The 55,598-nt window shown below is 62.6% G+C and carries 60 protein-coding genes (2 of these 60 running past the window's edge); 29 read left to right on the top strand and 31 right to left on the bottom strand.

Annotation, left to right across the window (positions count from 1 at the left end):
- Both BLW71_RS34705 and BLW71_RS34700 read left to right on the top strand, forming a co-directional pair.
- Window positions 1-1,382: the 3' portion of a sigma-54-dependent Fis family transcriptional regulator gene (locus tag BLW71_RS34705; protein WP_091807744.1), read on the top strand. The gene continues 607 nt to the left of window position 1, outside the view; 1,382 of the gene's 1,989 nt are visible here — the last part of the coding sequence; its start codon lies off the left edge, out of view; its stop codon occupies window positions 1,380-1,382.
- Window positions 1,383-1,428: 46 nt separating this feature from the next.
- Complete coding sequence (locus BLW71_RS34700) at window positions 1,429-1,740, top strand: 2Fe-2S iron-sulfur cluster-binding protein (RefSeq protein ID WP_091809233.1); 312 nt, start codon at window positions 1,429-1,431, stop codon at window positions 1,738-1,740.
- Between the two features lie 52 nt (window positions 1,741-1,792).
- Here the strand turns inward: BLW71_RS34700 and BLW71_RS34695 are convergent, their stop codons facing one another.
- The 3 genes from BLW71_RS34695 to BLW71_RS34685 are packed head-to-tail and all read right to left on the bottom strand — an operon-like array spanning window position 1,793 to window position 2,908.
- Entirely contained in the window at window positions 1,793-1,987 is a 195-nt protein-coding gene (locus tag BLW71_RS34695; protein WP_012427516.1) for a YqaE/Pmp3 family membrane protein, read from the bottom strand.
- A gap of 18 nt (window positions 1,988-2,005) precedes the next feature.
- Window positions 2,006-2,206, bottom strand: a complete 201-nt coding sequence (locus BLW71_RS34690) for a DUF1653 domain-containing protein (RefSeq protein ID WP_091807742.1) — start codon at window positions 2,204-2,206, stop codon at window positions 2,006-2,008.
- 57 nt (window positions 2,207-2,263) lie between these two features.
- Complete coding sequence (locus BLW71_RS34685; RefSeq protein WP_091807740.1) at window positions 2,264-2,908, bottom strand: helix-turn-helix transcriptional regulator; 645 nt, start codon at window positions 2,906-2,908, stop codon at window positions 2,264-2,266.
- Between the two features lie 210 nt (window positions 2,909-3,118).
- Here BLW71_RS34685 and BLW71_RS34680 point away from each other — a divergent pair, with 210 nt between their 5' ends.
- The 3 genes from BLW71_RS34680 (at window position 3,119) to infA (ending at window position 4,621) form a co-directional block, all read left to right on the top strand.
- The gene (locus tag BLW71_RS34680) at window positions 3,119-3,337 is read left to right on the top strand and encodes a hypothetical protein (RefSeq protein ID WP_091807738.1); all 219 of its coding nucleotides are present in this window, start codon (window positions 3,119-3,121) and stop codon (window positions 3,335-3,337) included.
- Between the two features lie 598 nt (window positions 3,338-3,935).
- Window positions 3,936-4,217, top strand: a complete 282-nt coding sequence (locus BLW71_RS34675) for a hypothetical protein (protein ID WP_091807736.1) — start codon at window positions 3,936-3,938, stop codon at window positions 4,215-4,217.
- Between the two features lie 131 nt (window positions 4,218-4,348).
- Window positions 4,349-4,621, top strand: a complete 273-nt coding sequence (gene infA, locus BLW71_RS34670) for a translation initiation factor IF-1 (protein WP_012427521.1) — start codon at window positions 4,349-4,351, stop codon at window positions 4,619-4,621.
- Window positions 4,622-4,845: 224 nt separating this feature from the next.
- Here the strand turns inward: infA and BLW71_RS34665 are convergent, their stop codons facing one another.
- On the bottom strand, window positions 4,846-5,589 hold the full coding sequence (locus tag BLW71_RS34665) for a GntR family transcriptional regulator (RefSeq protein WP_091807734.1): 744 nt from the start codon (window positions 5,587-5,589) through the stop codon (window positions 4,846-4,848).
- Window positions 5,590-5,855: 266 nt separating this feature from the next.
- Between BLW71_RS34665 and BLW71_RS34660 the strand changes: the two genes are divergently transcribed.
- From BLW71_RS34660 to BLW71_RS34650, 3 genes are all read left to right on the top strand, one after another.
- On the top strand, window positions 5,856-7,094 hold the full coding sequence (locus tag BLW71_RS34660) for a cyanate transporter (protein WP_091807732.1): 1,239 nt from the start codon (window positions 5,856-5,858) through the stop codon (window positions 7,092-7,094).
- Between the two features lie 175 nt (window positions 7,095-7,269).
- Window positions 7,270-7,845, top strand: a complete 576-nt coding sequence (locus BLW71_RS34655) for an ANTAR domain-containing response regulator (RefSeq protein ID WP_091807730.1) — start codon at window positions 7,270-7,272, stop codon at window positions 7,843-7,845.
- 10 nt (window positions 7,846-7,855) lie between these two features.
- The gene (locus BLW71_RS34650; protein WP_091807728.1) at window positions 7,856-9,004 is read left to right on the top strand and encodes a CmpA/NrtA family ABC transporter substrate-binding protein; all 1,149 of its coding nucleotides are present in this window, start codon (window positions 7,856-7,858) and stop codon (window positions 9,002-9,004) included.
- 14 nt (window positions 9,005-9,018) lie between these two features.
- Here BLW71_RS34650 and BLW71_RS34645 read toward each other — a convergent pair whose 3' ends face one another.
- Window positions 9,019-10,437, bottom strand: a complete 1,419-nt coding sequence (locus BLW71_RS34645) for a sensor histidine kinase (protein ID WP_091807726.1) — start codon at window positions 10,435-10,437, stop codon at window positions 9,019-9,021.
- Entirely contained in the window at window positions 10,434-11,105 is a 672-nt protein-coding gene (locus BLW71_RS34640; protein WP_091807723.1) for a response regulator, read from the bottom strand. Before BLW71_RS34640 ends, BLW71_RS34645 begins: the two co-directional genes overlap by 4 nt.
- 139 nt (window positions 11,106-11,244) lie before the next feature.
- Here BLW71_RS34640 and BLW71_RS34635 point away from each other — a divergent pair, with 139 nt between their 5' ends.
- From BLW71_RS34635 to BLW71_RS34610, 6 genes are all read left to right on the top strand, one after another.
- Window positions 11,245-12,333, top strand: coding sequence for an ABC transporter substrate-binding protein (locus BLW71_RS34635; RefSeq protein ID WP_091807720.1), 1,089 nt, complete (start codon window positions 11,245-11,247; stop codon window positions 12,331-12,333).
- 98 nt (window positions 12,334-12,431) lie between these two features.
- Window positions 12,432-14,201, top strand: coding sequence for an ABC transporter permease (locus BLW71_RS34630; RefSeq protein WP_091807718.1), 1,770 nt, complete (start codon window positions 12,432-12,434; stop codon window positions 14,199-14,201).
- Window positions 14,194-15,261 (top strand): ABC transporter ATP-binding protein, encoded by a 1,068-nt coding sequence (locus BLW71_RS34625; RefSeq protein ID WP_091807716.1) that lies wholly within the window; start codon window positions 14,194-14,196, stop codon window positions 15,259-15,261. Before BLW71_RS34630 ends, BLW71_RS34625 begins: the two co-directional genes overlap by 8 nt.
- Before the next feature lie 80 nt (window positions 15,262-15,341).
- Entirely contained in the window at window positions 15,342-16,418 is a 1,077-nt protein-coding gene (locus BLW71_RS34620; RefSeq protein WP_091807714.1) for a porin, read from the top strand.
- A gap of 200 nt (window positions 16,419-16,618) precedes the next feature.
- The gene (locus tag BLW71_RS34615) at window positions 16,619-16,999 is read left to right on the top strand and encodes a BPSL0067 family protein (protein ID WP_011492223.1); all 381 of its coding nucleotides are present in this window, start codon (window positions 16,619-16,621) and stop codon (window positions 16,997-16,999) included.
- Window positions 16,986-17,312, top strand: a complete 327-nt coding sequence (locus BLW71_RS34610; protein ID WP_091807713.1) for an STY0301 family protein — start codon at window positions 16,986-16,988, stop codon at window positions 17,310-17,312. The genes BLW71_RS34615 and BLW71_RS34610 overlap by 14 nt, the downstream gene beginning before the upstream one ends.
- A 108-nt stretch (window positions 17,313-17,420) precedes the next feature.
- On the opposite strand, the gene rhaS is transcribed toward BLW71_RS34610, so the two are convergent.
- The 6 genes from rhaS to rhaM form a co-directional block, all read right to left on the bottom strand.
- Window positions 17,421-18,428, bottom strand: a complete 1,008-nt coding sequence (rhaS, locus tag BLW71_RS34605; RefSeq protein WP_091807711.1) for a rhamnose ABC transporter substrate-binding protein — start codon at window positions 18,426-18,428, stop codon at window positions 17,421-17,423.
- A gap of 91 nt (window positions 18,429-18,519) precedes the next feature.
- Entirely contained in the window at window positions 18,520-19,536 is a 1,017-nt protein-coding gene (locus tag BLW71_RS34600; RefSeq protein ID WP_091807709.1) for an ABC transporter permease, read from the bottom strand.
- Window positions 19,529-20,587 carry an ABC transporter permease gene (locus BLW71_RS34595; RefSeq protein ID WP_091807706.1) on the bottom strand — a complete coding sequence of 353 codons (1,059 nt, stop codon included), beginning with the start codon at window positions 20,585-20,587 and terminating at the stop codon, window positions 19,529-19,531. Before BLW71_RS34595 ends, BLW71_RS34600 begins: the two co-directional genes overlap by 8 nt.
- The gene (locus BLW71_RS34590; RefSeq protein ID WP_091807704.1) at window positions 20,584-22,134 is read right to left on the bottom strand and encodes a sugar ABC transporter ATP-binding protein; all 1,551 of its coding nucleotides are present in this window, start codon (window positions 22,132-22,134) and stop codon (window positions 20,584-20,586) included. The genes BLW71_RS34595 and BLW71_RS34590 overlap by 4 nt, the downstream gene beginning before the upstream one ends.
- A 35-nt stretch (window positions 22,135-22,169) precedes the next feature.
- Complete coding sequence (locus tag BLW71_RS34585; RefSeq protein ID WP_091807702.1) at window positions 22,170-23,063, bottom strand: amidohydrolase family protein; 894 nt, start codon at window positions 23,061-23,063, stop codon at window positions 22,170-22,172.
- A 78-nt stretch (window positions 23,064-23,141) separates the two neighbouring features.
- Window positions 23,142-23,465, bottom strand: a complete 324-nt coding sequence (rhaM, locus tag BLW71_RS34580; RefSeq protein WP_091807700.1) for an L-rhamnose mutarotase — start codon at window positions 23,463-23,465, stop codon at window positions 23,142-23,144.
- Between the two features lie 131 nt (window positions 23,466-23,596).
- On the opposite strand from rhaM, the gene BLW71_RS34575 reads away from it, so the two are divergent.
- Complete coding sequence (locus BLW71_RS34575) at window positions 23,597-24,598, top strand: LysR family transcriptional regulator (protein WP_091807698.1); 1,002 nt, start codon at window positions 23,597-23,599, stop codon at window positions 24,596-24,598.
- Window positions 24,599-24,613: 15 nt separating this feature from the next.
- Here BLW71_RS34575 and lra1 read toward each other — a convergent pair whose 3' ends face one another.
- The 4 genes from lra1 to BLW71_RS34555 form a co-directional block, all read right to left on the bottom strand.
- Entirely contained in the window at window positions 24,614-25,396 is a 783-nt protein-coding gene (gene lra1, locus BLW71_RS34570) for an L-rhamnose 1-dehydrogenase Lra1 (RefSeq protein WP_007177649.1), read from the bottom strand.
- A 116-nt stretch (window positions 25,397-25,512) separates the two neighbouring features.
- Complete coding sequence (gene rhmD, locus BLW71_RS34565) at window positions 25,513-26,691, bottom strand: L-rhamnonate dehydratase (RefSeq protein ID WP_091807696.1); 1,179 nt, start codon at window positions 26,689-26,691, stop codon at window positions 25,513-25,515.
- A gap of 37 nt (window positions 26,692-26,728) precedes the next feature.
- Complete coding sequence (locus tag BLW71_RS34560; protein WP_091807694.1) at window positions 26,729-28,057, bottom strand: MFS transporter; 1,329 nt, start codon at window positions 28,055-28,057, stop codon at window positions 26,729-26,731.
- Window positions 28,058-28,154: 97 nt separating this feature from the next.
- Window positions 28,155-28,907, bottom strand: coding sequence for an SDR family NAD(P)-dependent oxidoreductase (locus tag BLW71_RS34555; protein ID WP_091807692.1), 753 nt, complete (start codon window positions 28,905-28,907; stop codon window positions 28,155-28,157).
- 459 nt (window positions 28,908-29,366) lie between these two features.
- Here BLW71_RS34555 and BLW71_RS34550 point away from each other — a divergent pair, with 459 nt between their 5' ends.
- A complete protein-coding gene (locus tag BLW71_RS34550) occupies window positions 29,367-29,576 on the top strand; it encodes a hypothetical protein (RefSeq protein WP_091807690.1) in 210 nt (69 codons plus the stop codon).
- 36 nt (window positions 29,577-29,612) lie between these two features.
- On the opposite strand, the gene lhpH is transcribed toward BLW71_RS34550, so the two are convergent.
- Window positions 29,613-30,620 carry a trans-3-hydroxy-L-proline dehydratase gene (lhpH, locus tag BLW71_RS34545; RefSeq protein ID WP_091807687.1) on the bottom strand — a complete coding sequence of 336 codons (1,008 nt, stop codon included), beginning with the start codon at window positions 30,618-30,620 and terminating at the stop codon, window positions 29,613-29,615.
- 33 nt (window positions 30,621-30,653) lie between these two features.
- On the bottom strand, window positions 30,654-31,775 hold the full coding sequence (locus BLW71_RS34540) for a branched-chain amino acid ABC transporter substrate-binding protein (RefSeq protein ID WP_091807684.1): 1,122 nt from the start codon (window positions 31,773-31,775) through the stop codon (window positions 30,654-30,656).
- Window positions 31,776-32,131: 356 nt separating this feature from the next.
- On the opposite strand from BLW71_RS34540, the gene BLW71_RS34535 reads away from it, so the two are divergent.
- Window positions 32,132-32,416, top strand: coding sequence for a hypothetical protein (locus BLW71_RS34535; RefSeq protein ID WP_091807682.1), 285 nt, complete (start codon window positions 32,132-32,134; stop codon window positions 32,414-32,416).
- 158 nt (window positions 32,417-32,574) lie between these two features.
- Here BLW71_RS34535 and BLW71_RS34530 read toward each other — a convergent pair whose 3' ends face one another.
- Window positions 32,575-33,285: a lysophospholipid acyltransferase family protein gene (locus BLW71_RS34530; RefSeq protein WP_091809231.1), complete on the bottom strand. Its 711-nt coding sequence runs from the start codon at window positions 33,283-33,285 to the stop codon at window positions 32,575-32,577.
- Window positions 33,286-33,361: 76 nt separating this feature from the next.
- Window positions 33,362-34,609 (bottom strand): MFS transporter, encoded by a 1,248-nt coding sequence (locus BLW71_RS34525; RefSeq protein ID WP_091807679.1) that lies wholly within the window; start codon window positions 34,607-34,609, stop codon window positions 33,362-33,364.
- A gap of 384 nt (window positions 34,610-34,993) precedes the next feature.
- Here BLW71_RS34525 and BLW71_RS34520 point away from each other — a divergent pair, with 384 nt between their 5' ends.
- Window positions 34,994-35,266, top strand: coding sequence for a hypothetical protein (locus BLW71_RS34520; protein WP_091807677.1), 273 nt, complete (start codon window positions 34,994-34,996; stop codon window positions 35,264-35,266).
- A 110-nt stretch (window positions 35,267-35,376) separates the two neighbouring features.
- On the opposite strand, the gene BLW71_RS34515 is transcribed toward BLW71_RS34520, so the two are convergent.
- Window positions 35,377-35,697 (bottom strand): hypothetical protein, encoded by a 321-nt coding sequence (locus BLW71_RS34515; RefSeq protein ID WP_091807675.1) that lies wholly within the window; start codon window positions 35,695-35,697, stop codon window positions 35,377-35,379.
- Window positions 35,698-36,006: 309 nt separating this feature from the next.
- Window positions 36,007-36,360 (bottom strand): hypothetical protein, encoded by a 354-nt coding sequence (locus tag BLW71_RS41230; protein ID WP_143048417.1) that lies wholly within the window; start codon window positions 36,358-36,360, stop codon window positions 36,007-36,009.
- A gap of 100 nt (window positions 36,361-36,460) precedes the next feature.
- Between BLW71_RS41230 and BLW71_RS34510 the strand changes: the two genes are divergently transcribed.
- The gene (locus BLW71_RS34510; protein ID WP_091807673.1) at window positions 36,461-36,793 is read left to right on the top strand and encodes an H-NS histone family protein; all 333 of its coding nucleotides are present in this window, start codon (window positions 36,461-36,463) and stop codon (window positions 36,791-36,793) included.
- Window positions 36,794-36,986: 193 nt separating this feature from the next.
- Here the strand turns inward: BLW71_RS34510 and BLW71_RS34505 are convergent, their stop codons facing one another.
- From BLW71_RS34505 to BLW71_RS34495, 3 genes are all read right to left on the bottom strand, one after another.
- A complete protein-coding gene (locus BLW71_RS34505; protein WP_091807671.1) occupies window positions 36,987-37,511 on the bottom strand; it encodes an arsenate reductase ArsC in 525 nt (174 codons plus the stop codon).
- Between the two features lie 222 nt (window positions 37,512-37,733).
- Entirely contained in the window at window positions 37,734-37,934 is a 201-nt protein-coding gene (locus BLW71_RS34500) for a hypothetical protein (protein WP_091807669.1), read from the bottom strand.
- 270 nt (window positions 37,935-38,204) lie between these two features.
- A complete protein-coding gene (locus tag BLW71_RS34495) occupies window positions 38,205-38,897 on the bottom strand; it encodes a J domain-containing protein (protein ID WP_091809229.1) in 693 nt (230 codons plus the stop codon).
- A 459-nt stretch (window positions 38,898-39,356) separates the two neighbouring features.
- On the opposite strand from BLW71_RS34495, the gene BLW71_RS34490 reads away from it, so the two are divergent.
- The 9 genes from BLW71_RS34490 to pqqD all read left to right on the top strand — a co-directional run bounded on the left by BLW71_RS34490 (window position 39,357) and on the right by pqqD (window position 48,188).
- Window positions 39,357-40,016: an NADPH-dependent FMN reductase gene (locus BLW71_RS34490; protein WP_091807666.1), complete on the top strand. Its 660-nt coding sequence runs from the start codon at window positions 39,357-39,359 to the stop codon at window positions 40,014-40,016.
- 356 nt (window positions 40,017-40,372) lie between these two features.
- A complete protein-coding gene (locus tag BLW71_RS34485; RefSeq protein ID WP_091807664.1) occupies window positions 40,373-40,588 on the top strand; it encodes a DUF6566 family protein in 216 nt (71 codons plus the stop codon).
- 128 nt (window positions 40,589-40,716) lie between these two features.
- Window positions 40,717-41,631: an aminomethyltransferase gene (locus BLW71_RS34480; RefSeq protein WP_091807662.1), complete on the top strand. Its 915-nt coding sequence runs from the start codon at window positions 40,717-40,719 to the stop codon at window positions 41,629-41,631.
- Between the two features lie 19 nt (window positions 41,632-41,650).
- Window positions 41,651-43,105, top strand: coding sequence for an indoleacetamide hydrolase (gene iaaH, locus BLW71_RS34475; RefSeq protein ID WP_091807660.1), 1,455 nt, complete (start codon window positions 41,651-41,653; stop codon window positions 43,103-43,105).
- A 49-nt stretch (window positions 43,106-43,154) separates the two neighbouring features.
- Window positions 43,155-43,943 carry a CDP-diacylglycerol diphosphatase gene (locus BLW71_RS34470; RefSeq protein WP_091807658.1) on the top strand — a complete coding sequence of 263 codons (789 nt, stop codon included), beginning with the start codon at window positions 43,155-43,157 and terminating at the stop codon, window positions 43,941-43,943.
- A gap of 150 nt (window positions 43,944-44,093) precedes the next feature.
- Window positions 44,094-45,182, top strand: a complete 1,089-nt coding sequence (locus tag BLW71_RS34465; protein WP_091807656.1) for a fatty acid desaturase — start codon at window positions 44,094-44,096, stop codon at window positions 45,180-45,182.
- Between the two features lie 281 nt (window positions 45,183-45,463).
- The gene (locus tag BLW71_RS34460; RefSeq protein WP_091807654.1) at window positions 45,464-47,437 is read left to right on the top strand and encodes a sigma-54-dependent Fis family transcriptional regulator; all 1,974 of its coding nucleotides are present in this window, start codon (window positions 45,464-45,466) and stop codon (window positions 47,435-47,437) included.
- 264 nt (window positions 47,438-47,701) lie between these two features.
- A complete protein-coding gene (gene pqqA / locus BLW71_RS34455) occupies window positions 47,702-47,776 on the top strand; it encodes a pyrroloquinoline quinone precursor peptide PqqA (protein WP_007178434.1) in 75 nt (24 codons plus the stop codon).
- 130 nt (window positions 47,777-47,906) lie between these two features.
- The gene (pqqD, locus tag BLW71_RS34450) at window positions 47,907-48,188 is read left to right on the top strand and encodes a pyrroloquinoline quinone biosynthesis peptide chaperone PqqD (protein WP_091807652.1); all 282 of its coding nucleotides are present in this window, start codon (window positions 47,907-47,909) and stop codon (window positions 48,186-48,188) included.
- 193 nt (window positions 48,189-48,381) lie between these two features.
- Here the strand turns inward: pqqD and BLW71_RS34445 are convergent, their stop codons facing one another.
- Both BLW71_RS34445 and BLW71_RS34440 read right to left on the bottom strand, forming a co-directional pair.
- Window positions 48,382-49,614 carry a c-type cytochrome gene (locus BLW71_RS34445; RefSeq protein WP_091807650.1) on the bottom strand — a complete coding sequence of 411 codons (1,233 nt, stop codon included), beginning with the start codon at window positions 49,612-49,614 and terminating at the stop codon, window positions 48,382-48,384.
- Between the two features lie 90 nt (window positions 49,615-49,704).
- Complete coding sequence (locus BLW71_RS34440; protein ID WP_091807648.1) at window positions 49,705-51,432, bottom strand: methanol/ethanol family PQQ-dependent dehydrogenase; 1,728 nt, start codon at window positions 51,430-51,432, stop codon at window positions 49,705-49,707.
- A 426-nt stretch (window positions 51,433-51,858) separates the two neighbouring features.
- Here BLW71_RS34440 and adh point away from each other — a divergent pair, with 426 nt between their 5' ends.
- Window positions 51,859-53,379, top strand: a complete 1,521-nt coding sequence (gene adh / locus BLW71_RS34435; protein ID WP_091807645.1) for an aldehyde dehydrogenase — start codon at window positions 51,859-51,861, stop codon at window positions 53,377-53,379.
- 29 nt (window positions 53,380-53,408) lie between these two features.
- On the opposite strand, the gene BLW71_RS34430 is transcribed toward adh, so the two are convergent.
- The 4 genes from BLW71_RS34430 to BLW71_RS34415 form a co-directional block, all read right to left on the bottom strand.
- Window positions 53,409-54,077, bottom strand: coding sequence for a GntR family transcriptional regulator (locus tag BLW71_RS34430; RefSeq protein WP_091807643.1), 669 nt, complete (start codon window positions 54,075-54,077; stop codon window positions 53,409-53,411).
- Between the two features lie 108 nt (window positions 54,078-54,185).
- A complete protein-coding gene (locus BLW71_RS34425; protein WP_091807641.1) occupies window positions 54,186-54,908 on the bottom strand; it encodes a 2,3-bisphosphoglycerate-dependent phosphoglycerate mutase in 723 nt (240 codons plus the stop codon).
- 13 nt (window positions 54,909-54,921) lie between these two features.
- Window positions 54,922-55,137, bottom strand: a complete 216-nt coding sequence (locus BLW71_RS34420; RefSeq protein ID WP_091807639.1) for a hypothetical protein — start codon at window positions 55,135-55,137, stop codon at window positions 54,922-54,924.
- A protein-coding gene (locus tag BLW71_RS34415; protein WP_091807637.1) for a carboxymuconolactone decarboxylase family protein crosses the window boundary here: on the bottom strand, window positions 55,130-55,598 show its 3' portion. The gene runs 320 nt beyond the window's last position; 469 of the gene's 789 nt are visible here — the last part of the coding sequence; its start codon lies off the right edge, out of view; it ends in the stop codon at window positions 55,130-55,132. The genes BLW71_RS34420 and BLW71_RS34415 overlap by 8 nt, the downstream gene beginning before the upstream one ends.

Here is a 55,598-nt window from a genome sequence, read left to right as displayed (position 1 = left end):
ACTTTCACGCACGCGCGGAATTCATCGGCACGTTGTTCGAGGGGCTCGCGGCGTTCACGCCGGAAGGCACGTTTCTGTCGGCCAACCGCAGTGCGCTGTTTCAATTCGGGCAGCCGCTGGCCGAGCTTCAACGGCAACCCTTCGACGCGCTGTTCGGAATCGCGTTCGCGCGGCTGTTGCAGCAGATTACGCGCGCACCCGGCGAGACCATTCTGCTGACGCTGCCGAGCGGCGTGCGCGTGGTGGCGCGCGGCGAATACGCAACGCCTCGCTATGTCGCACAGTCGGAAGACCTCGATAGGTCGCGCGCGCCGCTCGCCGGCGGAGCGCGTCATGCGCCGCGCACGGTGGATCCCGCACCACTCGCCACGCTTGAAACGCTCGACACCGGCGACGCGCAAGTCGCCGCGATCCTGCGGCGCGTCGCCAAACTGCGTGGCCGCGATATTCCGATTCTCGTGCTCGGCAAGACCGGCACCGGCAAGGAGTGGCTCGCGCGCGCCATCCATCACGATTCGCCGCGCCGGGCCGCGCCGTTCATCGCACTGAATTGCGCGTCTTTGCCTGAGACCCTGATCGAAGCGGAGTTGTTCGGTTACGAAGACGGCGCGTTCACCGGCGCAAAAAAACGCGGCAGCGTCGGCAAGATCGTGCAAGCCGATGGCGGCACGCTATTCCTCGACGAAATCGGCGACATGCCGCTCGCCCAGCAAGTGCGTCTGATGCGCGTGCTGCAGGAGCGCACCGTCGTGCCGCTCGGCGGAACACGGGCGATTCCGGTGGATCTGCGCATCGTCTGCGCGACCCACCGCAACCTGCGCGCGATGATCGAAGCCGGCACCTTCCGCGAAGATCTGTATTACCGGATCAACGGACTCGTCGTGACTTTGCCCGCGCTGCGCGAGCGTACCGATCTTCACGCGCTCGTCACGCGCATGCTGGCCTTGCAGCCCGATGGCGAACGCCTGCCGCGCCGCGTCTCAGCCGAAGTGCTCGACCGGTTTGCGCAATGCCGCTGGCCGGGCAATCTGCGGCAACTGGCCAACGTGTTGCGCACCGCGAGCATCATGGCCGAAGGCGCGCAACAGATCGAACTCGACGATTTGCCCGAAGACTTCGTGCAGGATTGCGTCGACGCTACGGCAGAGCAAAGCGTGCAAGCGCCGGTAACGCTTGCAGGGTCAAGTTCGGACGACGAAGCCGTTGCCGCGGCGCAAACTCCGGGGCAGCCGGCGTCCGGCAAGATGGAAGCGTGGCAGGCTGCGTTGATTGCGCAAACGCTCGAGCGGCTGGACGGCAATGTGTCGGCGGCGGCGCGCGAGTTGGGGCTGGCGCGCAATACGGTGTACCGGTATTTGCGGCGCGGCGGCACGACGCATTGAGACGGCAACGTGTAAAGTGTGGCGCAATCCGTCACAGACTCACACGATGTCCGACTCTATCCGCCCGCCTCTGGTTCGCGTCGAGCCAATTGGTCAAAGCTTTGAAGCGCCCGATTCGCTCACAATTCTCGAAGCCGCAAGCTTTGCAAATCTGCGTTTGCCGCGCTCGTGCAGGAATGGGACGTGCCGTACGTGTATCTGCAGGATGACTGCGGGACGTGTGCGCTACACGATCGAGTGGCCGGGTCTCAGCCGGGAAGAAAAGCAGGAAGGCTACATTCTGCCGTGCGTGGCAATAGCCGAATCCGATGTGGTAATCGAAGCACCAGACGCAGTCGCATCGAGGCCATCCAGCTGAAGTGCGGCGGCTTCATGGCTCGGAAGCACACTCACGCCGCTCCTCGCAAGCCTTAACGCCCGCTGCCCATCGCCCGGGCAATTTTCTTATCGGTGTTGTACTGGCTCAGCGCATACACCGACCAGATCGCGGCCGGAATCCAGCCGATCAGCGTGATCTGCAGGATCAGGCAGATAATGCCCGCGAACGGACGGCCGATCGTGAAAAACTGAAACCACGGCAGAATGATGGCAAGCAGTAGACGCATTCAGATTCCTGTTGTTGGTTATGCCTGATCAATCGGCGCGAAGCGCGCCACTTTGGCGCCGTCCACGTCGATCAGTTCGAAAAATACCGAAGCCGGACGCGTCCAGATCGTACCATTGGCGGCTTTGTACACGATCATCGTGACGGTCGGATCCGACTCGAGCGTGGCCTCGCAAACCAGTTCGTAAATCCCGCCTTTGTAGTGCCGGTAACGCACCATTCGCATCCTCCCTGAATTGAAAAAACGCAGCGCTTTCGCACGGCAACGGTCGAACCGTCAGCCGCCCTCTTTCATCTGCTTCAGAATCTTGTAGACGGTGGCGCGCCCCATCGTCAGCACGGCGGCCACGTAGTTCGCGGAACTGCGGCCGCGAAACGCGCCTTGTGCGTGCAGCGCCTCGACGATTTCCCGCTTGTGTTCGCGCGTGAGCGCATTGATGCCGATCTGCCGTTCGCGCAGCCACGTATGCAGGTACGTGTTGATGCGGTCCTGCCAGTCGTCGCGGAACAGTTCTTCCGCGGGCGCGTCGCTCAGGTTGCCGCCCTTGATGAACAGATCGAGTGTGGAACGCACATCTTCGAACACCGCGATATTGAAGTTGATGCACAGCATGCCGGCCGGTTTGCCGTCGTCGTCGAACAGAATGTTGCTCACGCAACGCATGCGCCGGCCGTCCCAGTTGAGCTTTTCATACGGCCCGATCGTCTGGCCGCGCGCCGCGTAATGGACTTCGTCCAGCACCGACGGCCCGCCCACCTCGAGCTTCGACAGGTTGTTCACGAGGTACGCGATGGTCTGGTCGCGCAGGTCGTGAATCACCACTTCGGCGCACGGGTAGAACAGCGCCGCGATGCCGTCGGCAATGGGAGCGTAGCGCTCGAGCAGCAGGTCTTTCACAGGAGACACGTTTGGGTTGCGCATTGGGGAATCGCGGTGTTCAAGGGATGCGGCAACTCGCCATTGTAGCCACCCCGCCGCGCCGCGGCGACCGCGGCGGCGATCACGCCCTCAAAAAACGGGCGCGGGCGCCGGCCTCTCGAAGCCGCCCTTTCGCGCACGGCGAATTTTGTCCGCTTGGCGAGCGATTTTTTTTCGTGCGATAAAAGGCGTATCTATTTCACGGAGCAACAGATGGCCACGCTCGAAGCGTTTCGCGCCGTGCTCGATGACGAAGGCACGCCGGAGATCATCCGCAATCACATCATCGATTCGCTGCAATACACGCTGCGCAATCACGGGCAGATTTTCACGTCGAAGGAAGTCGAATGGCTGGCCGGCTGGGATGACGCGCGCATTCCGCTCGCGGCAACGCGCGAGCTGCAGAAGCGCGTCGCCGAAACATCCCGCTGAAGCAAGACCCTGTTGATCGTTCAGCGCGCGCCACGACGGCGCAACCCTTCACCCGGCGTGCCGCTCATGGCGAGGCACGCCGTGCGCGAGCGCCGCGTCGCGCGCGAGGCCCCGCCGGCTGGGCGGTTCACCCCTGCGTGGAACTTTTTGCTATCCAATTAGCCCTATTTAGTGCATCATATTGCAATAGCTGTATTCCGCATTCGTAGTTCCGGCGTTTCCTGGCAAAATCGCAGCATCATCGCGGGTTGAACCTCAGGCAATACCGGGCAGGCTCAAACCGGCATCTCCGCACCACCCCCGACTGTTCGACCGCCGCCTGCTGGCGGTCCCGTCACTCCGGCAATGCGTCGCATGCATTCGCCGTCGCGAGCTGTGCAGCTGAGGGTTCATTCACGCGCCCGATGTCCGCGCGACATCAGCGTGTTTCTTCTCCATCGAATCCGCGATTTTGCGCGGCCGCGCTCAAGCCCTTGTCATCGGGCCTGTGCCAAACTTTTTCCATGGCGGCGCGCCTCAAGGTGCTGCGCTGCCCGGCCGGTCTTGCCGCGCGTAACACGCGTGACACGCCGGCCACGTAATACAGGACACAAGCTTCATGAATTCAGCAGTCAAGACGTACAAGGGTTACGAAATTCACCCGCTCGTCTATCCGCGCCGCCCGGCGGACGGTCAGACGAGCCGCAATCCGGACGCCGGTTACGACGCGTCGGTGCGCATCTGCCGCGTGGGCGCCAGTGCGGCCGCCGACGGCCGTGTGTTCCGTCTGCAGTACCTGTTTCCGTTCGACGGCACGGGCAAGGCACGCATTGCGTGCATGGCCCACGCCGAGCAACTGATCGACGGCCGTGTAGACGGCCAGTCCGTCGCCGATCTTTGAGCGGTACTATCAGCATATAGGCTGATGCCGCAGGACAGCGGGCTCGAAAAACCCGCTATCGCCCCAATCTGATGTTGTGCTGCCCGGCGTGGGCGACCAACACCCCTTATCCCATCGACCAGGAGTTATGCATGGCGAAAGAAGAACTGCTTGAACTTGACGGTATCGTCGACGAAGTACTTCCGGACAGTCGTTACCGCGTGACGCTCGACAACGGCGTCGTGGTTGGCGCTTACGCGTCCGGACGCATGCGCAAGAACCACATCCGTATTCTCGCGGGCGACCGCGTGACGCTGGAGCTGTCCGTCTACGATCTGACCAAAGGCCGGATCAATTTCCGTCATAAAGACGAGCGCGCCACCGGTGGCGGCGGTGCTCGCAACACGCAATTCCGTCGCCGTTAAGGCCGGCGGCACGCTGAGCGCGCTTTGCGCGGTCCCGGCGTGATCCATTGCGATTGAGTTGTACGCGAAGCCATTCGCGCGCCTTCTCCGGCTTGACTCGTTGATTCGAGCCTGAGCGGCGCGCTGCGGCGTCGCCTTGTTGCAACCCGAAATTCCCTCATCGCCTGGCGCTTTCTGCTGCCGGCGGGCGTTTCACCGCCTTCCCCGCTTCCCTCCACACGCGCTCAAAGGCCGAACACCGTCCCGAGATCCTCTCCGGCGGCGCTTTTGCGCACCTGTTCGACCACCCGCTCCTCCAGTTCAGCCAGATGCTCCCGCATTGCCGCCAATGCCGCGGCGAGGTCGCCCGATTCGAGCGCGTCGATGATTTGCGTGTGTTCGTCCGCGGAGCAGGTGGAACCCTTCGACGGGTCGAACAGCGCTTTATACAGCTCGGTTTTGGCGACCAGTTGCCCGACCAGTCCGAGCAGCTCGGTGCCGCCCGCCAACTCCGTCAGCAGCACGTGAAACTGGCCGGCAAGACGCACGGAGTCTTCGAGCGCCCCGGCGCGTAGCGCCTTCTCTTCGCTGCGAACGTGCGCGCGCAAGCTCCGCTTGTGCTGCGCGCTCAATGCCCCGCACAACGCGGCGACGATGCCCGCCTCGACGATCTGCCGCGCGCGATACACCTGGCGAATGTCCTCCTCGGACGGCGACGGCACAAACGCACCACGATTCGCCTCCAGCACGAGCTTGCCTTCGAAGCCTAGCCGTGCGAGCACCTTGCGCAGCGCGCCGCGCGTGCAGCCGAAGGCGGCGGCCAGATCCCGCTCGACCAGTTGCGCGCCCGGTCGCAGGCGTCCCTGCAGCAACGCCGCGGTAATCGACGCATAAATACGCTCTTCGACGCTGGACGAATCGTCGTCGCGTGCGGGTTGAACGGACGCGTCTGTATCAGCAGACGACGAGCGCCGGGGACGTGGTGGCATGGCTTCAGTGACCGGAAATGGAGCGGAAACGCCCAGGCATTCTAGCGGCGGCGGGCAGCCGGCGCCATCCGCTTATGCTGCGAGCTATACCGGACATCATAAAAATGGTTAACCATTTTTTGTTACTATGGTTGACCAAAATAAGCCGCGCATGGGTTTTCACACTGCTGCTGCTCACCGGTTTCGCCAACGACGCCCACCTCGCCGCTTCGCCACCGCGCCAGCAGACGGCGCGCCGCCCCCTCTCTCTCCCCACGAGGACCATTGTGAATTCGCACCCCCAGGCCAGTTCGACCCGCACTTCCGCTCACCACGCCACTGTGGCGCTGACGTGGCGGGACATCGTGTGGCTGGGTGCGATCGTCGCGATCGGCATCAATCTGCGGCCCTTGCTGACCTCGATCAGCCCTTTGATGACGACCATCCGCGACGCAACCGGCCTCAGCTTCTACGGTGCGTCGCTGCTGACCAGCCTGCCGGTCGTCGCAATGGGGATCGGCGCATTCGGGGCGGGCGCGCTGACCCGCACGCTCGGCGAAACACGCGGTGTCGCGCTCGGCTTGCTGGCCATCGCGCTGGCTTGCGCGGCGCGGTGGACGGCGTCGAGCGGCGCGGCGCTGCTCGCCACCGCGTTGCTGGCAGGTGCCGGCGTCGCCGCAATTCAGGCGCTGCTGCCCGCCGTGATGAAGCAGCGCTTTCATGCGCGCGTGCCGCTCGCAATGGGCGTGTTCTCAGCGTCCATCATGGGCGGCGGCGGGTTGGGCGCGAGTTTGAGCCCTTGGGTGAGCCACGCGATGCAGTCATGGCAGGCAGGGCTCGCGGCATGGGCGATTCCTGCCTGTGCGGCGCTCGCCTGCTGGTGGGCATTGAACCGCCGGTCTTCCGGCAGCGGCGCCGCAGCGGCTGCTTCGGCACAAGCCGACACACTTTCACTTTGGCGTACGCGGCGCGCGTGGACCCTCGGGCTCTACTTCGGGATTGTCAACGGCGGCTATACGAGTCTCGTCGCGTGGTTGCCGGCGTTTTATCAGCAGCGCGGCGTGAGCGTGGCGGCGAGCGGATCGCTGCTGGCCGGCATGACGGTGTTTCAGGCGAGCGCGGCACTGCTGTTGCCGCTTGCCGCGGCGTCGTTCCGGGATCGCCGGCCATGGCTGATGCTCGGTCTCGCGGCGCAACTGTTCGGACTGCTTGGCTTGATTGTCTGTCCCGATGCCGCGCCCTTGCTGTGGGCCGGCGTAGCAGGCGCGGGCCTGGGCGGGGTCTTTTCGCTGACGCTCGTCACCGCCATGGATCATTCAGCCGACCATCGCGTGGCCGGCCAGCTCGTCGCATTCACCCAGGGCGTGGGCTTCATCGTGGCCGCCGTCGCGCCGGTTGTGGCCGGTCTCGTGCGAGGCTGGAGCGGAAGCTTCGGCGCCGCGTGGATCATGCTCGCCTGCTGCGTCGTCGCCATGATGGCGCTGAGTTTGGTGTTTGCGCCCCGCAGTAACGGCCAATGGCGCTGATGAACTGAGCGGCATGCGCCGCTTCGGTGCATCGGCGTGACGTGCCCCGTGCAGGTGCAGCGACGGGCGCCCACGCAATCGCCAAGTGCGTGACTGCACGAGTTTCACACTTGGGCGCATCGACTGGCATAGCCATTGCTTTATTCCTGGTCAGCCGTCGATAAATCCCCACTCCATGCTGCGCGTTCTCCTCGTAACCGACACCGATAAGCCCATCGGCGACCTTCGCGACGCCCTTGCCCGACTCGGCTACGAGATGCTGGCGGGCACCGCCACGCCGCAAGCACTGCATCGCGTGGTGCAGAGCGAGCGGCCCGATGTCATCATCATCGATACGGAATCGCCGTCGCGCGACACGCTCGAACAGCTTGCGGTCATGAACGCCACCGCGCCGCGCCCGGTGCTGATGTTCAGCCACGACGCCAACCAGCAATTGATCCGCGACGCCGTCGGCGCGGGCGTCACGGCCTATCTCGTCGAAGGTCTTGCGACCGAGCGTCTCGCGCCCATCCTCGAAGTCGCGCTCGCGCGTTTTGCGCAGGAATCGCAATTGCGCGAGCGCCTCGCGCAAGTCGAAAGCGAACTTGCCGAGCGCAAGCTGATCGATCGCGCCAAACGGCTCCTGATGGATCAACAGAAGATCACCGAACACGCCGCCTACGCCAACCTGCGCAAGCGCGCGATGAACCAGGGCGTCAAACTCGCCGAAGTCGCGCGCGCCATCATCGCGTCGGCCGACTCGCCCAAATGAAGCGCCGTCCATGAACTCTCCCATTACCACTGCAACCAACCCATCCGGGCCGCTCGAGAAGACTCATCTGCGGCTCGGCTTCGTGGCGCTCTCGGACGCCGCGCCGCTCGTCGCCGCCAAGCTGCTCGAATTCGGCCACGCGCACGGCCTGACGCTGGAGTTGTCGCGTCAGCCGTCGTGGGCCGCCGTGCGTGACAAACTACTGTCGGGCGATCTGGATGCGGCCCATGCGCTCTACGGACTCGTGTACGGCGTGCAACTGGGTCTCGGCGGACCGCAAACGGACATGGCCGTGCTGATGGTGCTAAACCGCAACGGCCAGGCGATCACACTGTCGAGCCGTCTCGCCGATGCGCTCGCCGAACACGGCACGCTGCCCAAGGCACTCGCCACGCTCGGCCGCAAGCCGGTCTTCGCGCAAACCTTCCCCACCGGCACGCACGCGATGTGGCTGTACTACTGGCTCGCGTCGCAAGGCGTGGATCCGTTGCGCGATATCGAGAGCGTGGTGATTCCTCCGCCGCAAATGGTCGCGGCGCTCGCCGAAGACAAGCTCGACGGACTGTGCGTTGGTGAACCCTGGAATATGCAGGCCGAAGCGCAGGGCGTCGGCAGAACGATCGCTTATACGAGCGACGTGTGGCCCGATCATCCCGAGAAAGTGCTGGCGTGCCGGCGCGATTTTGTCAGCGCGAATCCGCATGCCGCGCGCGCGCTCGTGCAGACCATGCTCGAAGCGTGCCGCTGGCTCGACGGCGCGGGACATCGCGAGGACATCGCGCGCTGGCTTGCGCGGCCCGAGTACGTTGGCATTGATGCCTCGTTGATCGCGGCGCGCCTCAGCAACGAGATCGCGGCTTCCGCGCCGGGCGGCCTGCCCGTGCGCTTCTTCGACAACGGCGCGGTGAATTATCCGCGAGCGTTCGAAGGCGCGTGGTTTCTCACGCAGTTCGAGCGCTGGGGCATGATCGACGCGCGCGCGGATTATGCGGACATCGCCGCGCGAATCAACCAGACTCAGTTGTATCGCGAAGCGGCAGCGGGCGTAAACGTCGCGGTGCCGGAAGAAAGCGCTTCACAAGTATTGATCGACGGCGAAACGTGGAGCAGCGGCACCTCTCCCACGGGTTATGCGCGGCGCTTTCCGATTCGCCGCTGAATGCCGCGCCGGCGTTACGCCGCCTTCAACGGCGGAAGCAGCACACTGACGATCAACCCGCCGCCATGCGCATCGGCGAGCGCAACCAGCGCACCGTGTACGCGCGCGATTTCCCGCACGATCGACAAACCCAGTCCGCTGCCTTCCACCGCCTGCGTCGCTTCGCTGCGATAGAAGCGCTCGAACACCGCCTCGCGCTCGCTCATGGCAATGCCCGGCCCATTGTCGATCACCTGCAGCAACGCCTGTTCGCCTTCGCGCGCGACCCGCACGGTAATCACCGCACCATCGCCTGAATAGCGGATCGCGTTATCGATCAGATTGCCGACCAGTTCCGCGAGCAGATCGCTTTGCCCCATCACGTCGACACGCGCGTCCTGCTCGAAACCGAGATCGATGCCACGTGCGCGAGCCACCGGCGACCAGTCGAGCGTCACGCTGCGCGCCACCTTATGCAGCGGCACCGCCGCGTGCCTGACCGTATAGCCGCTGTGCGCTTCGAGCCGCGAGAGCGACAGCAACTGTTGCACGATGCGCACCGCGTGCTGCACCGCGCGATTCAGCCGCCGCAAATGCACCCCTTGCCGACGATCGCCAGTCGAACCCGCTTCCACGCCGTCGATATCGCGCAGCGCCAGTTCGGACTCCGCCTGAATCACCGCAAGCGGCGTTTTCAACTGATGCGCGGCGTCGTTGAAAAAACGCCTGCGCGACGACTGCATCAACTGCGTGCGGCCGATGTACTGATTGATCGAATCGACTAGCGGCGTCACTTCGCTCGGCAGCCCGACCGTGTCGAGCGGCGTCGGATCATCCTCCGCGCGCGCGGCCACTTTTGCCGACAAACGGTTCAACGGCCGCAAGCCGCGCGCCACGCCCAGCCACACGATGCCGAGCGCGAGCACCACCAGCAAGCCTTCCTGTTGCAGCGAGCCGGTCAGAATCTCGCGCGCCAACGCCTGACGCTGCTCGATCGTTTCGCCGACTCTCACCAGCACCACCCGCGTCTGCGCGCTCGGCACGTCGTGCACGGGCAGCCTGAGCATGGCGATACGCAGCGGGCGGCCGCGAAACACGCCGTCATAGAAACGCACGCGGTAGGGCTCACCCGGCACGTTGCCGGCGTCCGGCAAGTCAGGATATCCGGTCACCACGCGCCCACCTTCCTCGCGAATCTGATAGTAGATGTTGCCGCCGCCATTCGATTCGAACATCTCCAGAGCGAGGTACGGAAGATCGACTTCGATCTCGCCGTCGCGCAAGCGGATGCCGTCGCGAATCGAGCGCAGCGAAAATTCGAGCGTGCGGTCGAATGCCGCATGCGCCGCGTTCATCGCACGCTGATACGTGAGCCACGCGTCGAACGCGAGCAGCAGAAGCAGCGGCACCAACAGCCACAGTGCGACACGTACGCGCAGATTCGGCTGCGTCATGCGCTTCTTGCTTCCAGCAGATAGCCGAGTCCGCGCAGCGTCACGATGCCAACCGAACTGTGTTCGAGTTTCTTGCGCAAGCGGTACACATAGATTTCGATCGCGTCCGCATTCACCGATTCGTCGAGCCCGAAAATTTTCTCCGACAGCGTGTCCTTGTTGATCGCGCGGCCGTTGCGCAGGATCAGCACTTCCAGCACCGATCGCTCGCGCGGCGTCAGCGCAAGCGATTCTCCCTCGAGCGTGAAACTCCGGTCCACGCTGTCGTAAAGCAGCGTGCCGCATTGTGCGTTGAGCGGTTCCTGACCGTGGCTGCGGCGTAACAGCGCACGCGCGCGCGCTTCGAGTTCGGTGAGGGCGAAAGGCTTGGCGAGATAGTCGTCGGCGCCGAGATTGAGGCCGCGCACGCGCTCCTCGACCGAACCGTGCGCGGTCAGCATTAGCACCGGCACGGCGTTGCGGCGTGCGCGCAAACGGCGCAGCACTTCGAGGCCGTCGAGTTTCGGCAAACCGATATCGAGAATCACCAATGCGTAGTCCTGCGTACGAAGCACGTGGTCGGCTGATTCACCGTCGTGCATGCAGTCGACCGTGAGTTTCGCGCTGGTCAGCGCGTCGGTGAGCGAGCGGGAAAGGATCGGATTGTCTTCGACGAGCAGCACACGCATGAGCAGAATCCCAGGGAAATCCATGAGGCGAATTCGACCATTGTGACGCATTTCCCTCGAAAATTGAAAGCGTTCAGAAAGCACCGACCTCTTACCATTCGCCTACACAAAACCAACACGAAGTTATCTGGAGGAAGACGTGCAAAACGCTTTGAAAGTACTCGCAGCAGCTGTCGCATTCACCGTCAATTCCGCATGGGCAGCCATTCCGGCCGGCTATCCAGGCGATTACCAGGCCACTATCGACGGCGCAAAAAAGGAAGGCAAGCTGATCGTCTACTCGGTCACGGACACCGCGCTGGTGCGTCCGCTCATCAAGGACTTTGAAAGCATGTATGGCGTCAAGGTCGACTACAACGACATGAGCAGCACCGAGCTATACAACCGCTATATCAGCGAGAACGCAGCGAGCAGCATCAGCGCCGACGTGTTGTGGAGTTCAGCCATGGATCTGCAGGTCAAGCTCGTCAACGACGGCTTGATGGCCACCTACGAGTCGCCCGAAACGAATCAGTTGCCGCAATGGGCGCAGTACCAGAAACAGGCTTACGGCACCACCTACGAGCCGCTCGCGATCGTCTACAACAAACGCCTGCTGCCGCCCGGCGACGTGCCGCAAACGCGCGCCGATCTGATCAAACTGCTGCAAGCCAGGCCCGATCAGTTCAAGGGCCGCGTCACCACTTACGACATCGAAAAGTCCGGCGTCGGCTTCAACTATCTGACTCAGGACGTGCGCGTCAATCCGCAGGTCACGTGGAATCTGGTGAAAGCCATTGGCGCCACCGGCCCGAAGCTGCAATCAAGCACCGGCGCGATGATGGAGCGCATTTCCTCGGGCGAGAACCTGATCGGCTACAACATTCTCGGCTCGTACGCGCAGACCAAAGCAAAGAAAGATCCGTCGATCGGCTACGTCTATCCGAAGGACTACACGCTAGTTGTCAGCCGGCTCGTGACGATCTCGAAGAAAGCACACAGCCCGAACGCCGCGAAGCTGTGGGTCGACTATCTGCTCTCGGAACGCGGCCAGACCTTGCTGGCGAATCAGGCGGGCCTGTTCTCGATTCGCGCGGACGTGCAGGGTGAAACGTCGATGGCCGGCCTCACGAAGCAGCTCGGCGACTCGCTCAAACCGATCCCGATCGGCTCGGGCTTGCTGGTCTACCTCGACCAGTCGAAGCGCCTCGAATTCTTCAAGCAATGGCAACAGTCGATCAAGCGCTAGCCCTTCGCGTTTGACACAGCGGCGCGCGCGCTGACACGCGCGGCCGCCCTTCCTTCCATACCTGTCGATATGCGGCTTTGTGCCGCAGGGGGACACTCATGCTTTCCACTAGCGCAACCGGACACCGCGCGGCACCACCGCACGCGGCAGACGGCGGCTCCATCGGCGCGCTGTCGCGCGGCGGACTGCAACCGTTCATGGGACTGCTGCGCTGGCTCGTCATCGCGGTGCTGACCGTGGCGGTGGCGCTGCCACTCGGCTTCATCCTGCTGCAAAGCGTGCTGAGCGCGCCGTTCTTCGACGCAAAGCGCACGCTCGGCCTCGCCGGCTTCGAATTCATTTTTAGCGACCCGGACTTCTGGTCCGCGCTGAAAAACTCCTTTGTCATCGCGGCCGGGATGCTGTTCATCTCGATTCCGCTCGGCGGTATTCTCGCGTTCCTGATGGTGCGCACCGACCTGCCCGGCCGCCGCTGGCTCGAACCGCTGCTGCTCACGCCCGTGTTCGTCTCGCCGATGGTGCTCGCCTTCGGCTACGTGGTCGCCGCCGGCCCGGTCGGTTTTTACTCGGTCTGGTGGATGGAACTGTTCGGCACCGCGCAAGCGCCGTGGACCGTCTATTCGGTTTTCGCCATCACGGTGATCGTCGGCCTCACGCATGTGCCGCACGTGTACCTGTATTCGTCGGCGGCGCTGCGCAATCTCGGCTCGGATGTCGAAGAAGCGGCCCGCGTGGCCGGTGCGCGGCCGTTTCGCGTCGCGCTCGACGTGAGCCTGCCGATGACCCTGCCCGCGCTGCTGTTCGCCGGCGTGCTGGTGTTCTTCCTCGGCTTCGAAGTATTCGGCTTGCCGCTCGTACTCGGCGATCCCGAAGGGCACCTCGTGCTGGCCACCTATCTGTACAAGCTCACCAACAAGCTGGGCGTGCCCTCGTATCACCTGATGGCCGCGGTTGCGATGTGCATCGTCGCGATCACGTTCCCGCTCGTGCTGCTGCAACGCCGGCTGCTAAGGAGCGCGAACCGCTTCGTGACAGTCAAGGGCAAGGCGGGACGGCAGACCGTGCTGCCGCTCGGCGTGTGGCGCTGGGTCGCGCTCGGCATCGTCGCGCTGTGGCTATTCTTGACGGTGTTCGTGCCGATCTCCGGCATTACGTTACGTGCGTTCGTCACGCACTGGGGACATGGCGTGCATCTCGCGGATGCGCTCACGCTTGCCAACTTCACGGAACTGTTCGAGCAGAACAACCTGGTCCGCGCGATTCTCAACACGCTCGGCATCGGGGTGTTCGGCGGCGCGCTGGCGGTCGGCTTCTATTCACTGGTGGCGTTCGCCGGTCATCGCCGCAACGACTGGGCCACGCGCCTGCTCGATTACCTCGTGCTGCTGCCGCGTGCGGTGCCGGGCCTGCTCGCCGGTCTCGCGTTCCTGTGGGTGTTTCTTTTCGTGCCCGGCCTCAAGGAACTGAAGAACTCGATGTGGAGCATCTGGATCGCGTACACCGTCGTGTGGCTCGCCTACGGCATGCGTCTGATTCAGAGCGCGCTGCTGCAAGTCGGGCCTGAGTTGGAGGAAGCGGGACGCAGCGTCGGCGCCACGCGTGCGCGCGTCAGTCTCGATGTGACGCTGCCACTCGTGCGCTTCGGCCTGCTCGCCGCGTGGCTGCTGATTTTCATGATCTTCGAGCGCGAATATTCGACCGCTGTCTATCTGCTCTCGCCCGGCACGGAAGTGATCGGCGCGCTGCTCGTGTCGCTGTGGGCCACCGGGTCGGTCGATCAGGTCGCGGCGCTTTCTGTCATCAACATCGCGATGGTCGGCGCCGGACTCGGTGTCGCGCTGCGCTTCGGAGTGAAATTGCATGGATAAGCTCTCAGTCGACAACCTCTTTCTGAGCTATGGCGACAACCCGATTCTCAAAGGCGTGTCGTTCGAACTGAACCCCGGCGAAGTGGTCTGCCTGCTGGGCGCGTCGGGCAGCGGCAAGACCACGCTGTTGCGCGCGGTGGCCGGACTCGAACAGCCGTCGTCGGGCCGCATCGAACTGGACGGTCAGGCGTTTTTCGACGGCGCGGCGCATGTCGATCTGCCGGTCGAGCAGCGCTCGCTGGGACTCGTGTTCCAGTCGTATGCGCTGTGGCCGCATCGCACCGTGGCCGATAACGTCGGCTATGGATTGAAACTGCGGCGCGTCTCGCCCGCCGAGCAGAAAAAACGCGTGCAGGCCGCACTCGACCAACTCGGCCTCGGCCACCTCGCCGCGCGTTATCCGTATCAGCTATCCGGCGGCCAGCAACAGCGTGTCGCGATTGCGCGAGCACTGGTCTACAACCCGCCGGTGATTCTGCTCGACGAACCGCTCTCGAATCTGGACGCCAAGCTGCGCGAGGAAGCCCGCGCCTGGCTGCGCGAGCTGATCGTGTCACTGGGCCTCTCTGCGTTGTGCGTGACGCACGACCAGACCGAAGCGATGGCGATGTCCGACCGCATTCTGTTGCTACGCAACGGCCGCATCGAACAGGAAGGCACGCCCGCCGAACTGTACGGCGCGCCCCGCTCGCTCTACACCGCCGAGTTCATGGGCAGCAACAACCGCATCGAGGCACGCGTGGCCGCGGTCGACGGCGAACGCGTGACGCTTGCCGGCGACGGCTGGCAACTGCAGGCGCAAGCACGCGAAGCACTCACGGCCGGACAGCACGCGCAGGCCGTGATCCGCCTCGAACGCGTGCAGGTCGCCGACGGTCCCGGCGCGAACCGGCTCGAAGCCGACCTCGTTACGTCGATGTATCTCGGCGACCGCTGGGAATACCTGTTCCATTGCGGCGACCTGCGCTTGCGCGCCTTTGGCCACGTGCCGCGCGCGGCCGGCCGCCACTGGATCGAATTCCCCGCCAACGACTGCTGGGCTTTCGCTCAGGCGAGCTGAAACGCGGCATGCAGACCCCGAAGGACCTCTCCTTCGGGGCTGCCCAATCGAAGTAAAAAACCAACCACAGGAGACTGTTGATGAAGTGGAGCATGAAGAAGGCGACCGTCGGCGTCACTTGCGCCGGACTCGCCGGTTTTGCAGCCGGCGCGCACGCGCAATCGAGCGTCACCCTGTACGGCATCGTCGACGCGGGCGTCGAGTACGTGAACCATGCCAGCAAAGCCGGTGGCGCCACGCGCCTCGTGTCGGGCGGCAAGAACACTTCGCGCTGGGGTTTGCGCGGCGTCGAGGATCTCGGTGGCGGCCTGAAGGCGGTGTTCCAGTTGGAGAGCGGCATCAACATCGCCAACGGTCAGTTCGACGACAGCTCCGGCGCAATCTTCGACCGCCGCGCGACCATTGGCCTGAAAAACCGCTTCGGGCAAATCACGCTCGGCCGCAATTTCACGACCACGTACGACTACATGCTGCAGTTCGACCCAATGGGGTATGCCCCGAACTACTCGTGGGCGACGTCATCCACGGCGACGGGCGGCCGCAAGGACGGTCTGTTCTCGCGCTCGTCCAACGCGGTGCGTTATGACGGCACTTTCTCCGGTTTCAAGTTCGGCGCGATGTATGGTTTCGGCAATGTGCCGGGCAGCATGAAGTCGAGTTCGAAGTACGACTTCGCTCTTGGCTACGAGACCGGTCCGTTCGCCGCAGTCGTGACTTTCGACCGGCAGAACGGCGCGAACGACAGCGTCACGCCCGCCGATACCACCAACTATATCCAGGGCATTCACGCAGGCCTGAGCTACGACTTCGGCGCCGTGAAGGCAATGGCCGGTTATCGGAACTACCAGCGCACGTTCCACACCGCCGCGCCCACTTTGCGCAGCGACATGTACTGGCTCGGCGGTCAATATGAGGTGACGCCGTTCTTCTCGCTGTTCGCTGCGGTCTACCATCAGGACATCAAGGACGCGAGCGACGCCGATCCGACGCTGTTCTCGCTGCGCGCGCAGTACGCGCTGTCCAAGCGCACGGTGCTGTATATGGCGGGCGGTTATGCGATGGCCAGGCATGACAATGCTGTCAGTCTGTCACGCGATTTGATCGGTGTGGCGGATACACAAACTGGCGTGACGGCGGGTATACAGCATCGTTTCTGAAGCTTTTCGCCCGCCGAATCGCACGGCGATGAAACGGGCACGCTCGATGAATTCTGACACCATCAAAGCAGATTTTTCTCAAATTAAACGGTGCTAATGTGAAACCACAATTGATCCGCCCGCCGCGCCCACCATGAACATGAGTCAGTACACAAAGGTGTGGGCTGCTACCGCAACCACCTGAATAAGACGGCTAAAAAATGTCTTACGTAGCAGATATGATCGAAGCAAGTTCTCTTAAAGGACAACTTGTCGGCAACGGACAATGCGTGACGTTCGTCCACGCTGTTGTTTCCACTCCACCTTCTTCCGCGTGGCACCGGGGAGAAAATGTAAGAACCGCGACCCTGATCAGCCCAGGAACGGTAATCGCAACATTCGACCCTAACGGCAGGTATGGAAACCACACTGACGGGCGCAGTCACGCAGCCATTTATCTGGGCCGCAACGCAGTCGGCATTCAGGTTCTGGATCAGTGGAACGGACATACAGCGCAGCCAGCCCACGAACGGACCATTCGTTTCAGAAACGGATACGGAGTGAAAGCTAACGACGGAGATCAATTCTATGTGGTCGAGTAAGAAACTTTGTGTGTCGTTCTACGCGTTGGCAAGCGGCGCCGCAGTGGCCGCGCCGCTTGCCTGTCCGGCCAATGTGCTCGATTCCGGAGTCCGGCATGTCTTGAACAACGCGGCTCTGTACGACGGGCCTCCAGACCGGATGGTGAGCCTTGCACCCGTACCCGCTGGTCGTGTAGATCGCTGGGACACCAAAAACATTGATCCGTATCTCGTGTGTCAATACAAAGACACAGTCAGGACCGTCACGCTTCACGCAAAAAACGTGAGCATGTGTACAGCAGGCATGAAGCCATTCCGTGCGCAATGCAAGTAACAGGAGGATCGCGCTGCCGGATCTTCACCACGATCATCCGGCGGGCCCGGGACAGTTTCAGCCGCGCCGCGCCACGTCACCTCACGTCGCGTGGCGATGCTTGCCCACTCAGAAGTTAAAGTTGTCGATATTGCTCGAGTCGAACGTAGTAGGCGGCCCAAGAATGATTTCGCCTTGCGGCCCGATGGTGCGTTTGCCGAGCTTGCCGGCGTCGAACGACTCGCCTTCCTTACCGCTGATCGTGCCCGAAGACAGCGCCGCCGCGGCATAAGCAGCCAGGTAGCCGAGTTGACCCGGATCCCACAACTGGAACGCCTTCACGGTGCCGTTCTTCACGAACGCACGCATCTGGTTCGGCGTACCGAGACCGGTCACCGCCACCTTGCCCTTACTCGACGAAGTGGAGATATAACGCGCGGCGGCGGCAATACCGACCGTGGTCGGCGCGACGATCGCCTTCAGATTCGGATATGCCTGCAGCAGACCTTGCGTTTCGGTAAATGACTTCTGATCGTCGTCGTTACCGTAGGCAATCTTCACGAGCTTGATCTTCGAATACTCGGGCTTTTTCAGTTCCTCCTGCATCCACTTGATCCACGTGTTCTGATTGGTCGCATTGGGCGTGGCCGACAGCACGGCGAACTCGCCCTCGCCGCCCATCAGCTTGGCTACCAGTTGAACCTGGCCACGGCCGATGCCTTCCGCGTTCGCCTGGTTGACGAACAGTTGCCGGCCCTCGGGCGCCGTGTCCGAGTCGAAGGTCACGACCTTGATGCCTTGCGACATCGCCTTCTTCAGATACGGCACCACCGCATTGGCGTCGTTCGCTGCGATCACGATCGCGTCCTGGCGCTGCGTAATCAGCGTATTGATGTACTGCACTTGCGACGACGCGCCCGCATCCGACGGCCCCACCGCTTTGCCCACGCCGCCGAACTCCTTGATCGCGGTCATGCCGCCGTCGTCGGCGATCACTTCGTAGGGGTTGTTGATCTGCTTCGGCACGAATGCGATTTTCAGACCGCTTTTCAGGCCCGCGGCGGACGCGGCGCAACTGATCGCGATCAACGCAACGCAGAGCGCCGCGGTGCCGGTGTGACGTAGAGGTTTGAACATGAAGTGTCTCCTGCCTTGTTGTTGGACGTGACGTTGTCCGGGTTATCGGTTGTTGGACTTTCTCTTCGCAGATGCAGGCATGGCTAAAAACTTAGACTGAAGATGCGGACTTCGCGATGAAACGCCGGTCGCGCGCCGCGCGCCAGCGCGCCACCAGATTCGGTATCAGCACCGAGGCCAGCAGCAGCACGCCGGTCACGATGGTCAGCGTTTCGCTGGATACGTCGTCGAGCGTCAGCGCGTTTTTCAGCACGCCGATAATCAGCAGCGACAGCAGCACGCCGATCATCGACCCGCGTCCGCCGAAAATGCTCACACCGCCGAACAGCACCGCCGCGATCACCGACAACTCGAAACCTTCACCGTTGTCGCCCCGCGCGCTCGTGAAGCGCAGCGTATAGACCACGCCCGCCAGCGCACTCATGGCGCCGGACAGCACGAACAGGCGCAAGCGGATCTTTGCCACTTCGATACCGGAGAACGCCGCGGCGGTCGGATTCGCGCCGATCGCATAGAGACTGCGGCCGAACGCCGTGGACTGCAGCAGCACGGTGAACACCACCGCGCCGACGATCACGATCACAAACGGCAGCGGTATGAAACTCGAACCAACCGTGTCCATGCCGAACGCCGTGTAAGCCGCGGGGAAATCCGCCACCGCCTGGTCGCCGAGCAGCACATAGGCGAGGCCGCGAAACAGCGCCAACGTGCCGATCGTGACCGCGAGCGAAGGCAGATTGAGCTTGACGATCACGAGGCCGTTCAGCAGACCGGCCAAGGCTCCCGCGATCAGCACCAGCACGATCACGAGCGGCATCGGCAAGCCCATGTGCCATAGCACGCCCATCAACGCGCTGGACGCGCCGAGCACCGAGGCCACCGACAGATCGATTTCGGCGGCGACGATGATCAGCGTCATCGGCAGCGCCATCAACGCAATTTCGGTCAGATCCGCCAGCACGTTGCTCAGATTCGCGCCGGTGAGAAACACCGGCGACAGCAACCGCCCGAGCGCGAGCGAGAGAATCAGCACGATCACCAGCAACACTTCCCATTGCAGCGGCGTTTCGCGTTTGCGCGTGAGCAGCGCGGAATCGGGTTTAGCCATGATCGCGTTTCCTCATCATGCGTTTGGCGACGGAGCGGGCCAGCAAGGTATCGGCGGTAATCGCGGCGACGATCAGCGCGCCCTCGATGGCCTGCTCCCAGAATGGCGACACGTGCAGCACGACCAGCGCGATGCTGATCACGCCGAGCACGAGCGCGCCCAACGTCGCGCCGAGAATCGTGCCGACGCCGCCAGTGATTGCGACACTACCCACCACGGCGGCGGCCACCACTTGCAATTCGATGCCCTTCGCGGTGCTGGCATCCACGGTGCCGAAGCGCGCCAGCCACAACGCGCCCGCAAAACCGGCAATCGCGCCAGAGAGCAGAAATCCCGCCATCACGCGACGCTCCACGTTCACACCGGCGAGACGCGCCGCCTCCGGATTCGAGCCGATCGCGTAGTGTTCGCGGCCACCGCGAAACTGCTTCAGATACACGGCGAGACCGGCCAGCACGACGATCGCGATCAGCGCGAGCGTCGGAATGCCGAGCAACGTTCCAGTCGCGAGACGAGAGAAAGCATCGGGCAGGCTGGTGGCGTTGATCTGCCCGCCATGCACCCACGCATAGTCCGCACCGCGAAAAATGTACAGCGTGGATAGCGTCGCCACCAGCGACGGCACGCGTCCCACCGCGACGAGCAGCGCATTGATGCCGCCCGCCACGAGACCGATGGCAAGCCCCGCAGCCAACGCGACGATCACCGGCATCTGCGGAAACGCGACATACAGGCTGCCGACCGCATACGCGCTGATGCCGACCGTCGAGCCGACCGACAGATCGATATGCCGCATCAGGATCACCACGGTCATGCCGGCCGTCAGCAAGCTGATGATCGACACGTTCAGCAGCACGTCGCGCAGGTTCTGCAGGTTCAGGAACTGCGGTTTCGCGAGCCCAGTGCCCACAATCAGCAGAATCAGCACGACGAACAACGTTGTTTCGCGGCTCTTTGCGATGCTTGCGGCAAAGCCGCCCGGCGAGCCCGCCGCGCGCTTCGCGACCGGCGGATGGACCGGCGCGGGATGGGTGGAAGAATGGCGCATCATGCGGCGTGTCCCAGCGGTGGAATCGGTTGGACTGGATGGCCGACGGGTTGGCCAAGTGCGGCGCCCATGATGCGTTCCTCGTCAGCGTCGGCACGCGCTATATCCGCGCTGATACGTCCCTCGTGCATCACCAGCACGCGGTCGGCCATGCCGAGTACTTCCGGCAATTCGCTCGAGATCATCAGCACCGCCATGCCGTCGCGCACCAGTTCGGCGAGCGCGCTATACACCTCGGCCTTCGCGCCGACGTCGATCCCACGCGTGGGTTCGTCGATGATCAACACTTTCGGCCCGGTTGCCAGCCATTTGCCGAGCACGACTTTCTGCTGATTGCCGCCCGACAACGTGCCGACCGGCGCGTTCGCGTCGCCCGCCTTGAGACGCAAACGCGTGCCCCATTGGTTGGCGAGTTGCGTCTCGCTGCGCGTCGAGATGAGGCCGTGTTTGACGAGCCGCCCGAGCACGGTCATCGAGGCATTGCGCGCAATGCTCAATTCCAGCGCGAGTCCTTGTTGCCGGCGGTCCTCCGGCACGAGCGCAAGTCCGGCGCGCACCGCGGCGGCGGGCCGGCCTGCCGTCAGACGCTTGCCGGCAATCCAGATTTCGCCCGAGTCGAGCGGATCGATGCCGAAGATCGCGCGCGCGACTTCGCTGCGCCCCGCGCCGACCAGCCCGGCCAGCGCCACGATCTCGCCCGCGCGCACGTCGAAGGAAATGTCCTTGAAGACGCCCACGCGCGTGAGGCCGCGTACCGACAGGCGCACTTCCCCAGGCGGCTGGTCGGCTTTCGGATAGAAGGTTTCCAGATCGCGCCCGACCATTTTGGCCACGATCGACTCAGTGGTGAGATCGGCGGTCAGACCGTCGAAAACTTTCGCGCCGTCGCGCATGATCGTGACGCGCTGTGTCAGCGCGAATACTTCGTCGAGCCGGTGCGTGATGAACAGAATCGCCACGTCACGCTCGCGCAGCTTGCGCACGATCGCAAAGAGCCGCTCCACTTCGGGCAGCGACAACGCGGCGGTCGGTTCGTCCATGATGAGCACGTTGGCGTTCAGCGACAACGCCTTGGCAATTTCGATCACCTGCTGATCGGCAATCGACAAACCGCGCACCAGCTGATCGGCGCGCAGATCGACACCGAGCGACGCCAGCAAGCCATCCACCTCGCGGCGCATCGCGTCGTATTGAATGCGGCCGATCCGGTCCACCGGCTGCCGCCCCATGAAGATGTTCTCCGCGATCGACAGATCGAAGAACAGCGTCGGTTCCTGATAGATGACCGCGAGCCCGGCGTCGCGCGCTTCAGCGGGTGTCGCGAAGCGGCGCGCCACGCCGTCCACCAGCAACTCGCCGGTATCCGGCTGATGCACGCCCGCGAGAATCTTCACGAGCGTCGATTTGCCCGCGCCGTTCTCGCCGAGCAACGCATGCACCTCTCCCGGCCATAGCGCGAGATCGCCGTCGGAAAGCGCGCGAACCCGGCCGAATGATTTACTCGCGTGCCGCAATTCGAGCCGCGGCACTGAGGATGTGGCTTGCTGCACAGCGTGTCTCCTTCTTTTTCGCGTTCCAATGCCCTTCAGATGCGGTAGCAACGTTCCGCATTACGGCAAAACAGCGCCTCTTTCTCGGCGACGCTCGCGCCATCCACGATCGATGCATACGCATGCCACAAATCCGCGTAAGAGCCGAACAGCCGGTCGACGGGAAAATTCGAGGCGAACATCGCGCGCTCGACGCCGAACGTATCGATCGTTTCGAGCACATACGGCCGCAGGCTTTCAACACTCCACTGGTGATCGAACATCGCGAGTCCGCTGATCTTCACCGCGACATTGCGGCAACCGGCGAGCAGGCGCATGCCGTCGCGCCAGGCGCGATAGCCCGCCACGCTATTACGGTCCACGAACATGCCCGCGTGGTTGATCACGAATTGCGTGTCGCCATGCGAGCGCGCCAACGCCGCCGCTTCTTCCATCTGTGACGGATACAGTTGCAGATCAAACGACATGTCGTAACGGCGCAGCAACGCGAAGTGTTCGCGCCATTGCGGCTCGCGCATGAAATGACGGCCGACGTAATCGAACAGCTTGTTCTCGTGCACGTTCAGAATCTGCCGGATGCCACGCGTATTCGCGAACGACGCATGCGCTTCGAGCACGGCCGGCGCATTCGGCGCGGACAGATCCACCGCGGCGACGATCGCGTTCGGCATGCCGCGCGATTCCTTGCGATCCGCAATGGATTGCAGCCAGCGCGTTTCTTCGACCGGATCGGTGGGATCGTGATTCGCTTCCACGTGCACCAGTTTCAGTACCTCGATATCGCCCGCCTCGCCCAGCAGATCGTCCAGCAGGTAGTCGTGCTTCAAGTCACGCGCATCGCCCACGAACGACACGCCCGGGTTTTCCAGCCACGGATAGCGATGCGTTTTCAGATCCCACAAATGGATATGCGAATCGACCACCTGCATGCGACATCCTCCGTCCGGTGAAGATCGTTTCGAGTCAGATCATGTAAGTCTGCTGAGCGGCAATCAGATCAAGTCGGCTCAACTCAGCGAGTTCAGGTGAAAGACCGGTTCGAGCGGCTGCTGAAGCGGCGTGTGATCCGGCGCCGTGTGCATGATGTCAGCCATGTAATCCCACCATTTGCGCATGACCTCGAGTTGCGGCAGTTCGTCCATGGTGTGATGGTTGTTTCGCGTCAGCACGGCGAAGAGATGGTGCGAGTCCGGGTCGAAGAAAATCCGGTAATCGCGCACGCCGGCATTGTGCAATGCATCAACCAGTTCGGGCCAGATTTGCGCGTGACGTCGTTCGTATTCCTCGCGCATGCCGGGGTTGAGCACCATCCGGAAAGCAATTGTTTCCATTGCGGCCTGTCTCCCGTCGTATCGGAGCGCTTTCTCGGAGAAGCGCCTGATGCGACTATAATTCCAGCGTCGATAGCATCTCAATCCGTTGTTGGGATTGGGCGATCCACAAACCGAATCGCACCCGACCCATGAGCCAACACTCAGCAACTGTCGCACTCGTCAATCGGCTCAAATTCAAGCACCTCGCGCTGCTCGTCGCGCTCGACGACGCGCGCAATCTCCATCAGGCCGCAGAGGCCGTCAACGTGGCCCAGCCGAGCGCGAGCCGCATGCTCGGCGATATCGAAGAAGCATTCGGCTTTCTGCTGTTCGAGCGCAACGCGCGCGGCATGACGCCCACGCCGCTTGGCGTCGTCACGCTGGCCTATGCCCGGCGTGCACTGGCGGAACTGACCCGTTTCGCCGAAGACCTCGACGTCAAACGCCGCGGCGGTCACGGCCAACTGACGGTCGGCGCGATCATGGGCGCCGCGCCCGATCTGCTGGCCATGGCGGTCGCCGCGCTGAAAACCGAAAGCCCGCTGTTGAACGTGCGCATTCTCGGCGAGACCAGTGACCAGGTCGTGCAATTGCTGCATCGCCGCGAAGTCGATCTGGCGCTCGGGCGCCTGACCAGCCCGCTGCAACACAACGATTTCAGTTTCGAGCCGCTCGCGCGCGAAACGCTGCTGCTCGTGGTGCGTGCGGTGCATCCGCTCGCGCAGCGCGCGCGCGTCAGCTTGCGTGAGCTGATCGACTGGCCGTGGGTGGCGCAGCCCGTCACCAGTCCGGCGCGCGTGCTGTTCGAAGAGGAACTGGCGCGCGCGGGACTGGCCACGCCGGTGAATCTGACCGAATGCGCGTCGATCTTCGCTACGCTGCAATTGCTCGAGAATTACGATGCGGTGGCCATGCTGCCCGAGTCGGTGGTGCGCGATCATTTGCGCGGCAAACTGCTGGTTGCGTTGCCGCTCGAAATCGGCAAGAGTCTTTCGGGCTTCGGCATTCTCACGCGCAAGGAAGAGCCGCTGGCTGAACCGGCGCTGCGTTTCATCGACCTGTTGCGCGGCTTCTCGCACAAACTCAAACGCGACGACACCGCCGCGGCCGCATCTGACTCCCTGGTCGCGGCTTCGGCTCCGGTGAACTGAAATCGGCATCGCGCGTTATTGCAGGTTGACGAAAAGGCCGCCGTCCACCAGCAGCGCAGCGCCCGTCACATAGCGCGCGCGGTCGGAGGCGAGGAACGTCACGCAATCGGCGACATCTTCCGGGCGGCCCAGTCTGCCGAGCGGGATGCGTTTTTCGAAGTAGGCTTTTTTGGCTTCGTCGGCGAGGTCTTCAGCGTTCAGATCGGTGGCGATGGTGCCGGGCATCACCGAGTTGCAGCGAATGCCATATGGTCCCAATGCGACCGCGCAGGATTGCATCAACGAATGCACGCCCGCTTTGGTCGGCGTGTAATGCGTCTGCATGCCGCCGCCCACCAGCGCGCTGATCGAACTTGTCGCCACGATCGCGCCGCCCGTGCCCTGCGCTTTCATCTGTTGCGCGGCGGCTTGCGTCACATAGAACGCGCCGTTCAGATTGACAGCCACCGTCGATTCCAGCACCTCCGGCGGCATGTCGAGAAAAGCATGAAACGGACAGATGCCCGCGTTGCTGGCCAGCACGTCGACTTTGCCGAACGCCTCGACCGTGTGGCGCACCAGTTGCTGACCGGTTTCGCGCGCGGCGACGTTGCCTTCGATCGCAATCACGCGCCGCCCCAGCGCCTCGATTTCACCGACCACTTCCGCAACGGCGGAACGGCGTCCATACGATGCGTCGTTGTCGCCCCAGTAGTTGATCGCCACGTCCGCGCCTTCGGTTGCGCACGCAACGGCTATCGCGCGGCCGATACCACGCGACCCGCCGGTGACGATCACGACCTTGTCCTTGAGCAGCACGTCATTCTCCTTTCAGGGTTCGAATTTGCGACGGGTGACGCGCACGGCGCGGCTCGACCCGACAACAAGTAATCAACACGCACTCATCGTGAACTCATCGCGAACTCATCGCGAACTCAACGCGCGTAAGGCCGCACCAACGCGCATTCCGGATTCAGCCTCACGCCGAAGCCCGGCGCGTCCGGCACCTTCATGCGCCCGTTCACGGGCACGGGTTCATCGAGCAACAGTGGCGTGAACATCGGCACGACTTCGTCGGCTTTGGGCGCCATCATCAGAAACTCGGCAAACGGCGAATTGTGCCGCGTCACCACGAAGTGATAGCTATACACCGACGAACCGTGCGGCACGACCATCACATTGTGGGCATCCGCTAGCGCGGAGATCTTGATCAACTCGGTAATGCCGCCGCACCAGCCGACATCCGGTTGAATCAGATCGCAGCATTGCATCTCCAGCAACATGCGAAAGCCCCAGCGCGTTGCTTCGTGTTCGCCGGTCGACACCATCATGCCGCGTGGCACATTGCGGCGCAGTTCGGCGTAACCCCAGTAGTCGTCGGGCGGCAGGCACTCTTCGATCCATTTCAGGCCATACTCGTGCGCCGCTTGCGCGAGCCGCGTGGCATACGGCACATCGAGGCTCATCCAGCAGTCGTACATCAGCCAGAAGTCGTCGCCCACCCGGCTGCGCATGTCAGCGAGCTTTTCCAGATTCTTCTTGAGGCCCGCTTCGCCTTCGGCGGGACCGTGCTGCAACGGCAGCTTGCCGCCGATGAATCCCATCTCCTTCGCCAGATCGGGCCGCGCGCCGGTCGCATAGAACACCAATTCGTCGCGCACCGGACCGCCTAATAGCTGGTACACCGGCTCCTTGCGCACTTTCGCGAGCAGATCCCACAACGCGAGATCGACGCCCGAGATCGTATTCAGCACGACCCCTTTGCGACCGTAATACAGAGTCGAGAAGTACATCTGATCCCACATTTTCTCGATGTCGGTAACGAGTTGCCCTTCGAGAAAACGCGCGAGATGTTTCTCGACGATGAACGCGCCGATCTCGCCACCCGTCGTCACCGCAAAACCCACGGTGCCGTCGCTCGCTTCGATCTCCACCACGAGCGTGCCCAGCACATTGATACCGAATGACTGGCGGCTCTGGCGATACTCCGGATAACGCGCCATCGGCGTGGAGATGTGATCGTCGATCCAGTGTCCGCCGGGTTGGTCGTGATAATCCGCACCGCCGCCGCGGACGATGAAGGCACGCACGTGCCGAATGGTAGGCATGGCCATGTATGGAGGCTCCGTTATGAGTGCGTCGAGCGAGCGCCTAGCGGGCGCGATGCAGTAAGGTTTTGAAAGTTGCGCCCGGCTGGGCGGCGTCGCGCCGCAATAGCGTGCCGATCAAAAGCGCGGCGAGCAGACTCGACATGCCCAGCACGACCAATCCCGCCGACTTCGACGAAAAGGCATGTTCCGCCGCGGTGCGCAAGCTCGGCGCAATGAAACCGCCGAGCCCGCCGAGCGAATTGATCAACGCGATACCGCCCGCCGCGGCCGCGCCTGTGAGGTGACGCGTGGGAAACGTCCAGAAAAGCGGCTGCGCGGCAATGAAACCGCTCGCGGCACAACACAGCGCGAGTAAGCCGACGGAAGGACTTCTCGCGAGTCCGGACACACCAATGCCGAGCCCGGCGACGATCAGCAACGCCACCGCCCAACGCCGATGCCCACCGGTGCGATCCGCGCGGCGCGGCACGTACCACGTCACAGCCAGCGCACACAGCCATGGCAGCGCCGCGACGAGACCCACACGCAAGCCGACCGTCGTTCCAAGGAACGCCGCCACCTGTTGCGGCAGATAAAAAATCACGCCATACACACTCATCTGGATCAGCAGATAGATCGCCGACAGCAGCAACACACGCCGGTCCACCAGGGCGGCCAGAATGTTATGCGGGCCGTGCGCGGACGCGACACGCGCATCGTCTTCGAGTGCGCTACGCAAGGTGGCGCGCTCCTGCGGTTCGAGCCAACGCGCGTCTTCGGGGCGATTGTCGAGATACCAGAACGCCCACACGCCCACCAGCGAAGCCAGCACGCCCTCCACCAGAAAGAGCCATTGCCAGCCGGCAAGACCCAGCGCGCCATGCAATTCGAGCAGCGACCCCGACAACGGGCTGCCGAAAATAAACGCCAGCGGCGCGCCGAAATAAAACACGCCCACTGCACGCGCCCGGGACGACTGCGCAAACCAGTGTGTGAGGTAATAGATCACGCCCGGAAAGAAACCCGCCTCGGCGACGCCGAGCAGAAACCGCAGCGTATAGAACGCGGTGGGCGTATGCGCGAGGCTCATCGCGGCCGACACGATTCCCCATGTCACCATGATCCGGCACATCCAGGCGCGCGCGCCAACCCGATGCAACAGCAGATTGCTCGGGACTTCGAACAATGCATAGCCGACGAAAAACACGCCCGCACCGAAGGCAAACGCCGCATTCGACAAACCTGTGTCGTGCTGCAAAGCCTTTTGCGCGAAACCAATGTTGGCGCGGTCGAGGAACGCCAGCACATACATCAGCAGTAGAAACGGCAGTAGCCGGCGCATTACCTTGCCGTTGATCGCCTCGAGTGAAACGGGCGCATGCGTGTCCATGTCGTCTCCTTCGCAGAGCACGCGCGGGTGGCGGCTCTGCGGGTTTCTTTTCTTGTGTAGCGCTACCGTGCTAACGCAGGTGCGACGCCGCGCCGGCTCAGTAGGTTGCGCGGCCGCCGGACAGGTCGAATACGGAAGCGGTACTGAACGCGCAGTCCTCGGACGAGAGCCACAGAATCAACGACGCCGCTTCTTCGGGCAACAGGAAGCGGTTCATGGGAATCTTCGAAAGCATGTAGTCGATGTGTTGCTGCGACATCGAATCGAAGATCTCGGTTTTAGCCGCGGCGGGCGTGACCGCATTGACGAGAATGTTCTTCGTCGCGAGTTCTTTGCCGAGCGATTTGGTCAAGCCGATGAGTCCGGCCTTGGAGGCGCTGTAATGCGAGGCGTTAGGGTTGCCCTCCTTGCCCGCCACCGAGGCGATATTGACGATCCGGCCATAGCCCTGCTTGAGCATTTGCGGCACGACCGCGCGGCAGGTCAGATACGGGCCGATCAGGTTGACATCGATCACGCGGCGCCAGATGTCGGGCTCCAGTTCCCACGTGGTGCCATTGCCGCCGGTGATGCCGGCACAATTGATCAACACGTCGATCGCCCCGTGATCGGCAACGGTTTGCGCCACGGCCTGTGCGACGGCGGCTTCCTGTGTCAGTTCGACTGAGATCGCGGTGACTTTGCCCAATTCGCTCAGCTCACGCTGACTGCGGGCAAGACGTTCGGCGTCCACATCCCATAGCGCGACCGACGCGCCCGAGTTGAGTGCCCGCTGCGCCACTGCGTAGCCGATACCACGCGCGCCGCCGGTAATGGCGACTACGCGCCCCTCCAGATCGATTCGATTCATCGCTGTGCTCCTGTTGGCAGGCCTGAACGGCATGCCTTTGTGTTGTTGTATCCGGCTGTCTGTGCTGCTGGTCCAGCCAATATACGAGCGGCGCGATGCGCTAACAATCCGAGTATTGGAGCGGGTGATAACAAAAGTGGATCGGGAGTCGTGTGCGGTGCAGCGAACCAGGCGGCACGGTTTCGCAGAGCGGGCAAACGGCGCGCGTAGAGGCGCAAGTGCCCGGTCGGCCCATCCAGACGGTGCCGGCGGGAAGATGAATTACGCGGAAATCGCGCGCGGGCAACGGTCCCCCCTGTGTGGTCGCCCCCTTTTTAGTTTATTTTTTTGCACTTGCACAACCGTCCGATCGCGCCGGATACTGACTTGGCCCGCGTTGTCTCCTCAGCGGGTGCATCAGTCTTCGCCCGCTTCGCGCGGGCTTCTTTTGAACGATGGATGCGAACGTCAGGAGGCGCCATGAAAGTCTGCGATGGATGCTCCGATATCGACGGCCGGCCCGTCGATGTTCAACGGCAGGAAAACCTCACCCTGATTGGCGTGGCGGAGCGCAACGGCGCGCTCGTTCTCGAGCACTACCGCTGCGACAAATGCCGGGCCATTATCGCCAGACAATTCGCCGGTGATTCCGACGAACGAATCTGGAGCGTTATCGAAACAGCCCATTGAGCGGTCGCCGCCGCCGGCTGCCACCCGATGCCTGACCTATCGAACAAGGAACCCATAGGTGAGCGGATCACGCTCATCCAGTAGCCAGGTTGCCAGGCCGCAGACAAAAGCATTGCCTTCCACCTCCGGAATCACGGCCTTGAAATCACCCACGGTCGTCTCGCTGAGAACACGCCCTTTGAATACCGTGCCGATAATCGACTCGTTCACCAGCGTGTCGTCCTTGCCCAACTTGCCACGCAAATAAAGCTGCGCGACCCGCCCGCCGGTCCCGGAACCGGTTGGTGAACGGTCCACCTCGCGGTCCGCAAACACGCAACAGTTGGCTTGCGTCGACTCCGCGTGCCGCGGCGCATTCGCAATGATGGTGCCGTAGATGTGATTGATCTCCGGAATATGCGGGTGCTCGACGGGAAACGCCCTGTTTGCCGCCTCCTTGACTTCGGCACCGAAGCGCACGAGTTCTTCCACCGACGATTCCCGCACTTCGAGACCATGCGGCGCTCCGTCGGTATAAAAGTAGAACGCGCCGCCGAATGCGATATCGCCGGTCACCGAACCGAACGACGGCGTCTCTACGGTCACGTCCTGCTTCCAGATAAACGACGGCACGTTGACGAAGCGAACGTTGCCCGCGTGCTCGCCGTCCCACTTCACAAAGGCTTCGATGAAGCCGCACGGCGCATCGATGCCGATGCGCGTTTCGGGTATCTGACGCTGCACCCAACCCAGTTCGACCGCCGCCGTCGACAGCGCGATGACGCCGTGGCCGCAATGGTCGCTATACCCCTCGTTATGAAGGAAGATGATGCCGAAATCAGCGCCGGGGCTGACCGGTTCCGTCAGATATCCGCCGTACATGTCGGCATGCCCACGCGGCTCGAACATCAGAGCCCGGCGGATATCGTCGGCGTTTTCCTTCAGCCACGCGCGCCGCTTGACGATCGTGTCGCCAGGCAGACGCGGCAAACCGCTGGTGACAATGCGGAATGCCTCTCCGCCGGTGTGGACTTCGACAGTCTGGATCGTGCGTGAAATTTTCATGTTTGCTTCGTGAAGTGGCTGGGTCGCTTGCCGTTACTGACCGTACGGAACCGGCAAGCCGTTCTTGATCGTGTACACGGTGGTCGGCGCGCCCTTCAGATCGCCGAACTCGTCGAACGAATAGGTGCCCGCGACGCCCTTATAGTTCTCCTTCGCGAGTTGCGCGGTCAGCTTCGCCTTGTCCGTGGTCGTCCCGGCCTTCACCATGGCGTCGGCGAGCAACTTCACGCCGTCGTAGTAGCTCACGGCGTAGACCTGGGTATCGATGTTGTACGCGGCCTTGTACTTCTGCAGGAACTCGCGACCGGCCGGTGTTTTCTCCAGCGCAATGCCGCCTTGGGCACAGTAGACGATCGACGCCGCGTCGCCGGCAACCTTGCCCATGTCGGCCGAGCAGATTCCGTCGCCGCCCAGCAGCTTCGCCCTGAGCCCGCGCTGGCGCATCTGTTTGGCCATCGGCGCGCCTTGCGCCGCGTATCCGCCAAAGAAGATCACGTCAGGATTTTTGGACTTGATGTTCGTCAAAATGCCGAGGAAGTCGGTGGCCGACGAGCTGGTGAATTCCTGGTCCACGATCTGAATGCCGTTCGCCTTGGCAACCTTCGTAAACTGCTCCGCCACGCCTTGACCGTAGGCCGTGCGGTCGTCGATCACGGCGGCCGTTTTGGCCTTCAACGTCTTCGCGGCGAATTGCCCCATCGTGCCGCCGAGTTGTTCGTCGCTCGCGCCGATACGGAAGATGTTCTTGAAGCCCTGCTTGGTCAGCGCCGGGTTGGATGCAACGGGCAGTATCGGCACGTTTCCGGCGTTGTAGACGCGCGAGGCCGGAATCGCCACGCCCGAGTTGTACGGTCCAACGACAGCGACGACGCCGCTGTCTACCAGTTTCTGCGCAACCTGCACGCCGATTTTCGGGTCGGCCTGGTCGTCCTGCGAATCCAGCTTGAAGGTGACCTTCTGCCCGGCGACGCTTACTCCTGCCTTGTTCAGTTCGTCGATGGCGAGCCGCGCGCCGTTCTCGTTGTCCTTGCCGTTCGGCGCTTGCGGGCCCGTGAGCGGAGCCGAATGACCGATGGTGACGACGACCTGGGCCGTCGCGGACAGGGTGAAACCAGCGGCCATCAATGCGGCCGCAGTCATTGCAAGACGTCGCATACGAACTCCGATTGGACTGGGGAGCAATCACCATATGCTCAATTCGGCGCCAATTCAATCTAACGCCCAGAACGGCGGCCACTTTCGGATCACGTCGCGAGTAATTTTCGAATCCAGCCACGACTATCGCGCGTATATCAGCCAAGCCGGTGGATATCCGGCTCCAGCGCCGCTCTGTTTATTCCGGCGCTGACCCATGGTTGACCAGTGGCTTGCGGCTGAACGCGGCGTACTTCCGCGTCATTCAGACCCGAGCAGCTGTTTGCGCTTCGCCGCTGCGCAATCAGTCAGTCTTTAGCGGTAGATGAAGCTTCGGGGCGTGCTGAAGCATGCGCCGGAATCGCTGGAGAAATGTTATGGAAAAGTTAACGCTCAAAGTCCTGCTGGCGCGGGTTGGTGTCGCATCGCTCTGTGCGTGCGCCGCTATGGTTGCGCAGGCTGGAGGCAATGGCAATGGTGGAAACGGCAGCGGCGGCTCTCACGGCGCCGCCACATCAGGCATGACCTACCACAGCGAGCCTATCTCGAGCCCCTGGAACCGAGTTCCCGGCGACATGACAAAGCATGCCGACACCGGCGCCTCCACCATGCCCGGCATGTCGCCGGACGACGGCGCCCAGTCGACCAAGACCGGGCAGTAACGATTCACAGCGACACTCGTGCCGGACGTGGCGGGCCTGCGCGTGCGGTGCTGAGTGTCCAGACGATCTGGGGCGCGGCCGGGTTGAGAGTCTCGGCTGAGAGTCAACGCCGAAACTGCAGGCCAACGATCACGACCGAAAGTCAGCGCCGAGAATCGTCAGAGCCGCTCCAGTTCGTTTTTCATCCAGTCGTGAACGGCATGACTCAACTCTTGCTGCGTCATCTCCCGAGGCGAGAGCGGTGGTCCGATAACCACGCGAATATGCCCACGTCGGTCAGGCCAGCCTTTCGTCGGCCAGACCTTACCCGCGTTCAACACCACAGGAACAGCAGGCACGCCGGTCGCACACGCCAGTCGAACGCCGCCCGATGTCATTCTCAACGGGGCATCGTGAAGCACCCGCGTCCCTTCCGGAAAAATGACGACGACATCGCCCTTTGCCAGCCTCTCCGCGCTTTCCTTCGTCACAGCCTGGTGAGCCTGCCGGGCCGAGCCACGGTTCAGGCTGACCATGTCGAGACCGCGCAGCACCCAGCCAAAGAACGGGATACGCAGCAGGTCTTCCTTGAACACGAAACTGATGCGGCGTGGAATCAGCGCGAGAAACGCGAGCGTTTCCCAAGTCGACTCATGACGGCACAGAATGATCGCGGGGCCGTCGGGAAGATGTTCGAGCCCCTCGATCGAACATGACACGCCGGGCAGCCAGCGCATGACGAAAACCAGCGCACGGCACCACTGTTTCGCGAGCCAATATCGTCCAGCCCGTCCGACGAAGGGAAACAGCAGGAGAATGACAATGGAATACAGCGTCCCGCTACCGAGCAGGTAAACAATAAACAGCCATTTGGTGATAGTAGAGCGCATCAGGACCTGGATCGGGTGGGTAAGCGGCGCAAGAATATCACCGTAACGCATTGAGACTGTGCCGAGCCGCCGATCATTAGTCCGTGCACGCGGGGCAAGCCAACGCCTCAGCCGCGACAGTCTGCTTACTGCGGCCGAAGCTCGCGAGCGCGGCGAGCCCCAGTAACGCGAGACCGCTGCCCAGCATGAAGTCGGCGGAAATACCCACATGGTCCACCACCACGCCGCCCACCAGCGACCCCAGCGCAATCGCAACCTGAATGATGCTCACGAACAATGCCGAACCTGCTTCGGGTGAGTCGGGCGTAGCGCGCTGAATCCAGATGCTGAAGCACAGCGGCAACGCGCCGAACGAAATGCCCCACGCGAGCACCAGCGCCACGACGCCGATCGTCGAATGCTGAAGCAGTGGCAGCGATACCAGCGCGAACAGCAGCAGCGAAACCATCACGGCTAGCGACACTTTCAGGTTGCGCGTCACCGTCGACGAAACGGCGAAGTTCGAGAAGAAACCGATCATGCCGAAGCCGAGCAGCAGCCACGTGATCGTCGACATGTCCAGATTCGCGTTGTGCAGCAGGAAAGGCGTGATGTACGTGTACGACGAAAAGTGCGCACCGAATACGAGTGCCACCATCAACATGCTTCGGCGCGGATGCGGCCGGCGCAGCAGCGCCACCAGGTCGCGCAGGCGCAACGCGGCCTCCGAAGGCAAAGACGGCACGAAGAAGAACTGCGCGACGAGCGCGATAGCGACCAGCACGCCGGTTGCCATGAACGATTCGCGCCACGACGCAAAGCTCGCGATGAACGTGCCGAGCGGCACGCCGATCACGGTTGCGCAGGTGACGCCGGTGAGGATCGTCGCCATGGCTCGCGCCGAATCTCTCGGCTTCACGAGCCGCACCGACGCCGCCGTGGCCAGCGTCCAGAAACCGCCCAATGCAGCGCCGAGCAGCGCGCGCCCGAGCAGCATGACGAGAAAATTCGGCGCAAACGCCGAAATCAGATTCGAAGCGAGCAGCAAAGCTGTCAGTAAAAGAAATACCCGCCGCCGATCCATGCGCCCCGCCACCAGCATCAAGCCAGGTGCTGAGATGGCCGCGATGACGCCGGGCACGGTGACCATCAGGCCGGCCGTGCCGGGCAGTACGCCGAGTTCCGCGGCGACCCGCGGCAACAGTCCGACCGGTAGAAATTCCGTCGTGACGAAAGCAAAAGCGCCGACCGCGACGGCGAGGACGGCAAGCCACGATCGCAGGGACGACGGGGCGCCGTCGTCCAGCGAGGCACTGCTGGACGGGAGAGTATCTTCGATCAACATAGTATTGTTAGCGAGTCTCTAAACAACAGATGGGATTGGAGCGGCCACACCGCGCTAATCCATTCGCGAAGCGCAGGCACGATGAAAAAAGCAGGCCATATTGGCCTGCTTGCCGGCAGCGATGCGAGTGCAGTCTGGAAGATTAGCGAGTGAAAACCCGAATGGAATACACCATAACATCGTATTAAATCGCCCGCTGACGACTCCGGAAAATTGCGGTCACGCGTGGGGTTATTCGTGCGGCGCTTGCGCCTGCAACCCGCGCGAGCATGACGCTTCGATTTCTGCCGAATTCAAATGGGCACGTTTGGGCACAGCGTTTGCTGAAGGCCACGTCAGCGTTTAACGCGCATTCAACCGCTTATCACAACGAGGACATCGCCCATGGTTAGCACCCGCCCCTGCACCGCCACTTGCGTGATCGACGGCATGCCGGTCACCGTCACCTTTTATCCGGACAACGGCGTGTTGCGCATCGCCAATTCAGCGGGAACGTGCATCAGGGAAACGCGCTGGCATGCGTCGTGGCGCGCACTGCTGGATGAATTCCGTGGTTTCGCCGAACGCGCCACGGTGCAGGGCCATGATCTCGACGCGATGATGGGACGTCTACGCGAACGCGCCGGTCATTCGCTGCACGGCATGTCGCTCGCTTAATCAATAAGCACAGCGTGATGGGAAGCGACGGGGAAGCGACGGGGAAGCGACGAGGAAGTGGCGGGAATGCGATGCCTGCAATGCACACCGCATTCCCAAAGACGAATCTGTCATTGACCAAAATAGACACTGCATTGCGGCCCGGAAGAAGCGCATCGTTGGCTTTGCCGGCCTCCTGCCTCCGACTGCCCCGCTGCCACGCCTCCATAGGACACGTTCTGCACCGGTTGGGCGCCGGCATCCATGCCCCCTGCCGGTTCGCCGAACGAAATATCGGTCGTGGCCTGCGCCGATTCGTTCGCGTTCCGTTGCATCATTGCGCTGCTCGACAGTCCGGCGGCCTGCGGGCTTTGCATCTCCTGCGCGCTCGCCGTTTGCGGCGCGAGAACGAGCACGGCGCTGGCCGCCGCCATCAATAATCGTAGTTTCATGTCCAGACTCCTTGAATCCGGCGCAGCAGTTCTCGTCCTCCAGACAATCGGTCCGTGAAAAGACGCCCGGCGGCCCGATAGGGCTGGCGGACGAGTCGATGTCGATGCGAACTGCTGCGGCGAGTCATCGAACTAAACGGGTAACAGCTTGCCAGACCTGCAACCGATGTCGGACGCGTTCTCGCCACTGGCCGGAATCAGTCGTCGCAGGCTGGAAGTGCGGATTTTGGCTCCGCTGTTTCTTTATAGCTCGGCCACTCAGGAATTCAATCGCGGAACACCCGGCGTGGTCCAACGCGGCGGGCGAGTTCAAAAGCGTGCATTTGAAACAAAATCAATCGACCCTGCACGTGCTTTGGCCACACAGTGCGTTATGATGCTGGCATAACGTAAATAATCGGCCCCGCGCGAGGCACCGGCGAGAGACGGAGCGTGGAGATGAAACCGGTCATCCGCAATCAATGCATCGTCAATAACGTTTCCTCCCTTGTGGGCATGAGGCTCATCCAGCCTTATCTGTCGCGCAGTGGAGCTGCTCGAATATCCATTGACTGATAACCTGGTTTGATAGGCGGCGGGTTCGGCCATATGCTGCGCCGCGATATAGGGAACGACGTTTTTTTCTGACGCTGCCTTTGGATTTCCTTCAATCGATAACCACACCGCGGGCCGTCCCCATCTATATGGGCTCGATGCTGTCGCGGTTTCCCCTTGCAATCTGTAATTGACAGAACGCTGGACGCTTTAGAAGGACGAATATCTTATGGACGAAAGGAAGCGAGATAGCATGATTGCGTATCTCCGCCACCGCATGGAAGAGTTTGGTATCAAACCAGAAGACCTTGCTGCAGTACTGGCGTCCGAGCCGGCTGCGAAAAAGGGCGAACGCTACCGTAGCGCGACCGGAGATAGCTGGGACGGCCAGGGCGAGATGCCCCAGTGGCTGAAACAGGCCATCAGCGCGGGGCAGTCTATCGATCACTTCGAGTTGTCGGCCGCGCCGGCGCCGGCGCCCGCGCCGCAGCCGAAAAAACGTGTGGACTGGCAAAATGATCCGTTCGCAGGCAGTCCGCTCGCGCGCTCGAACAATCGCTGAACCACCGCTGAGCCACCGCACCGTGCGGGCTCACGCTAATGATTGAGCGGCATAACGCCATGAAAGACCGGGCTTCGCGCGCTAACCGCATGCAGCCGTTGGCGACCCGCCGACTTCCGCGCAATCCGTGCGGTGACCTTGCGTGACGTTTTGCTTTGGGCGCAGTCGTGTCCGCAGCGGAGCCGGATAGCGATTACGCGTCGCAAGTGGTGGCGCCGTGCGCCGAAACGATGGGCGCGCAAATCGATGCCGCGTTGACCGTGGCCGATGGCGGCGTTGCGTATTCCGGCAGTTCGATAAACCCACTGACCTGCCGCACGATTTGCCAGAACACCTTGTCGAACAGGCGCACGCGTTCGGACTCGGAGATTTCCACGGCGAGCGGATCGGCGAAATTCCAGATGCACGACGGTGGTGCACCCGGAAACGCGGGCGCATGGCGTGCGTCGACGGAGTCGTCCAGCGCGATGACGAGGTCCATGCGCGGCGCCCATTCCCCGGTGAATTCCAGCCAGCTTTTCGGGCTGAGCACGCCGAGATCCGAGATGCCTGGCCGCAATTGCGCGACCGCGAATGGATGAACCCGGGCGGCCGGCTCCGGTCCCGCGCTGAATGCGTCGAACCGGTGTCCCGCCAGTTCCCTCAATAGAGCTTCGGCGATGATGCTGCGTGCCGAATTCTCGCGACAGAGAAACAGCACCTTATATTTTCTGGTCACGCTTACCCCGTACCCTGTATTTTTTTGGTTCTATCTGCAATTCTGCCGGCTCAGTCTTGCGCCCTCGTGACACTACGATGATCAAATTTGTTGCGCCACGAGAATTTGTACCAGGGGAGTTTCATTCACGGACACCGTGCGCTGCGCCGTCCCGAAGTGTACCAGCGCACGCGCAAAGCTTTCATTGAGCCTTCATTCGAGAGCAACCGAAACGCGCACGTTTCAGACGGAAGCGTCGGTCTCGCGCTGACCGGACACGATCCGGTTGGCTGCATCGCTTCCGCCGGCCGCCGGTGCGGGCGGAGTGTCGAACAACATCGCCGCGGGCGGCGTGCTGATCGCCTTCACGCCATTGGCAATACCGGGTGCCGCGACGTAGGGAATAAACGCCGCCACCGCAACGACTACGATGAAAGTGAACATGGCCGTCGTGCCTCTAGGGATCGACTGCGTGGAAATCGAGCGAAGCGGTTCGCGTGGCAATGAGCAGGCATCGCTCTTACTTGCCGTGATCGGACCTCGCATTCCACGGCCATGTTTTTAATTCTAGAAGCGCAAATTCGGGCGCTAAAGCCTGCTCTCTATATCAATTCGGTCTACCTCTATGGTCTAGCGGCCAAGGCGCTATTCCTCACATGGCTGCGATTCGAGGGCTCCTGTTTCGGCCCGAAACTCGGCCCGAAACGCGACAGGTTAAAACCGCAATCCATTGAGAAACTGAAACCACAAGCCTTCGAAGACACCCGCCGGATGAGCTTCGGCTGCGGGTTCCGCACGCTTGTCAGGAGCGGTGCGGTTGGCCTGCGCGGCTTGCGTCGCGCCGTCCTGTTTCGCAGACGTGGTTTCGGGCTGCGCTGATACATCGGCAATATCGGCAGCCTCGGGCGCATTGACCGTATCGGCCGCCGCGTTCGCTTTTGCCTTCGCAGCTTCACGGCGCGAGATCTGCAGCGCCGACACGCTATCCGCGATCTGCGCGGCTCGCCGCGCCTCGCATCGACGCCCAAGCAGCACGCCGAACAGCACGTCGCGGTTGTGGCCATCATCGGCGAAACGCATGGCTAGCGAGACCATCTCCGCATACGCGGCCTCTTCAGCGGCCCGCGCCGCCGCTTCGCGCTCGGCGCGGGCCTGCTGCTGGCGAGCGCGTTGCGCTTCCCAGCCGCGCATCTGCTCGGCGTAGACCGAGTCGTACACCTTGCGTTGCGCGGCGTCGGAGAGGATCGCATACGCGTCCTTGATTTCCTGGAAGGTGGCGCGCGCAACTTCCTCGGCGCCGCCATTTCGGTCGGGATGCCACTTCATCGCGGCCTTCCGGTAGGCCCGCTTGATTTCTTCGTCCGTGGCGTGCGTGGGCACGCCGAGGGTGTCATAAAGGGTTGCCATTGCTTGCTCGACCTCGCGGTGATTCGCTTCGCGGACCATCGTAGCATGCAAAAAACGGCTTTATCGTGAAGCGGTCCGCGCGGGCGCTGCTCGCTCGCCGGATAAAAAAAGGCCCCGCCACTGGCGTGGCGAGGCCGAATCCCATGTCAAGGAGATGTCATGGAGGAGACGATTCGATCATAGCCGCCCGTTGTCGCGCGCCCAACCAATGCTTCGCCATATGCTTATCCGGCGCGGCCTCAAGTGCATTGCAGGGCGTGTTACATGCCCCCGCCGTGCCGGCGGCGGGCGCACCGCCACTGCGCCAACACGCCGCGCGGTTATATCGTTAGAACAAAAAGTCGCTTCGTGCCGCGCCCCGCGCTCATTAAGATGACACTTCAAAGTCCGGTTCGCCCCGGTCCGCTGCGCGCAGCCCCGCGCCGGCGCATCGTGAGCCGCTACCGAAGGAGCATTTCGTTGACCAGTTTCGATCATTCTCGCCGGCCGCTCGTCGTCGGCATTGGCGGCACGACGCGCGCCGCTTCGTCGACCGAGCGCGCACTCGGCTTCGCGTTGCGTGGCGCGCAAGCCGCCGGCGCGAACACCCGCCTGTTCGGCGGCACCTTCCTGCATAGCTTGCCTCACTATGCTCCGGAACAGCCCCACCGCACGGACGAGCAGCTCGAACTGATCGAGGCCGTGCGCCACGCGGACGCGCTGATCATCGCCACACCGGGCTATCACGGCGGCGTATCCGGTCTCGTCAAGAACGCGCTCGACACGCTGGAAGAACTGCGCGCCGACGAACGCCCGTATCTGGACGGCCGCGCGGTCGGCTGTATCGTCACGGCTTACGGCTGGCAAGCCGCCGGCTCGGTGCTGACGTCGTTGCGCTCGATCGTTCACGCGTTGCGCGGCTGGCCCACGCCGTTCGGCGCCGGCATCAACACGCTGGAAACGCGCTTCGATACCGTCGACACCTGTTCCGACGCGAAGGTCGTCGATCAGCTCGCCACGGTCGGCCAGCAAGCCGCGCAATTCGCGCTGGCGTTCAACGCGCATCGCACGCCGGACGCCGCGCCGATCGGCAGCGCGCTCAAGGACACGCCGTCCGCACGCCTGCTGCACGCGGTTTGATTCCCTCGGTTTAACTCCCTCGGTTTAGTTCCCTTCTCTGCCTACCGTCTCACGACGCCGTGGATCCGCCCGGGCGGCCACGGCGGTCGTCGTCGTTCGTGCAAACCGTGCGGCACATAACAGACCCGCGATCCACAACGCCGGATAGTGTGCTCGAACACAGCGCATATGATCCGATCGGGGCTACTCCTAACCTGCCTGCTGATTTGCTAACGACGATTGATTGGTTCACCCGCTGCGCAGCGCGGCCTAGTCTTTGACCTGCCCGCTGATTTACCGGCCGCGTGACGCTACGGGTTGCGTCCGACGAGCCGGCCTTCTCGCAACGCACGCGGGGACACTGACTGTCAAAAATCATGAACGCACATATTCGCTACAAGGGTTATGAAGTTGCACCGGCCGCACAACAGCTTCCCAATGGCCTGTTCGCCGCCAACCTGACCATCGAGAAAACTTCCGCGAGCCACGCTCAGGCGTATTCATTCGACGCGCTCGATTACTTCTTCGACGAAGAGCACGCTCTTGCCTACGCATTCCGCTGGGGACGCATGTGGATCGATAACCACCAGTAACGCCTCTCGCTTCAAGCGCATCATGCGCGTCGGGAGCGGCGCCGCGAGGCGTGCGCCGCTCGACGTCGGAATTTGAAAGGTTGTGCCAGAATAGGCGACACATCGAGTTCGCCCTCTGTACGCCTGCCATGTCCGACACACTGACAGATGTTGCCGAAGACCGCACCCTGCGCCATTGGACCTTCCACGGCCCCGCCCGCGTGAAGATCGGTTCCGAGGCGCACAAGCAGATGTTTTGCCGCATGCTGCTTGAAACCCACAACCCCTATAAGCCGGCCGTGATCGACTGGCCGGCGTTGCCGCCGGATGCGCTCGAACGGCTGTGCGCGCTGCCGATCTGGGACATCGCGGTGCAGACCGAAGGCCGCGCGTCGATCGCCGTGCATACCTATGCCGCGCAATTGAGCGATCCCCTGCTGCGCGAAGCGATCACCATGGACGGCGACGAAGAAGCACGTCACAAGCACGTGCTCTCGAAGCTGATTGCCGCCTACGGGATCGAGATCGCACCCGAGCCACCCTATCCCGTCCCGCGCGACGCCGAGTGGGAATGGATGCGCACGGGCTATAGCGAGTGCATCGACAGTTTCTTTGCGTTCGGGCTGTTCCGCTCGGCGCAGCAGTCAGGCTTTTTCCCCGAGGCGCTGGTCGAGACTTTCGAGCCCGTGATTCAGGAAGAGGCGCGCCACATCCTGTTTTTCATCAACTGGGTGGCGTGGCATCGCCGCACCATGCCGCTGTGGCGCAGACCGTGGCACGCGTTGCGCGTAGCCGCGATCTGGGTGGTGCTGGTCTGGCAGCGTGTGGCGATCGCGAAAGGTATCGACGCTGAAGGCATGGCGCACGATTCGAATTTTCTTCCCGCGAGCAGCGGCGTGATCGGCGAAGCCATGAACGCGCGCGACCTGTTCGCGTTGTGCCTCGCGGAAAATGACCGGCGCATGAGCGGCTACGATGCAAGACTGTTGCGTCCCAAGCTGGTGCCGACGCTCGCGCGTCTCGCCCTGCGCTTCATGAAACCCTCGCGCCGGACACCGACATAAGACGAAGGAGACACCGGCCATGACATGGACCGTTGATGAACAACTCGCGCTGAGCGCCACGCAAGCCGTTGCCGCGATCCAGTCCGGCCGCCTGAAGGCCGCCGACTATGTGGCCACCCTGCTCGCGCGAGCGGCGGCGCTCTCGAGCCTCAATGCGCTCACCACGCTCGACCTCGACGGCGCGCTCGCCGCCGCGCGGCGCATCGACGCACTGCCCGCGGCCGACAAGGTGCGCTTGCCTCTCGCAGGCCTCGCCATTGTCGTGAAAGACAACATCAACACCGCCGGCTTGCAAACCTCGGCGGGCACCCCGGCGCTCGCGGGCTTCGTGCCAAAGTCCAATGCGCCCTCGGTGCAGCGCCTCATCGACGCGGGCGCGATCATACTCGGCAAAGCCAATATGCACGAACTGGCATTCGGCATTACGAGCACGAACCTCGCCTCGCACGCCGGGCCGGTGCGCAATCCCTACGATCCCACGCTGATTCCGGGCGGCTCGTCCGGCGGCACGGCGGCGGCGATTGCCGCGCGTATCGCGCCGGCGGGCCTCGGCACCGACACGGGCGGTTCGACCCGCATCCCCGCCGCGTTGACGGGCACCGTGGGGTTTCGTCCGTCGGTCGGCAACGGCGGCGCCGAGCGGCGCTATCACGATCCGGACGCCGTGGTGCCGATCAGCCATACGCGCGACACGGTGGGGCCGATGGCGCGCACCGTCGCCGATATCGCGCTGCTCGACGGCGTGATCACCGGCGCCGGCGCGTTGCCGGTCCTCGCGCTGAACAGCTTGCGCATCGGCTTGCCCGCGCCGCTGTGGGAAGGGCTCGAACGGCAGGTGGAGGACGTCGCGCGTGCCGCGTTGAAGAGGCTCGAAGCGGCGGGCGTGGTGTTCGTGCCCGTGGCAATGAGCGAGTTGAACGGTCTGAATGGCATGGTGGGCGGCCCGATTGCGATCCATGAGGTGCGCGACGACGTGCTCGCCTGGCTCGTCGCCAATGATGCGCCGGTCAGAACCGTCGTCGACATGGCGGCCCGCATCGCGAGCCCGGACGTGCGCGCGATCTACGACGGCGTACTCGCCGATGTCCTCGGCGAGCACTACGACGCGGCGCTGAGTGACTGGCGGCCGCGCTTGCAGCAATACGTTGCCGCGACCTTCGCCGATGAACGCCTCGACGCGCTGCTGTTTCCGACCACGCGCCTCGCCGCCGTGCCGATCGACGACGTGAACGGCTCGTCGACGGTATCCATAGACGGATCGCCGCCGATCGACACGATGGACGCGTTCCTGCGCAACACCGATCCGGCCAGCACCTCGGGCATTCCGGGACTTTCGCTGCCGGCGGGCATGACGGCGGGCGGCCTGCCGGTTGGACTGGAACTGGATGGGCCACTCGGTGAGGACCGGCGCCTTCTTGCCATCGGCGTCGCCTTCGAGCAGATCCTCGGCGCGCTGCCGGCGCCGTTGCTCTGATACCGAAACAACCTTCGCGACAACTCTAAAAAATTTGACTCTGCCGCCGATGAAAACACCAACGCCCGCCCACCGCAGACGGGCCCGCTTTCGCTACGGTGCGCGAATCGTGGCCACGTTAGCCGTCGCGCTGGCTGCAAGCGCATGCGCGCGCCTCGCCACAATCGACTCGAATGCGCTGTGGAAAATTGTCGACCTGCGCTGTGTGCCGTCGCAACAGGCCACCGGCACGCCGGGCCAATGCACGGCAGTCGACCTGGACAAACGCTACGCTATCCTGAAGGATATTGTCGGACGGTCGCAGTATCTATTGATTCCAACCGACCGTATCACCGGCATTGAAAGCCCACTCGTGCTCGCGCCGCACGCGCAGGACTATTGGGCCGACGCCTGGAACGCGCGGACCTACGTCGAGAAGTCGGTCAAGCGTGATCTGCCGGACAATCAACTCGGCCTCGAGATCAACTCGCAATACCGCCGCTCGCAAAACCAGTTGCATATTCATATCGATTGCATGCGCGGCGCTATCAGTGAAGCGCTCGCACGGCACGCGAAAGATGCGCCTGACGAATGGCATTGGGATACGCTCGACGGCAACCGTTACCGCATCATGCGCGTGAGCGCGCTCACGCACGCTGACAATCCGTTTCACATCGTCGCGCGGGACAATCAGGGGGCCGGGACGATGGCCACGCAAACCATCCTCGTGACGGGTGCGGGGCCTTCCGCGGAAAAAGACGGCTGGCTGGTCGTGAACAGCGGGATCGACGTGGAGAACGGCAACGGCTCGGCCGAAGGCCTGCTCGATCACGCGTGCCGCGTGGCGGACGCCCGGTAAGCGCCTGACCAACGAGGCTAGGCGGCCCGCCGCGCGCAAGCTGGCGCCGCTATGCACGTTTTAGCAGATGCATTGCTGAACAAATTGGTTCTGGCAATGCTCGGGGGTCCGTAGGATCGGTCTGAACCTGCATTCCGACCGATCCCTTTCATGGCGATTTACCTCGACGACACGCAACGCAACACACTCGCCCGCCTCGCGACAAGCTGGACATGGCGCACGCAATGGCCAACCTGGGCGCTGATCGTGACGATCTATGGCGGATGGTTCAGCGTGGCGACACATGTGCGCGACCTCGGCTTACCGCTTACTACGCTCCTGCTGGCTGTGCTCGGCACGTGGTACATGTCATTGCAGCATGAACTGCTGCACGGCCACCCCACGCGTTCGCCGTTCGTCAACGCGCTGCTCGGTTTCGCGCCGCTCGCCGTGTGCTTTCCGTATGGCATTTACCGCGATTCGCATCTTCGACATCACGACGATGCGTATCTCACGCATCCCGAGCGCGATCCCGAGAGTTACTTCGTCAGCGCTAGCGCGTGGCGACGCGCGGGTTGGGCGATTCGTGCGCTGCTGACCTTCCGTAATACGTTTATCGGCCGCCTGCTGGTCGGGCCCGCGTTCGCCATCGCCGCAACCGGTGTCGATGCGCTCCGTCAGATCAAACGTGGTGAATGGCGCGATGTGCCGGTGTGGCTTGCGCACTTCGCCGCACTCGCCGCGCTCACCGCCTGGCTGCAACATGTTTGCGCGGTCCCGGCGTGGGTCTTTATTGTCGGTGTGGGATATGGATCGCTGTCGCTGGGTTCGGTCCGCTCGTTCCAGGAACATCGTACGGCGCACGCGCACGAGCATCGCACCGTCGTCAACGAAGCGGCGTGGTTCTGGCGTCTGCTGTTTCTGAACAATAACTATCACGCAGTACACCATGACCTTCCCCAAGTGCCCTGGTTTGCGCTTCGGAAAGTGTATGAAACGTCCCGCCAGCAATACATCGATCGCTCGGGAGGCTTTCTGGTGCGCGGGTATGGTGAATGGTTAAGACGTTATGCATTCGCTCCGATCGCTCATCCTGTTCACGATGTCACGTCTCTCCCCGTTCATGGCAATCCACCTGCTTTCACCCCTTCCGTGGCTCGATTGCGGGAAAATTTCATGTCCGTTGTCCGCCTCGCGGAACACCATGAAACTCACGCACACGCTACGGCTAAGCGCCAGGCCACACACCGGTCCCTATAAGCGCCGCAAGCGCGGCTCAATGTATTGAGTCGCCCGGATCGCTTCCCCGAGGACATGGTTTGAGTCAGATCAAACCCGCTACGGGTTTCGGCACGAACATACACACTGACCGCGGGTATCCAGACGACGTGTTCCGTTGACGCTCAATTCAGCGGCCCCATCAAGGCGATGGCAGGAACAACCGCCGACTCCGCGAAACTCTTCACTGGCATATGACTTGCTTGTTGGAGTACCCGCACGACCCCGGCAAAACGAACGGGGCTGACCAGCAGGAGGAGACAATGCGCGATGAGGTCTATCACGCTGTAGCGCCAATGACGGCCCATGAGCCCGGCTGGCTCACACCGTCGATTCAGAAATCCCACGAACGCTCCGAAACTTTCGGCTTGAGCGCGCTGATGCGGCCGGACTACGACGTCCTGCCCGCGGCCGAGCTTTCGTTGAAGCTGGAACAAAGCCGTGTGCTCTGCGCACATGCCACGCCGGTGATGGAAACGCTGCATGAGCAGATCGTCAACACGCAGAGCATGATCGTGCTGACCGACGCCGAAGGCCTGATTCTTCATTCGATCGGCGACGACGACTTTCTGCGGCGCGCCGAGAAAGTCGCGCTGCGCCCGGGCGCCAACTGGGCCGAGGACCGCCAAGGCACGAACGCAATCGGCACGGCGCTCGCCGAGCGATGCCCAACCGCCATCCACGGCGAGCAGCACTATCTGGCGGCCAATCGCTTTCTCACCTGCTCCAGTGTGCCGATCCTCGATCCATACGGCGATCTGATCGGCGTGCTCGATGTCACCGGCGACTATCGCAGCTATCACCAGCACACCATGGCGCTGGCGAAAATGTCCGTGCAGATGATCGAGAATCATCTGTTTACGAGCACCTTTCGCGAAACCTTGCAAATCGCCTTTCACGGCCGCCCTGAATTTCTCGGCACCTTGATGGAAGGCATCGCCGCATTCACCTGCGACGGCCGTTTCCTGTCCGCCAATCGCAGTGCGCAATTCCAGTTGGGCATGCCGCTCGCGGGCTTGCGCGCGCATACGCTGTCGTCGTTATTCGGTCTCACGAGCGCGCAACTACTCGATCACCGGCGAGTCAGCCGGGACCGGCATTTATCGCTGAACCTGCACACTGGCGCGGTGGTCTGCGCGCACGTCGAATTCCGCCGCGACACTCGCACCGAGGCGAGCTCGCTGCCGCAGGAAACCCGCGAGACGCGCACGGCCCAGCGCGCGGAAGCGGCGACGCCAGCCGCGGGTGCGTTGTCGAGACTCAGCTACCTCGACACGGGCGACCCCCAGATCACGGCAGTCATCGGCAAAATCCGCAAGGTGATCGGCAAGGACATACCGATCCTGATCACCGGTGAGACCGGAACCGGCAAGGAACTGCTCGCGCAGGCGATTCACAACGACTCGCCGCGACGCTCCGGCTCGTTCGTCGCGGTCAACTGCGCGTCGATACCGGAAACGCTGATCGAGTCCGAGTTGTTCGGCTACGAGGAAGGCGCGTTCACGGGCGCGCGGCGCAAGGGCGCCATCGGCAAACTGCTGCAAGCCAATGGCGGCACGCTGTTCCTCGACGAAATCGGCGACATGCCCTATCCGTTGCAGGTGCGCTTGCTGCGCGTGTTGCAGGAACGGCTTGTCAATCCGCTTGGCTCATCGAAGTCGATACCGGTCGATATCGCCGTGATCTGCGCGACCCACCGCGACCTGCGTGAGATGATTGCGCAGAACCGGTTTCGCGAGGATCTGTACTACCGCCTGAACGGCATGGTGGTCAAACTGCCGCCGCTGCGCGAGCGCACGGATCTGTCCGCCGTCATCCAGAAGATGCTGCAATGCGCGTCTGCCGAGAGCAGCGAAGGGCAGCGCCTGAGCGTTGCCCCGGACGTGATGGCGCTGTTCGAGCAATGCGCATGGCCGGGCAATTTCAGGCAGTTGGGCAATCTTCTGCGCACGGCGGCGGCCATGGTCGATGCGGACGGCGAGATTCGCCGCGAGCATTTGCCAGACGATTTCTTCGACGGCTTGCGCACGGCTACCGCGCCGGGCACGGCCAGCACAGAAGCCTTACCGCTGCCAAGCGGACGTCTTGAAGACGTCGCCACCAGCGTCATTGCCCAAGCCGTGGCACAACATGGCGGCAATGTGTCGGCGGCCGCTCGCGCGCTTGGCATCTCGCGCAACACGATTTATAGAAAGCTGCCGTTGCAGGGTTTGAGCGACTCGGAAAACGCGGCCTGACTCGTAGGTGTCACAACTGCTCCAATTTGCAACAGTGCTGTAACTGAAATGAACAGGTGTTCCGCGCCCGGTCCGAGCGCGGAACACGCGACGTCACAGCACACATCGATTATTTTTTTTGTCCATTCGACATGCTAATCATTCGGCGCGTCCTTCACAGCTTCCAACTTGGCTCTATTCTCCCGGCACAGACTTTGCGTTAATCGACACGGCCGCTTCACCTATGCGGTTCTTCAATCACATGTTTTATTCAAGGAGACAGTCATGCAATGGACCACCCCCGCCTATTCCGATCTGCGTTTCGGTTTTGAAATCACGATGTATATCGCCAATCGCTAAAGCAACGATAAAACGCCGCACGCCGCTCGCTTTATGTGAGCGAGCGTGACGGCGCCCGGAACATGGCCCATGAAGACCAGAATTGCCGGCTCGGGCTGATGCTCGAAGAGATCTTAAAGGCGTAACCCGTATGAATGCCCCGCATCACGACCATTACGCCAGCCTTCGGCCCTGTTTGCGCACGAAGTTCCGCCTGCAATGGGAAGGCGTTCGGGATACCTACGTGCTGCTCTCTCCAGATGGCACCGTGAATCTCAATCCGAGCGCGGGGGAAATTCTCGTGCGCTGCGACGGGACACGCGAACTGGACGACATTATCGGTGAACTGGAAGATCTGTTCAGAGCGTCCGACCTCGCCGCCGACGTGTACCGTTTCATCGACCATGCGCGGCAACGCGGCTGGCTGGACTGACACGGCTGCGCTGATCGACGCTCCGCTGCCTGTTCGCAGCAGGGACACGTCATGCGGCAGGGGTAATGGATAAAGTGACGGTTACAAGGAAGGCGGCCCGGCGCTCCCCGTGAATGACGGGAAGACTGCCGGGCCGTCGTCGTTCCATGGCGACCGACGCAGTGAAGAAACTCAGTGAAGAAAGATACCGGGCCTATTGCGATGTGCGCGCGTTGAGCGGTGTGGTCGATGCCTTGGCGCTATCGTCGGTGAGTTTGGTGCTGCTCGCGCTATAGCCATTCGAATACAGCAGGAAGGCCATGATGTCCGCATAATCCTGCGGTTTCATCTTGCCCGGGCGGTCAGCCGGCATATTGTTCGCCATGTATCCGTACACCCCGCCGATCGTCAGCTTCGCATTGGCAGCCGGTGCAAAAGCCGGCCCGCGCAATGCGGGTGCATTGAGTCCCTGCAGGTCGGGACCGTGGCATTTCGCACACGAACTCGAGTAAAGCGTCTTGCCATGCGCGACCTGCGTGCGGTCGAAAGCCGGCGCATCGGCGGCTGCACTCGCATCGACCTTGAGAAACCGACCTTGCTGCGAACCCTGCCCGGATGCCAAAGTCATACGCCACACCGCGCCGCCACGGCCTGGGCCATCGCGATAGGCAAACGCCGGCGCGGCAGAACTGCTCGCCTGAGCCGCTTCGGGGAGAGTCCAGTGGCGAGACAATGCCGCGAGCCGGCCGTCCGATGCCATCTTTTCGAGCGCCGCGTCGATTCGCGGCTGTAACCCCGCGCCGTTCTTGCCGAACGCGAACACCAACTGCCAGTCGGCATACTGCGAGGCGGCATTGACAATCCGGAAGTGCCGCTCAGGATGTTTGATCGTGTAAGCCACCACCGCCGGATACCAGACGATCGCGCGCTGCGCATGCCCGCTCGCCACGGCGTCGACCGTCAGCTCCGCTGTGTTCTCCAGGTCGAGTTTCACGTTCGGCTGCTGCACGGCAATCAGTTGCGCGGGGCTCGCATAAGTTGCCGCAACCACCTCGGCTCCGCCGGCGGGCGTGGACGATTCTCGCGTGGTGATGCTGACGTAGCCGGAGCGCAGATAACCGCGCGAGAAGGTCAGTTTGCTGCCGGAACCATCTGCCACTGTCGAACGCGGAAAGCCGGCTATCACATCGCATTTTCTCGCCAGTGCGGCGTTTAGCTCCTTCAGCGAGACGCCGTCGTCGTCGCCACTGTCGAATCCTCCGGGAGAGAGCGACAGCGCGATACCGGCCGTGCGAAACGCTTCGCGCGCGACCGCTTCGTCGAGCGCGGTCGAGGGACTGCCGGGAAACGTGCACACGCGCACACCTGCGCTGGCGAGTCCCGGTGCCAGTGCGCCGGTGGCCAGCAAGACACCGGCAACGGCGAACCTATTGAGTCGAGTCTTCATGATCCTGTTTCCAGAAAAGGCCTGACCGTCACGACCGGGCGACTGTGTCCATGCGGACGCGGCCGGCTTGTCGTGACAGCCATGTGGACATCAGCCGTGGTTGAGCGCGAACACATACAACGTGCCGCCGCGTGGAACCTTCTCCGCCGCCTTCGCCATCGGGCCGCCCCAGATCGGATTCGCGCCCCCGTAGCCCGCGAGAATGGCGACATACTCCTTGCCGTCGGCCTCGAACACCGAAGGTTGAGCGACGATTCCGCTTGCCAGCTTCGGGCTCTGCCACAACACCTTGCCGGTCGTCACATCGAATGCGTACAGGTGGCCGTCGAGCGAGCCGCTAAACGCAAGACCACCGGCCGTGGTCGCCACGCCGCCGTTCCACGGCATCTTGCTCCAGTGGCTCCAGATTTTCTTGCCCGTGTCGACATTGATCGCCTGCAGCTCGCCATAACCCTTGCTGCCGGGCTCCGGTTTGATTTCGAAGCCTTCGCCGAGGTACGGCAAGCCTTCCATGTAGTTCACCGATTTGCCCGACAGCGACATGCATGCGTGCAAAGCCGGGACGACTGCAATGTGCTTGTCCGGATCGTACGAAACCGACCACCAGTTCTTGCCGCCGAGGAAGCTCGGGCAGGTTTCGATCGTCGTGCCGGCCTTCGGGTACTTCGACGCATCCTGAATCGGCGCGCCATCCGCCGTGTAGCCCGTTACCGAAGTCGCCGTCACGAACGGCTTCGCATAGATCAGCTTGCCTGTGCCGCGGTCGATCGCATGGAAGAAGCCGTTGCGGTCCGCGTGAATGATCGCGTCGTACTCCTTGTCCTGATACTTGATCGTCGCCAGTACCGGCGTATTCACGCCGTCGTAGTCCCATGTGTCATGTTTGGTGTACTGGTAATGCCATTTGAGATCGCCGTTCTTCGGATCGAGTGCGAGGAGCGAATCGGAGTAAAGGTTGTCGCCCGGACGCAGATCGGCTAGCCACGGGCCTGGGTTGCCCACGCCCCAGTAGAGCGTCTTCGATGCAGCGTCGTAAGTGCCCGTCAGCCAGGCCGGCGCGCCGCCATGTTCCTGCATGCCGTTCGGCCACGTATCTCCACCCTTCTCGCCAGCCGCGGGCACCGTAAAGCGCTTCCACAGCACATTGCCGTCGTCCGGATTCAACGCCGCGATAAAGCCGCGTGCGCCGTATTCGCCGCCGGCGCTGCCCACCACCAATGCGCCGTCGAGCGCAAGCGGCGCCAGCGAGAATGCATAGCCGAGCCCCGGCTCGAACATCTGCTTGCGCCACGCAACCGCGCCAGTCTGCGCGTCGAGTGCGACCACGTCACCGCTCAGCATCGCGACGTAGACGTTCTTGCCATACAGGGCCACGCCGCGATTGATCACGTCGCAACATGCCGTCTTGAACGACTCCGCACCGAGCTTCGGTTCGAACTTCCACAATTGCTTGCCGGTTACCGCGTCGAATGCATAGACGTTGTCCTTCGGCGTGGTCACGAAGAGAAAGCGTCCGTTGACGATCGGCGTGGCTTCGAATCCCTGCTGCAGGTCCGCCGGAAACTTGTAGCTCCAGACCTGTTTGAGGTTCTTCACGTTCGCAGTGTCGATCTGTTTGAGCGGCGAGTGCGCCTGGCCGTTATAGGTGCGGTAGTACGTGAGCCAGCCGGGGTCGCTCTGCGCAGCGGTCAATCGCTCATAGGTGACGGCCGGGTAGTCGCCGGCGGCCATCGCCGATCCGAATAACAGACTGACGGCGGTCGCCACGCTCATTGCAAGCGCCGTGGGCCGCGTCGCCGAAGCTAAACGTGCTTTCATCCTTGTCTCCTGTTGAGTTGTCGACGCGAGGCCGTGCGGCGGCGCCATCGTCTAGTGAACGCAGACTGGCTGCGGGCCATTCAAGGCAAGTCGCGTGCCATTGGCGGCAAGTGCGCCTCGGGCCGCGATAGTCGATGAAAGCGCGCCGCAATCGCGTGAAAGAGCGGCTCTCCATGCGTGCCGGCAGTGTTGCGGCGTGGCACATTCGAACGCACATGTGTTGCTAAAAATGACAGTTGCCCGACCGATGAAGCAAAGCGCGCGCGAATGAACGGCGCTCGTCGCTATGCATGCCGCACACTCATGTCCAATGGCACGCTTCTCGCTGAATGCTCCTCACGATGAAGAGCCGCGGTGATGCGCACACGTCACGCCAAAGCGCGCTTTCTCCGTCGGCGTTCAGACAATCATTTGGAGGAGTCAGGCATGAATCACGCAGATATGCAGTTTCTCGATGTCGAATTTCCGTATGCGCGGCAATACGCCAATTTCATCGGCGGCGAGTGGGTTCCTCCGGTGCGTGGCGAGTACTTCGACAACGTGTCGCCGATCACCGGCGAACCCTTTACGTCGATTCCCCGTTCGACGGAAGAAGACATCGAACTCGCTCTGGATGCGGCTCACCGCGCCCGCAAAGCCTGGGCCGATACGTCGCCCGCCTTGCGCGCGAACATCCTGAACCGTATTGCGGACCGCATGGAGCAGAACCTCTCGCGCATCGCATTCGCCGAATCGATCGACAACGGCAAACCGATCCGCGAAACACTCGCCGCGGACATCCCGCTCGCGATCGATCATTTCCGCTATTTCGCCGGTTGCATTCGCGCACAGGAAGGGACGCTCTCCGAGATCGACGCGGATACCGTGGCCTATCATTTTCATGAGCCACTGGGTGTGGTCGGTCAGATCATTCCGTGGAATTTCCCGATCCTGATGGCCGTGTGGAAAGTCGCGCCGGCACTCGCAGCGGGAAACTGCATCGTGCTCAAGCCTGCCGAGCAAACACCCGCATCGATTCTCGTGCTGGTCGAACTGATTCAGGACTTGCTGCCGCCGGGTGTGCTGAACGTGGTCAACGGTTTCGGCCTCGAAGCCGGCAAGCCGCTGGCATCGAGCAAGCGCATCGCCAAGATTGCGTTTACCGGAGAGACTTCGACCGGCCGCCTCATCATGCAGTACGCGAGCCAGAACATCATTCCCGTCACGCTCGAACTTGGCGGCAAAAGCCCGAACATTTTCTTCGCCGACGTGATCGATCGTGACGACGGGTTTTTCGACAAGGCTCTCGAAGGCTTCGCGATGTTCGCGTTGAATCAGGGTGAAGTGTGCACGTGTCCGTCACGCGTATTGATCGAAGAAAAGATTTACGACCGCTTCATGGAACGCGCGCTGAAACGCGTCGCCGCCATCACGCAAGGGCATCCGCTCGACACCAGAACGATGATCGGTGCGCAGGCCTCGCAGGAACAGTTGGAGAAGATTCTTTCGTATGTCGATCTGGGCAAACAGGAGGGCGCCGAATGCCTGATCGGCGGTGAGCGCAATGCGCTTGGCGGCGAATTGAGCAAAGGCTATTACGTCAAGCCGACCGTGTTCCGCGGCCACAACAAGATGCGCATCTTCCAGGAAGAGATTTTCGGACCGGTAGTCTCGGTCACGACGTTCAGGAACGAAGAAGAGGCGCTCGAAATCGCCAACGACTCGCTCTACGGCCTCGGCGCCGGCGTGTGGACGCGCGACGGCACACGTGCCTACCGCTTCGGCAGGCAGATTCAGGCGGGCCGCGTGTGGACGAACTGCTACCACGCCTATCCGGCGCATGCGGCGTTTGGCGGCTACAAGCAGTCCGGCATTGGCCGCGAAACGCACAAGATGATGCTCGACCACTATCAGCAAACGAAGAACCTGCTCGTGAGCTATAGCGACAAGCCGTTGGGCTTCTTCTAACGCACGAAGATCTGGAGTGGCGTGAAGCGCTACTCCGCGCTCTCCAGCATCCGCAGTGCAGCCTTTTCGGCATTGGCGACGTGCAGCCGCGCGATGTCCTGCGCGGCTTCGCCGTCGCGAGCCTTCAATGCCTTGTATAACCGGTCGATTTCACGCAGGCTGTCCGGCAGCCGCTCCGGATGCATCAGCGACGTGGTGCGCAGCAGATTGATGCGCGAATAGAGACTGTTGAGGATTTCGCGGACCAGCGCGTTGCCGCAGTTTTCGAGCAGCAGATCATAAAGCGCCGTCTTCGCGCGCAGAACGCCATCCTGATTTTTCGCAGCGGCCTGGGCGCGCAGTTCTTTCGCAACTTCGCCAAACCGCGCGATGGCATCGTCGTGGGCAAGGCGTGCGAATTCGTGGGCGGCGAAACCTTCGAGCAGCCCGCGCAGTGCGTACAGCTCGACCGCCTCCTCCTTCGACATCACCGCGACGATGGGACCCTTGTGCGGCACGCTGCGCACCAGCTTTTCCGCTTCGAGCTTGCGCAATGCCTCGCGCACGGACGTGCGGCTCACGCCGAGCGACTCGCACAGTTCGCGTTCGATCAGGCGAGCGCCAGGCGCGAAACGTCCACTCACGATCGCCTGCCGCAGCACGTTCTCAACGTGATGCCGCAGCGTCTCAGGTCTGACCAAGCCCATGTCTGTTGACATTATTGTATTCCCGTCCGACAAGATTCAGCCTCCATGATACGTGAGCGGCTTCGTCACCGGCAGTCTTTGACGCACATGGGGCAGAAAAACAGCAAGTCGGCGTGCGTTTCAGCGGCTTGCTGCCAGCGCGGCAAGCGGTGTGCGCGAAATAACGGAGAGCGCTGCATCGAATCTCATGACCAACGGCTGCGCATGCGCAACTTCGACCGACGCGATTGCGTCGTCGCCAATGCCGTCGAGTTGCTTGAAAAGCGCGCGCAACGAGTTGCCGTGCCCCACCATCAGCACGGACTGTCCGCGGGTCAGCGCAGGTGCAACGCAGTCGTCCCACAGCGGCAGCACGCGCCGCAGCGTGTCGCGCAGGCTTTCGGTGCGTGGCAGCGCGTCGGCAGCGGGCATCGCGTCGTCATGCAGCGCGCGCACCAGGGCCGCGTGCTGGTCCGCGTCGAGCGCGGGCGGCGCGAGATCGAAGCCGCGCCGCCATAGCCGCACGCGTTCCGCGCCAAAGGCAAGTGCTGCCTCGTTCTTTTCCATCCCCGTCAGCATGCCGTAATGGCGATCGTTGAGCCGCCACGAGCGCACGATGTTGGGCACCGGCTGCTCCAGGGTTCGCAGTACATGCGCGAGCGTGTCGGTGGCGCGCAGCAACGCCGAGCTCACCGCGAGATCGAAGCGAAAGCCCGCCTCGTGCAACCGCTCCCCAACGCGCTGCGCGTCGGCCACACCCTGGATGGACAGGCCGACGTCGCTCCAGCCGGTAAAACGGTTAGCGCGATTCCATATCGACTGGCCGTGACGCAGCACGACCAGAGTGCCCGCTTGAGGACTCATGTCGAAGCCCGCTTCAGTTGTAGCCGAGAATCGCAACGGCCAGCACATGCGCATGCTCGCTGCTGTTCGACGCGAGCACCGAAAGCGGCGGCTTCTGCATCGCCCGCCATGCCGAGGAACCCGTGTCAGGCTTCCGGTTGTCCGGCAAAGCCGGCGGACGTGGCGTGCCGTGCTCGCGCAGCGCAAGACTCACGGCGAAGACCGACCCGCGCATGGGCGGATTACGCATGCGGGTCTCCCGCCGCCGCGCCGCTGCGCTTGAGTGCGGCTTCCAGCAACGGCGCGCCCAGCTCCGCGCCGTGAATCCCCGTTACGCTGACAATCTCCAGCAACTCCATCAATTCCCCGGCAGTCGCGCCGTAACGCAGCGCGTTACGGATGTGCAGCTTGAGGCCCGGCACGTAGAGGTGCGTCGCCGAGGCGTCGAACGCGCAGTACATGAACTCCTTGATTTTCGGGCTCAGCACGCCGGTGCGCCACGGTACGGACGAGAACTCGACATACGCCTCGAACAGGTCAGGATCGAGTTCGAGCAGGCCTTCCCAGGTGGGGTGCCAATAGCCGCGATTCTTCTCGAACTCGGCTTTCAGCATTTGCCTGCGTTCGTCGAGCGGTGGCGCGCCATGACGTAAGCCCTCTTCTTTCAGCACTTCGAGCAGCACCGGCACGCCGACGTTGCTGGTGTGAATG

This window comes from Burkholderia sp. WP9 (assembly GCF_900104795.1).
In the GTDB taxonomy this organism is placed as follows: Bacteria; Pseudomonadota; Gammaproteobacteria; order Burkholderiales; family Burkholderiaceae; genus Paraburkholderia.
This window is presented reverse-complemented; position numbering and strand designations above follow the sequence as displayed.

Bases quoted from the DNA above. Each gene is read 5' to 3' on its own strand.
- BLW71_RS34430 (WP_091807643.1), bottom strand. From the start codon at position 54,077: ATGTCAACAGACATGGGCTTGGTCAGACCTGAGACGCTGCGGCATCAC.
- BLW71_RS34675 (WP_091807736.1), top strand. From the start codon at position 3,936: ATGAATTCAGCAGTCAAGACGTACAAGGGTTACGAAATTCACCCGCTC.
- BLW71_RS34700 (WP_091809233.1), top strand. From the start codon at position 1,429: ATGTCCGACTCTATCCGCCCGCCTCTGGTTCGCGTCGAGCCAATTGGT.
- BLW71_RS34630 (WP_091807718.1), top strand. From the start codon at position 12,432: ATGCTTTCCACTAGCGCAACCGGACACCGCGCGGCACCACCGCACGCG.
- BLW71_RS34655 (WP_091807730.1), top strand. From the start codon at position 7,270: ATGCTGCGCGTTCTCCTCGTAACCGACACCGATAAGCCCATCGGCGAC.
- BLW71_RS34585 (WP_091807702.1), bottom strand. From the start codon at position 23,063: ATGCAGGTGGTCGATTCGCATATCCATTTGTGGGATCTGAAAACGCAT.
- BLW71_RS34625 (WP_091807716.1), top strand. From the start codon at position 14,194: ATGGATAAGCTCTCAGTCGACAACCTCTTTCTGAGCTATGGCGACAAC.
- iaaH (WP_091807660.1), top strand. From the start codon at position 41,651: ATGACATGGACCGTTGATGAACAACTCGCGCTGAGCGCCACGCAAGCC.
- BLW71_RS34480 (WP_091807662.1), top strand. From the start codon at position 40,717: ATGTCCGACACACTGACAGATGTTGCCGAAGACCGCACCCTGCGCCAT.
- BLW71_RS34440 (WP_091807648.1), bottom strand. From the start codon at position 51,432: ATGAAAGCACGTTTAGCTTCGGCGACGCGGCCCACGGCGCTTGCAATG.
- BLW71_RS34595 (WP_091807706.1), bottom strand. From the start codon at position 20,587: ATGATGCGCCATTCTTCCACCCATCCCGCGCCGGTCCATCCGCCGGTC.
- BLW71_RS34515 (WP_091807675.1), bottom strand. From the start codon at position 35,697: ATGAAACTACGATTATTGATGGCGGCGGCCAGCGCCGTGCTCGTTCTC.
- lhpH (WP_091807687.1), bottom strand. From the start codon at position 30,620: ATGAAAATTTCACGCACGATCCAGACTGTCGAAGTCCACACCGGCGGA.
- BLW71_RS34650 (WP_091807728.1), top strand. From the start codon at position 7,856: ATGAACTCTCCCATTACCACTGCAACCAACCCATCCGGGCCGCTCGAG.
- BLW71_RS34685 (WP_091807740.1), bottom strand. From the start codon at position 2,908: ATGCGCAACCCAAACGTGTCTCCTGTGAAAGACCTGCTGCTCGAGCGC.
- BLW71_RS34445 (WP_091807650.1), bottom strand. From the start codon at position 49,614: ATGAAGACTCGACTCAATAGGTTCGCCGTTGCCGGTGTCTTGCTGGCC.
- BLW71_RS34525 (WP_091807679.1), bottom strand. From the start codon at position 34,609: ATGTTGATCGAAGATACTCTCCCGTCCAGCAGTGCCTCGCTGGACGAC.
- rhaM (WP_091807700.1), bottom strand. From the start codon at position 23,465: ATGGAAACAATTGCTTTCCGGATGGTGCTCAACCCCGGCATGCGCGAG.
- BLW71_RS34695 (WP_012427516.1), bottom strand. From the start codon at position 1,987: ATGCGTCTACTGCTTGCCATCATTCTGCCGTGGTTTCAGTTTTTCACG.
- infA (WP_012427521.1), top strand. From the start codon at position 4,349: ATGGCGAAAGAAGAACTGCTTGAACTTGACGGTATCGTCGACGAAGTA.
- BLW71_RS34420 (WP_091807639.1), bottom strand. From the start codon at position 55,137: ATGCGTAATCCGCCCATGCGCGGGTCGGTCTTCGCCGTGAGTCTTGCG.
- BLW71_RS34500 (WP_091807669.1), bottom strand. From the start codon at position 37,934: ATGTTCACTTTCATCGTAGTCGTTGCGGTGGCGGCGTTTATTCCCTAC.
- adh (WP_091807645.1), top strand. From the start codon at position 51,859: ATGAATCACGCAGATATGCAGTTTCTCGATGTCGAATTTCCGTATGCG.
- BLW71_RS34470 (WP_091807658.1), top strand. From the start codon at position 43,155: ATGAAAACACCAACGCCCGCCCACCGCAGACGGGCCCGCTTTCGCTAC.
- BLW71_RS34485 (WP_091807664.1), top strand. From the start codon at position 40,373: ATGAACGCACATATTCGCTACAAGGGTTATGAAGTTGCACCGGCCGCA.
- BLW71_RS34640 (WP_091807723.1), bottom strand. From the start codon at position 11,105: ATGCGTGTGCTGCTCGTCGAAGACAATCCGATCCTTTCCCGCTCGCTC.
- pqqD (WP_091807652.1), top strand. From the start codon at position 47,907: ATGAATGCCCCGCATCACGACCATTACGCCAGCCTTCGGCCCTGTTTG.
- BLW71_RS34680 (WP_091807738.1), top strand. From the start codon at position 3,119: ATGGCCACGCTCGAAGCGTTTCGCGCCGTGCTCGATGACGAAGGCACG.
- BLW71_RS34540 (WP_091807684.1), bottom strand. From the start codon at position 31,775: ATGCGACGTCTTGCAATGACTGCGGCCGCATTGATGGCCGCTGGTTTC.
- BLW71_RS34535 (WP_091807682.1), top strand. From the start codon at position 32,132: ATGGAAAAGTTAACGCTCAAAGTCCTGCTGGCGCGGGTTGGTGTCGCA.
- BLW71_RS34465 (WP_091807656.1), top strand. From the start codon at position 44,094: ATGGCGATTTACCTCGACGACACGCAACGCAACACACTCGCCCGCCTC.
- BLW71_RS34665 (WP_091807734.1), bottom strand. From the start codon at position 5,589: ATGCCACCACGTCCCCGGCGCTCGTCGTCTGCTGATACAGACGCGTCC.
- BLW71_RS34620 (WP_091807714.1), top strand. From the start codon at position 15,342: ATGAAGTGGAGCATGAAGAAGGCGACCGTCGGCGTCACTTGCGCCGGA.
- BLW71_RS34530 (WP_091809231.1), bottom strand. From the start codon at position 33,285: ATGCGCTCTACTATCACCAAATGGCTGTTTATTGTTTACCTGCTCGGT.
- BLW71_RS34550 (WP_091807690.1), top strand. From the start codon at position 29,367: ATGAAAGTCTGCGATGGATGCTCCGATATCGACGGCCGGCCCGTCGAT.
- BLW71_RS34520 (WP_091807677.1), top strand. From the start codon at position 34,994: ATGGTTAGCACCCGCCCCTGCACCGCCACTTGCGTGATCGACGGCATG.
- BLW71_RS34575 (WP_091807698.1), top strand. From the start codon at position 23,597: ATGAGCCAACACTCAGCAACTGTCGCACTCGTCAATCGGCTCAAATTC.
- BLW71_RS34510 (WP_091807673.1), top strand. From the start codon at position 36,461: ATGGACGAAAGGAAGCGAGATAGCATGATTGCGTATCTCCGCCACCGC.
- BLW71_RS34690 (WP_091807742.1), bottom strand. From the start codon at position 2,206: ATGGTGCGTTACCGGCACTACAAAGGCGGGATTTACGAACTGGTTTGC.
- BLW71_RS34610 (WP_091807713.1), top strand. From the start codon at position 16,986: ATGTGGTCGAGTAAGAAACTTTGTGTGTCGTTCTACGCGTTGGCAAGC.
- rhaS (WP_091807711.1), bottom strand. From the start codon at position 18,428: ATGTTCAAACCTCTACGTCACACCGGCACCGCGGCGCTCTGCGTTGCG.
- BLW71_RS34460 (WP_091807654.1), top strand. From the start codon at position 45,464: ATGCGCGATGAGGTCTATCACGCTGTAGCGCCAATGACGGCCCATGAG.
- BLW71_RS34615 (WP_011492223.1), top strand. From the start codon at position 16,619: ATGTCTTACGTAGCAGATATGATCGAAGCAAGTTCTCTTAAAGGACAA.
- rhmD (WP_091807696.1), bottom strand. From the start codon at position 26,691: ATGGCCATGCCTACCATTCGGCACGTGCGTGCCTTCATCGTCCGCGGC.
- BLW71_RS34555 (WP_091807692.1), bottom strand. From the start codon at position 28,907: ATGAATCGAATCGATCTGGAGGGGCGCGTAGTCGCCATTACCGGCGGC.
- BLW71_RS34495 (WP_091809229.1), bottom strand. From the start codon at position 38,897: ATGGCAACCCTTTATGACACCCTCGGCGTGCCCACGCACGCCACGGAC.
- BLW71_RS34560 (WP_091807694.1), bottom strand. From the start codon at position 28,057: ATGGACACGCATGCGCCCGTTTCACTCGAGGCGATCAACGGCAAGGTA.
- BLW71_RS34600 (WP_091807709.1), bottom strand. From the start codon at position 19,536: ATGGCTAAACCCGATTCCGCGCTGCTCACGCGCAAACGCGAAACGCCG.
- BLW71_RS34425 (WP_091807641.1), bottom strand. From the start codon at position 54,908: ATGAGTCCTCAAGCGGGCACTCTGGTCGTGCTGCGTCACGGCCAGTCG.
- BLW71_RS34645 (WP_091807726.1), bottom strand. From the start codon at position 10,437: ATGACGCAGCCGAATCTGCGCGTACGTGTCGCACTGTGGCTGTTGGTG.